Origin of the sequence: Candidatus Poriferisodalis sp. (genome assembly GCF_965204125.1) — a bacterium.
Classification (GTDB): domain Bacteria; phylum Actinomycetota; class Acidimicrobiia; order Acidimicrobiales; family Poriferisodalaceae; genus Poriferisodalis.
Window position 1 is genome coordinate 1 of the sequence record NZ_CBDBEB010000001.1, and the last position, 44,754, is coordinate 44,754.

The 44,754-nt window shown below is 65.7% G+C and carries 46 protein-coding genes; 30 read left to right on the forward strand and 16 right to left on the reverse strand.

The genetic code is table 11. From position 1 onward, the window contains the following. On the reverse strand, window positions 1–567 hold a 567-nt coding region (locus ACOGXD_RS00005; RefSeq protein WP_419913915.1), incomplete at its 3' end, for an alpha/beta fold hydrolase. 138 nt (window positions 568–705) lie between these two features. Here ACOGXD_RS00005 and ACOGXD_RS00010 point away from each other — a divergent pair. From ACOGXD_RS00010 to ACOGXD_RS00025, 4 genes are all read left to right on the forward strand, one after another. Continuing rightward, window positions 706–1,464, forward strand: a complete 759-nt coding sequence (locus ACOGXD_RS00010; protein WP_419913917.1) for a hypothetical protein — start codon at window positions 706–708, stop codon at window positions 1,462–1,464. Beyond that, the gene (locus ACOGXD_RS00015; RefSeq protein WP_419913919.1) at window positions 1,454–1,942 is read left to right on the forward strand and encodes a type II toxin-antitoxin system VapC family toxin; all 489 of its coding nucleotides are present in this window, start codon (window positions 1,454–1,456) and stop codon (window positions 1,940–1,942) included. Before ACOGXD_RS00010 ends, ACOGXD_RS00015 begins: the two co-directional genes overlap by 11 nt. A 269-nt stretch (window positions 1,943–2,211) precedes the next feature. After that, window positions 2,212–5,256, forward strand: a complete 3,045-nt coding sequence (locus tag ACOGXD_RS00020; protein ID WP_419914004.1) for a BPTD_3080 family restriction endonuclease — start codon at window positions 2,212–2,214, stop codon at window positions 5,254–5,256. 11 nt (window positions 5,257–5,267) lie between these two features. Beyond that, window positions 5,268–7,910 carry a site-specific DNA-methyltransferase gene (locus ACOGXD_RS00025; protein ID WP_419913921.1) on the forward strand — a complete coding sequence of 881 codons (2,643 nt, stop codon included), beginning with the start codon at window positions 5,268–5,270 and terminating at the stop codon, window positions 7,908–7,910. Window positions 7,911–7,976: 66 nt separating this feature from the next. Here the strand turns inward: ACOGXD_RS00025 and ACOGXD_RS00030 are convergent, their stop codons facing one another. Both ACOGXD_RS00030 and ACOGXD_RS00035 read right to left on the reverse strand, forming a co-directional pair. After that, complete coding sequence (locus ACOGXD_RS00030; RefSeq protein WP_419913923.1) at window positions 7,977–10,709, reverse strand: ATP-dependent helicase; 2,733 nt, start codon at window positions 10,707–10,709, stop codon at window positions 7,977–7,979. Window positions 10,710–11,093: 384 nt separating this feature from the next. After that, window positions 11,094–11,429 (reverse strand): hypothetical protein, encoded by a 336-nt coding sequence (locus ACOGXD_RS00035; RefSeq protein ID WP_419913925.1) that lies wholly within the window; start codon window positions 11,427–11,429, stop codon window positions 11,094–11,096. A 441-nt stretch (window positions 11,430–11,870) separates the two neighbouring features. On the opposite strand from ACOGXD_RS00035, the gene ACOGXD_RS00040 reads away from it, so the two are divergent. The 3 genes from ACOGXD_RS00040 (at window position 11,871) to ACOGXD_RS00050 (ending at window position 17,994) form a co-directional block, all read left to right on the forward strand. Continuing rightward, window positions 11,871–12,287 (forward strand): hypothetical protein, encoded by a 417-nt coding sequence (locus tag ACOGXD_RS00040; RefSeq protein WP_419913927.1) that lies wholly within the window; start codon window positions 11,871–11,873, stop codon window positions 12,285–12,287. Further along, window positions 12,284–16,666, forward strand: a complete 4,383-nt coding sequence (locus ACOGXD_RS00045) for a hypothetical protein (protein WP_419913929.1) — start codon at window positions 12,284–12,286, stop codon at window positions 16,664–16,666. The genes ACOGXD_RS00040 and ACOGXD_RS00045 overlap by 4 nt, the downstream gene beginning before the upstream one ends. 203 nt (window positions 16,667–16,869) lie before the next feature. Continuing rightward, window positions 16,870–17,994: a type II toxin-antitoxin system death-on-curing family toxin gene (locus ACOGXD_RS00050; protein ID WP_419913931.1), complete on the forward strand. Its 1,125-nt coding sequence runs from the start codon at window positions 16,870–16,872 to the stop codon at window positions 17,992–17,994. Between the two features lie 63 nt (window positions 17,995–18,057). Here the strand turns inward: ACOGXD_RS00050 and ACOGXD_RS00055 are convergent, their stop codons facing one another. After that, on the reverse strand, window positions 18,058–18,357 hold the full coding sequence (locus ACOGXD_RS00055) for a hypothetical protein (RefSeq protein ID WP_419913933.1): 300 nt from the start codon (window positions 18,355–18,357) through the stop codon (window positions 18,058–18,060). Between the two features lie 58 nt (window positions 18,358–18,415). Here ACOGXD_RS00055 and ACOGXD_RS00060 point away from each other — a divergent pair, with 58 nt between their 5' ends. The 3 genes from ACOGXD_RS00060 to ACOGXD_RS00070 all read left to right on the forward strand — a co-directional run bounded on the left by ACOGXD_RS00060 (window position 18,416) and on the right by ACOGXD_RS00070 (window position 20,110). Then, window positions 18,416–18,655, forward strand: coding sequence for a hypothetical protein (locus ACOGXD_RS00060; RefSeq protein WP_419913935.1), 240 nt, complete (start codon window positions 18,416–18,418; stop codon window positions 18,653–18,655). Beyond that, window positions 18,652–19,083, forward strand: coding sequence for a hypothetical protein (locus ACOGXD_RS00065; protein ID WP_419913937.1), 432 nt, complete (start codon window positions 18,652–18,654; stop codon window positions 19,081–19,083). Before ACOGXD_RS00060 ends, ACOGXD_RS00065 begins: the two co-directional genes overlap by 4 nt. Window positions 19,084–19,426: 343 nt before the next feature. Next, a complete protein-coding gene (locus ACOGXD_RS00070; protein ID WP_419913939.1) occupies window positions 19,427–20,110 on the forward strand; it encodes a hypothetical protein in 684 nt (227 codons plus the stop codon). A 79-nt stretch (window positions 20,111–20,189) separates the two neighbouring features. Here ACOGXD_RS00070 and ACOGXD_RS00075 read toward each other — a convergent pair whose 3' ends face one another. Next, the gene (locus ACOGXD_RS00075) at window positions 20,190–21,278 is read right to left on the reverse strand and encodes a helix-turn-helix domain-containing protein (RefSeq protein ID WP_419913941.1); all 1,089 of its coding nucleotides are present in this window, start codon (window positions 21,276–21,278) and stop codon (window positions 20,190–20,192) included. A 134-nt stretch (window positions 21,279–21,412) separates the two neighbouring features. Between ACOGXD_RS00075 and ACOGXD_RS00080 the strand changes: the two genes are divergently transcribed. Further along, window positions 21,413–21,550, forward strand: a complete 138-nt coding sequence (locus ACOGXD_RS00080) for a hypothetical protein (RefSeq protein WP_419913943.1) — start codon at window positions 21,413–21,415, stop codon at window positions 21,548–21,550. Window positions 21,551–21,681: 131 nt separating this feature from the next. Here ACOGXD_RS00080 and ACOGXD_RS00085 read toward each other — a convergent pair whose 3' ends face one another. After that, window positions 21,682–22,644 carry an ADP-ribosylglycohydrolase family protein gene (locus ACOGXD_RS00085; RefSeq protein WP_419913945.1) on the reverse strand — a complete coding sequence of 321 codons (963 nt, stop codon included), beginning with the start codon at window positions 22,642–22,644 and terminating at the stop codon, window positions 21,682–21,684. Continuing rightward, window positions 22,641–23,180, reverse strand: coding sequence for a protein-tyrosine phosphatase family protein (locus ACOGXD_RS00090; protein WP_419913947.1), 540 nt, complete (start codon window positions 23,178–23,180; stop codon window positions 22,641–22,643). The genes ACOGXD_RS00085 and ACOGXD_RS00090 overlap by 4 nt, the downstream gene beginning before the upstream one ends. Before the next feature lie 201 nt (window positions 23,181–23,381). On the opposite strand from ACOGXD_RS00090, the gene ACOGXD_RS00095 reads away from it, so the two are divergent. Genes ACOGXD_RS00095 through ACOGXD_RS00110 form a run of 4 tightly spaced genes read left to right on the forward strand, consistent with a single transcriptional unit; the run spans window position 23,382 to window position 24,697 of the window. Further along, on the forward strand, window positions 23,382–23,618 hold the full coding sequence (locus tag ACOGXD_RS00095; RefSeq protein WP_419913949.1) for a hypothetical protein: 237 nt from the start codon (window positions 23,382–23,384) through the stop codon (window positions 23,616–23,618). Next, window positions 23,615–23,902, forward strand: a complete 288-nt coding sequence (locus tag ACOGXD_RS00100; RefSeq protein ID WP_419913951.1) for a hypothetical protein — start codon at window positions 23,615–23,617, stop codon at window positions 23,900–23,902. Before ACOGXD_RS00095 ends, ACOGXD_RS00100 begins: the two co-directional genes overlap by 4 nt. After that, a complete protein-coding gene (locus ACOGXD_RS00105; RefSeq protein WP_419913953.1) occupies window positions 23,899–24,105 on the forward strand; it encodes a hypothetical protein in 207 nt (68 codons plus the stop codon). Before ACOGXD_RS00100 ends, ACOGXD_RS00105 begins: the two co-directional genes overlap by 4 nt. Before the next feature lie 43 nt (window positions 24,106–24,148). Then, window positions 24,149–24,697, forward strand: coding sequence for a carboxymuconolactone decarboxylase family protein (locus tag ACOGXD_RS00110; RefSeq protein ID WP_419913955.1), 549 nt, complete (start codon window positions 24,149–24,151; stop codon window positions 24,695–24,697). 241 nt (window positions 24,698–24,938) lie between these two features. Here ACOGXD_RS00110 and ACOGXD_RS00115 read toward each other — a convergent pair whose 3' ends face one another. Then, on the reverse strand, window positions 24,939–25,487 hold the full coding sequence (locus ACOGXD_RS00115) for an MOSC domain-containing protein (RefSeq protein WP_419913957.1): 549 nt from the start codon (window positions 25,485–25,487) through the stop codon (window positions 24,939–24,941). A gap of 148 nt (window positions 25,488–25,635) precedes the next feature. Here ACOGXD_RS00115 and ACOGXD_RS00120 point away from each other — a divergent pair, with 148 nt between their 5' ends. Together ACOGXD_RS00120 and ACOGXD_RS00125 are read left to right on the forward strand one after the other, a co-directional pair. After that, window positions 25,636–26,076: a DUF2784 domain-containing protein gene (locus tag ACOGXD_RS00120; RefSeq protein ID WP_419913959.1), complete on the forward strand. Its 441-nt coding sequence runs from the start codon at window positions 25,636–25,638 to the stop codon at window positions 26,074–26,076. 82 nt (window positions 26,077–26,158) lie between these two features. Continuing rightward, on the forward strand, window positions 26,159–27,247 hold the full coding sequence (locus ACOGXD_RS00125) for a Rieske 2Fe-2S domain-containing protein (RefSeq protein ID WP_419913961.1): 1,089 nt from the start codon (window positions 26,159–26,161) through the stop codon (window positions 27,245–27,247). Between the two features lie 77 nt (window positions 27,248–27,324). Here ACOGXD_RS00125 and ACOGXD_RS00130 read toward each other — a convergent pair whose 3' ends face one another. Continuing rightward, a complete protein-coding gene (locus ACOGXD_RS00130; protein ID WP_419913963.1) occupies window positions 27,325–28,143 on the reverse strand; it encodes an oxidoreductase in 819 nt (272 codons plus the stop codon). Window positions 28,144–28,225: 82 nt separating this feature from the next. Between ACOGXD_RS00130 and ACOGXD_RS00135 the strand changes: the two genes are divergently transcribed. Genes ACOGXD_RS00135 through ACOGXD_RS00150 form a run of 4 tightly spaced genes read left to right on the forward strand, consistent with a single transcriptional unit; the run spans window position 28,226 to window position 30,722 of the window. After that, entirely contained in the window at window positions 28,226–29,218 is a 993-nt protein-coding gene (locus ACOGXD_RS00135; RefSeq protein WP_419913965.1) for a dienelactone hydrolase family protein, read from the forward strand. A gap of 34 nt (window positions 29,219–29,252) precedes the next feature. After that, window positions 29,253–30,011: a PIG-L deacetylase family protein gene (locus ACOGXD_RS00140; RefSeq protein ID WP_419913967.1), complete on the forward strand. Its 759-nt coding sequence runs from the start codon at window positions 29,253–29,255 to the stop codon at window positions 30,009–30,011. Window positions 30,012–30,066: 55 nt separating this feature from the next. Beyond that, a complete protein-coding gene (locus tag ACOGXD_RS00145; protein WP_419913969.1) occupies window positions 30,067–30,345 on the forward strand; it encodes a hypothetical protein in 279 nt (92 codons plus the stop codon). Next, entirely contained in the window at window positions 30,342–30,722 is a 381-nt protein-coding gene (locus ACOGXD_RS00150) for a PIN domain-containing protein (RefSeq protein ID WP_419913971.1), read from the forward strand. The genes ACOGXD_RS00145 and ACOGXD_RS00150 overlap by 4 nt, the downstream gene beginning before the upstream one ends. Window positions 30,723–30,781: 59 nt before the next feature. On the opposite strand, the gene ACOGXD_RS00155 is transcribed toward ACOGXD_RS00150, so the two are convergent. Beyond that, window positions 30,782–31,357 (reverse strand): aromatic-ring-hydroxylating dioxygenase subunit beta, encoded by a 576-nt coding sequence (locus ACOGXD_RS00155; RefSeq protein ID WP_419913973.1) that lies wholly within the window; start codon window positions 31,355–31,357, stop codon window positions 30,782–30,784. After that, window positions 31,354–32,646 (reverse strand): aromatic ring-hydroxylating oxygenase subunit alpha, encoded by a 1,293-nt coding sequence (locus ACOGXD_RS00160; protein WP_419913975.1) that lies wholly within the window; start codon window positions 32,644–32,646, stop codon window positions 31,354–31,356. The genes ACOGXD_RS00155 and ACOGXD_RS00160 overlap by 4 nt, the downstream gene beginning before the upstream one ends. Window positions 32,647–32,849: 203 nt before the next feature. On the opposite strand from ACOGXD_RS00160, the gene ACOGXD_RS00165 reads away from it, so the two are divergent. The 5 genes from ACOGXD_RS00165 to ACOGXD_RS00185 all read left to right on the forward strand — a co-directional run bounded on the left by ACOGXD_RS00165 (window position 32,850) and on the right by ACOGXD_RS00185 (window position 35,669). Further along, window positions 32,850–33,698, forward strand: a complete 849-nt coding sequence (locus ACOGXD_RS00165) for an arylamine N-acetyltransferase (protein ID WP_419913977.1) — start codon at window positions 32,850–32,852, stop codon at window positions 33,696–33,698. Window positions 33,699–34,227: 529 nt separating this feature from the next. Then, the gene (locus ACOGXD_RS00170; RefSeq protein ID WP_419913979.1) at window positions 34,228–34,509 is read left to right on the forward strand and encodes a hypothetical protein; all 282 of its coding nucleotides are present in this window, start codon (window positions 34,228–34,230) and stop codon (window positions 34,507–34,509) included. After that, entirely contained in the window at window positions 34,506–34,928 is a 423-nt protein-coding gene (locus ACOGXD_RS00175) for a type II toxin-antitoxin system VapC family toxin (protein WP_419913981.1), read from the forward strand. The genes ACOGXD_RS00170 and ACOGXD_RS00175 overlap by 4 nt, the downstream gene beginning before the upstream one ends. Window positions 34,929–35,125: 197 nt before the next feature. Then, window positions 35,126–35,365 (forward strand): hypothetical protein, encoded by a 240-nt coding sequence (locus tag ACOGXD_RS00180; RefSeq protein WP_419913983.1) that lies wholly within the window; start codon window positions 35,126–35,128, stop codon window positions 35,363–35,365. After that, on the forward strand, window positions 35,352–35,669 hold the full coding sequence (locus tag ACOGXD_RS00185) for a type II toxin-antitoxin system PemK/MazF family toxin (protein ID WP_419913985.1): 318 nt from the start codon (window positions 35,352–35,354) through the stop codon (window positions 35,667–35,669). The genes ACOGXD_RS00180 and ACOGXD_RS00185 overlap by 14 nt, the downstream gene beginning before the upstream one ends. A 362-nt stretch (window positions 35,670–36,031) precedes the next feature. On the opposite strand, the gene ACOGXD_RS00190 is transcribed toward ACOGXD_RS00185, so the two are convergent. From ACOGXD_RS00190 to ACOGXD_RS00205, 4 genes are read right to left on the reverse strand one after another with little or no spacing between them, the layout of a single operon-like run. Next, the gene (locus ACOGXD_RS00190; RefSeq protein WP_419913986.1) at window positions 36,032–36,271 is read right to left on the reverse strand and encodes a biotin/lipoyl-containing protein; all 240 of its coding nucleotides are present in this window, start codon (window positions 36,269–36,271) and stop codon (window positions 36,032–36,034) included. Beyond that, the gene (locus ACOGXD_RS00195) at window positions 36,268–37,290 is read right to left on the reverse strand and encodes an alpha-ketoacid dehydrogenase subunit beta (RefSeq protein ID WP_419913988.1); all 1,023 of its coding nucleotides are present in this window, start codon (window positions 37,288–37,290) and stop codon (window positions 36,268–36,270) included. Before ACOGXD_RS00195 ends, ACOGXD_RS00190 begins: the two co-directional genes overlap by 4 nt. Window positions 37,291–37,318: 28 nt before the next feature. Beyond that, on the reverse strand, window positions 37,319–38,296 hold the full coding sequence (locus ACOGXD_RS00200) for a thiamine pyrophosphate-dependent dehydrogenase E1 component subunit alpha (RefSeq protein ID WP_419913990.1): 978 nt from the start codon (window positions 38,294–38,296) through the stop codon (window positions 37,319–37,321). After that, complete coding sequence (locus tag ACOGXD_RS00205) at window positions 38,208–39,392, reverse strand: NAD(+)/NADH kinase (protein ID WP_419913992.1); 1,185 nt, start codon at window positions 39,390–39,392, stop codon at window positions 38,208–38,210. The genes ACOGXD_RS00200 and ACOGXD_RS00205 overlap by 89 nt, the downstream gene beginning before the upstream one ends. Window positions 39,393–39,971: 579 nt before the next feature. On the opposite strand from ACOGXD_RS00205, the gene ACOGXD_RS00210 reads away from it, so the two are divergent. Then, complete coding sequence (locus ACOGXD_RS00210; RefSeq protein WP_419913994.1) at window positions 39,972–40,109, forward strand: hypothetical protein; 138 nt, start codon at window positions 39,972–39,974, stop codon at window positions 40,107–40,109. A 133-nt stretch (window positions 40,110–40,242) separates the two neighbouring features. Further along, on the forward strand, window positions 40,243–41,901 hold the full coding sequence (locus ACOGXD_RS00215) for an HsdM family class I SAM-dependent methyltransferase (RefSeq protein ID WP_419913996.1): 1,659 nt from the start codon (window positions 40,243–40,245) through the stop codon (window positions 41,899–41,901). A 32-nt stretch (window positions 41,902–41,933) separates the two neighbouring features. On the opposite strand, the gene ACOGXD_RS00220 is transcribed toward ACOGXD_RS00215, so the two are convergent. Beyond that, window positions 41,934–42,680 carry a PaeR7I family type II restriction endonuclease gene (locus tag ACOGXD_RS00220; protein ID WP_419913998.1) on the reverse strand — a complete coding sequence of 249 codons (747 nt, stop codon included), beginning with the start codon at window positions 42,678–42,680 and terminating at the stop codon, window positions 41,934–41,936. Between the two features lie 116 nt (window positions 42,681–42,796). Here ACOGXD_RS00220 and ACOGXD_RS00225 point away from each other — a divergent pair, with 116 nt between their 5' ends. Continuing rightward, window positions 42,797–43,111 carry a hypothetical protein gene (locus ACOGXD_RS00225; RefSeq protein WP_419914000.1) on the forward strand — a complete coding sequence of 105 codons (315 nt, stop codon included), beginning with the start codon at window positions 42,797–42,799 and terminating at the stop codon, window positions 43,109–43,111. Between the two features lie 136 nt (window positions 43,112–43,247). After that, window positions 43,248–44,754: ATP-dependent nuclease (locus ACOGXD_RS00230; RefSeq protein ID WP_419914002.1), on the forward strand; the 1,507-nt coding region annotated here is incomplete at its 3' end.

Here is a 44,754-nt window from a genome sequence, read left to right on the forward strand (position 1 = left end):
GTTGTGGCGCAGCGGCTCGATCAGGCTCATGAACTGGTCGTTGGGGAGGCGCTTGTTGGTGAGCGCCCCGCAGGTGAACCGCAGGTGCCTGATCAGGCGAGGGCGCAGGAGCTGCGCGGTGAGGAAGGTGCCGCCGGGCAGCGACGCGTTGAGGCACAGCAGCCGGCCGGGGATGCCGGGCGGATAGTTGTCGAAGGCCTCGCACGACACCAGCACCAGGCTGCCGACGCGGTCCGAGCCGCCGGGGGCGACCACGAGCTGGGCGCCGCCCCAGTCGTTGCACGCCAGCGTCACGTCGCGCAGGTCGAGCTCGACGAGGAAGCCGGCGATCATGCGGCCGAGCGACTCGAGACTGAGGTCGGCGTCGTCGGGCATGGGCGTGCGGTGGGCACCGAAGGGCATTTCGGGCACGATGCAGCGGTAGCGGTCCCGCAGCCTGGCCACGACGCGATCCCACAGCGTGCCGTTGGTCAACACCCCGTGCAGCAACACCACCGCCGGCCCGTCCCCACCGCTGTCGGAATACATGAGCCCCGCCGAAGACGGCCCCATGAGATCACCCCGCACCCGCCCGACGGTACCGATCCGGGGCCCATGGCGCTCCGCCGCGTGGCGGCAAACATCAACTCGAATTCGGAGGACTCGGCTCCGTGCCGCGGTGACTTGCGCTAGCGGTCCGCCGACACTGACGATACAATGTAGGATATGATGGAAGATCATGTGAAATTCCACCTAGGTGGCGAGGTCACTATCGACCAGCTTTCCGATGCGTTCATTCGCTTCTCGCAGGTTCTTGATGCTCTGAGGCAGACCCATGGTGCAAGGGTCCGCTGGATGCTCACCGGGCTTGACTACGGGAGCGCGGCTGCGACGGCTCGGGCCGTCCCGCTAGACGACGAGGCCGTAGAGAGGATCCCGGTCATGTACGACAGCTGCATCGATGCAGCGCGACGCGTGCGGGACGGAGGCCTTGATCGCGCTTTTCCCTTACATCGAAGAATGCACGGACTCATGGCCCTCGCCGACGAGAGCCACCCGATCGCGATCCAGACGGACCGCACACAGGTGGTTGTCGAGGCACGGATTCCCTCTCTGACACTCACCGCTGAGGAACCCGATGTGGAGGCGAGGTCGCTCGGGACTGTGCGTGGACGCGTCGAGACGCTGTCCCGGCGCAGGGGTCTGACTTTCCGCCTCTACGAACTCACCACAGACTCTGCAGTCGTTTGCTACATGGACCCGGATCTTGAGGGCACGATGCGGGGCGTGTGGGGGCACATCGCCGATGTCACTGGCACGGTCCTTCGTGACCCCAAGACCGATAGGCCGCTATGGATTCGGCGCGTCACCAACGTAGATCCCGTCGACGAGGGCGACCCCGACGGCTACCTCAGAGCTCGCGGAGCGGTCCACACCTCTGAACCGGCCGAGATTCTGGTCAGGCGTATGAGAGATGAAGACTAGGCCGGTTCGGGCGTATCTCGATGCGAACGTGCTGATCGCCTACGTGGCGAACGAGAACGGTCGGGCCGGCATCGTCCAGTCTGTGCTGGACGATGCGCGAGACGAGAAGATCGAGCTGTTCACCTCTGTGTTGTCGATCACGGAGGTCGCTTTCGTCACTACCGGTCAACCCGACGACCCGGCCGGAGGCGAGGATGCCATCGATCAACTCTGGGTTCCTGCATCACCCATCCATGTTCTGGACATCTCAATCAGGATCGCCCGCGAGGCACGGGCGATCATTCGCAAGTCGAAGAGTCTCGGCACGAAGACGGTCAAGCCCGCCGATGCCATACATCTGGCGTCAGCATCGATCCACGACTGCGACCGCGTCTTCACGTACGAGAATCAGGCGACGCGCCACAGCTGGGCGGAGTTGATCAGCTTGACGGTTGCTGAGCCATTCCTTGACGAGCCACGACTCGACGTCAGCGGATGACGGCAGGACGATCACCCTTCACCCTCCTAGCGCCGCACGGCGGCATGAGGATTCAGCCCACGACGTGCTGACGGCTTGCCAGCGTCCGTAGCGCCGACGCGGCATCCGTCTCGCGTCGCAAGATGCATAAGGCATGACCGCCCGACGCTGTCAGGCTGCCTCCGTAGACTTGCGCCCATGGGAGCACGGCTCGTAGTAGGCGATGTAGCCGCAGGCGCCGGACAGAGGCGCTGTGACCCGGCGGCCACGTACCTGCGGCATCGAGGTCGCTGATGGACACGCTCAGCAACCCGATCATCAACTCGCCGTATGAGCCGCCCGAGCGGCACTTTGCCCTAGGGCCCAATGGGCCGACGGGCGAGATCCTGCCCGGTCGCCGGCCGAGCGAGTCGTTCATCCCGATGCCGGCCAGTAAGAAGAAGCGCGGCAAGAAGGATGTACCCGAGCAGGAGTCCCTGGACCTCTTCGACGCAACCGGCGAGCGTCGGGAGCAGAACAGCCTCATCAACGACATGAGGCAGCGTGTCGAACTGTGGCGGGGCCGCGGCTACCCGCATGCCACCCCCATCAGCCGCAAGCTCATGCAGCACTGGGCGGACCCGACCAGAGAAGAGCGGGTCCTGTACTGCCAGCGCGAGGCTGCGGAGACGGCGATCTACCTCGCTGAGGTCGCTGGGCGCCGCGGCGAGCCCGACTTCCGGACCCGGATCGACCCGGAGAACGAACTCCACAACAACGGACTTCCACGCATCGCCGTCAAGATGGCCACAGGTACGGGGAAGACGATCGTGATGGGCATGCTCATCGCGTGGCAGGTCTGCAACAAGGCGTACAACAAGCGCGACGCTCGCTTCACCAGCCGGTTCCTCGTCATCACACCGGGCATCACCATCCGCGACCGTCTCCGAGTGCTGTTCCCCCACGACGACGCCAACTACTACGACCTCCACGGGCTGATCCCGAACGACCTACGCGATCTGCTGGACGACGCCGCCATCGTCGTCACGAACTATCACACGTTCCTGCCGAAGCTGGCCAAGGAGTTCGAGGGCATCTCAAAGAACACGCGCCTGATCCTCACAGGCAGCCAAGACGGCGCTCGATTCCACGAGTCCAACGAGGACATGGTCGACCGCATCATGCGAGACCTCTCCAGTCGGGGCAGCGGCGAGGTCATCGTCATCAATGACGAGGCACATCACTGCTACCAGGACAAGCCTCTCGACTCCGGCACGGGCGCCTCCAGGCTCAAGAAGGACGAGAAGGAGCGGAACGAGAGTGCCCGTGTCTGGTTCCGCGGGATCGAGGCGGTGGCGGCGAGGGTCGGGGTGAAGGCTGTCTACGACCTCTCGGCCACTCCCTTCTATCTCGGCGGCTCCGGATACAACGAGGGCTTCATCTACCCGTGGACGGTCAGCGACTTCTCGCTGATGGACGCCATCGAGTCCGGCATCGTGAAGGTTCCTCGAATCCCCGTCGACGATGACGTCGACAACACGGAACTGCCGACGTATCTCACGCTGTGGGAGCACGTTGGCGATCTGCTTCCGAAGAAGAAGGGGAGGAAGGCCGAGTCGGACGCTGACTGGGTTCCGCCACCCGTGCTGGAGGGAGCGCTGAGGTCGCTGTATCGCAGCTACGAGAAGCGCTTCAAGCAGTGGGAGGCAGAACTCGAAGCAGTTGGCGAGCCTCCGCCGGTGATGATCGTTGTTTGCCCGAACACGATCGTGTCGAAGCTGGTCTACGACTGGATCGCCGGACAAGAGGTCGAACTCCCGGATGGCAGAGAGGTCATCCGCCCGGGCAACCTGCCACTGCTCAGCAACGTTGACGGCGACGACTGGATCGGCCGCCCGCCGACGATCATCGTGGACTCCGCTCAGCTCGAGTCCGGCGAGGCCTTGAAGGGCGAGTTCAAGGAGGCGGCTGAGAAGGAGCTAGAAGTCTTCAAGACCGAGTACCGCGCCCGCTACCCCGGCGCCGATGTCGACCAGCTCACGGATCAGGACATCTTGCGCGAGGTGCTCAACACCGTCGGCAAGCGGGGCAAGGTGGGCGAGACAGTTCGCTGCGTCGTCTCGGTCGCCATGCTCACCGAGGGCTGGGATGCCAACACCGTCACTCACATCCTCGGAATCCGCGCCTTCGGGAGCCAGTTGCTGTGCGAGCAGGTGGTGGGCCGCGGCCTCCGACGCCGCAGCTACGCCCCGAACGAGGCCGGAAGGTTCGAGCCGGAGTACGCCGAGGTCTACGGCGTGCCGTTCGCCTTCATCCCCACCGACCGAGCGGTACCGGTGCCCAGGCTTCAGCGGCCGGCGGTTGAAGTATTCGCCGTCGCGGACCGCCACAACCTCCGCATCGAGTTCCCGAAGCTCGACGGCTACCGAATCGAGCTGCCCGAAGCGCCAGTCACGTTCGATCACGAGAACACGACGGCCATCACGGTCGATGAATCGCTCGTAGCAACCTGGACGGAGGCCCAGGGCATCGTGGGCGAGGCCGACGAAGCCGAACTCGAGATCGTCAAAGCCGCGCGCCGCCAGCAGATCGTGTTCAACGTGGCCGCAGAGGTACTGCGACGACACCTGCCGGGTCACGACGGCGCGCTCAAGCCCTGGCTCTTCCCCGAGCTGCTGCGCATCACCAAGCAGTGGTACGACAACAAGCTCGCCTTCGCTCAAGGCACCCAGCCAGGCATGCTGCTGCTCGCCGAGCCGAAGGCGTGGGCAGCCGAGGCTGTCTACAACGCCATCGTGCAGTACCCCGACATTCGGAGCGACGTCCTGCTTCCGCTGTACCGACGGTTCGATCGCGAGGGCTCCACCGACGATGTCGACTTCGTCACCCGGAAGGCGGTCGTCGAAACGAGGAAGTCGCCGGTCAACCTCGTGGTGCTGGACGGCGTGCGCGGCAATACTTGGGAGGAGACCGTGGCCGCGCTGCTGGAAGCGAACGACGACGTGCACTCGTATGTGAAGAACGACCACGTCGGCTTCGAGATCCCCTATGTCCACGCAGGCAAGAGCCACCGGTACATTCCCGACTTCCTTGCCCGCCTCAAGAAGCGAGAGCACGACGACGTAGACCGGACCCTCGTCATCGAGGTCTCGGGTGGGCAGAAGAGCCCCGGCCCCACCACCGCCAAGGCCCAGACCGCGCGCAACGAGTGGTGCACCGCCGTGAACAACGACGGCGGCTGGGGCCGCTGGGGCTACACCGAGATCGACAGCATGCTCGACGCTGAGGGACGAATCGCCGCCGCGGTCGAGTTGCTCTATGCCGACGCCCCGATCATCGGCGAGCCGGTGACCTGAAGGAGAGAACAGTGGCGCGCAAGAGGACACCGAGGGAACCCACGCCGATCGAAGCCATCACACACCAGGACACCCGCGCGAACCTCCCCACCGCCGATGCCCACGACTTGGTCTCGCCCGAGGTGGAGGAGTTGGTCCAGGTCGCCTACCCGCGTGAGGTCCGCTGGCCGATGCTGGTGTGGAAGGGCAAGGAGGAACTTGACCGAGCCGACCTCCAGGTCGATGCGCCGCCGCTGTACATCCAAGAGAAGATCGACCCCCGAGCCCTGATCGAGAACCTTCGCAAGACCTCCACGGAGGGCGAACCCGAACTTGCTCTCTTCGAGGCCTTCGACGGGCTCAGCGCCCTCGATCTCGTCGAGTTCTACCAGCACGCCGCCAATTGGTCGAACCGCATGATCCTGGGCGACAGCCTCCAGGTCATGGCCAGCCTCGCCGAGCGCGAGCGCCTGCGCGGCAAGGTGCAGATGATTTACATCGACCCGCCCTACGGCATCAAGTTCGGATCGAACTGGCAGGTGTCGGCCCGAAGGCGCGAGGTCAAGGACGGCAACATCGCGCATGTCTCCCGCGATGTCGAGCAGGTCAGAGCCTTCCGGGACACCTGGGAACTGGGGATCCACAGCTATCTCACCTATCTGCGCGACCGGGTCTCGGTGAGCCGGGACCTGCTGACGGCCAGCGGGTCGCTGTTCGTGCAGATCGGCGACGAGAACGTGCACCTGGTCCGTTCGGTTCTCGATGAAGTCATGGGGGCCGAGAACTTCGTCAGCATGATCTCCTTTGTGACGACGAGCGGGTTCACGCAGGCCTCGGCACTGCCCCGGACGGGTGACTACATCCTGTGGTATGCGAGGGACTCCGATCACCTCAAGAGCCGCCCGCTGTGGGAGGAAGCCAAGAATCGGCAGGGCTATCGGTGGCTGCACTTCGAAGACGGAACGAACCGCGGGCTGAAGAGGGAGGAGTCTCCCGACAAGCCTCCAGCAGGAGCGCGCCTATACAAGCCGGACAATCTTCAGTCTCAGGGGGCCGCTTCTGAGCCACAGCCCTACGACTTCGCCGGCAGGCAATACATGCCCGGCGCGAACTCGCATTGGAAGGCCTCGTATCCGGGCGGCATGGACCGGCTGGCATGGGCAAACCGAATTCACGTGGCACGCAACAGCATCAACTACCGGCGATTCGCTGACGACTTCGCCTTCAAGGCCCGCACGAACTTCTGGGACGATACCGGTACGGGCAACTTCACTGACGACAAGGTGTACGTCGTCCAGACCAACACCAAGGTCGTCGAGCGCTGCATCCTGCTGGCCACCGACCCCGGCGACCTCGTTCTTGATCCTACGTGCGGCTCTGGCACGACTGCCTTCGTCGCCGAGCGGTGGGGCCGGCGTTGGATCACGGTCGACTCGTCTCGGGTGGCGCTGGCGATCGCTCGTCAGCGACTGGCCGGGGCGCTGCATCCGTACTTCGTTCTCGCGGACAGCGAAGCCGGAAGGAACCTCGAGGCCGAGCTATCGGGGTCGGCCCTGCCGGCCGCTGAGACTGCTGGAGACGTACGCAGGGGATTCGTCTACGCGCGCGCCAAGCGCATCACGCTCGGGTCGATTGCCAACAACCCCGACATTCGTGAGGGGATGTCCCACAGCGAGATCAAAGAGGCGATTGCCCGGCATGCTGACACGGAGCTCCTATTCGACCGTCCCTTCAAGGGCGACTCCCGTATCCGGGTGAGTGGTCCGTTCACGGTCGAGAGCCTGTCTCCGCACCGGAACCGGTCGCCGGAGCAGGCACTTCAGGACGGTGCCGGCGATGACGGGCCTGCTGACACTGACTTCCTGGGCATGATCCTCGAGAATCTGCGCGAGTCCGGAATCCAGAACGGGCTTCGAGACGAGCGTCTGGAGTTCGATCTGGTCGAGCCGCACGCGGGTGCCCACATCCAGGCCGTCGGCTCACGCGAGGTTCCGGGTCCCGACGGCCCCGGCCGAGTCGGCATCTGCATCGGTCCCCAGTACGGAACCGTGGGACCCGCCTTCGTCAAGGATGCAGCCCGGGAAGCCGGACGGGACAGGAGCCTCGACCTGTTGTGCATCCTGGCGTTCGCGTTCGATCCGCAGGTGCTCAACTCCGACGAAGAATACGTGGCGGCGGATGAGGGCTTCGACGTAGCTGGTGTGCGGTCGCTCGGCCGGGTTCCGGTCCTGCTGGTGCGCATGAACTCGGATCTGCTGATGGGCGAACAGCTTGCGGCCAAGGCCGGCGGCAACCTCTTCACGACGTTCGGTGAGCCCGACATCAAGATCACGGTCGAAGACGAGAACGTGCACGTCGAACTGCACGGCGTCGACGTGTACGACCCGAACACCGGAACGGTGCGATCCGACAGAACGGACAGGATCGCGCTGTGGATGATCGACACCGACTACGACGGCGAGAGCTTTTTCGTCCGCCACTGCTACTTCACCGGCGGCCAGGACCCATACAAGCGCTTGAAGACGGCCCTGAGGGCCGATATCGACCAAGACGCCTGGAAGAGCCTCTACTCCACGGTGAGCCGGCCCTTCCCCAAGCCCTCAACCGGCAGCATCGCCGTCAAGGTCATCAACGACTACGGCGACGAGGTCGTCAAGGTCTACGAAGTCTCCTGAACCCCACCGAGAGCGATACGGCAGACGGGCATTGCCTGGCCTTCAGCCCGGGTGCGCTAGAGATCATTAGGCCCTTGAGCTGCAGATCGTGCGCACTTCGCACTGGCGACACCTGATGCCCGGCGAAGGATCGAATTCTCGCTTGCGGATCCTGACGGCGGCGTGTTGGACGGCCTGCTCAGCCGACGCGAGGCTGTCTGGGTCGACAGCGACGCCGTTACGTATGCCTCCGAGATCGTGGACGTAGGCGGCGCGGACGTCGAGGCCTTCCCGTCTGCCCGCGTCGGCGTACACCTGGAGTTGTAGCTCGTAGGGCGTGGTGTCGGCGTCGGTGGACGTCTTGTAGTCGACGATCGCGAGTCCGGTGGGCGTCCCGTCCTCCATGTCGAGAATCACGTCGGCTCGGCCCGACACGGTGACTCCGTCGAGATGCAGTTCGAAGGGCCGTTCTGTCTCCCACACCCGGCGCAGGTCGGCTTCGTGGTTCGTGACGTAGTTCCCGATCAGGCGTCGGGCCGCGTCCTTCATCTTGCGGTGTCCGACCTTGTTGGCAGTCGGCAAGAAGAAGTGATCGTCAAGCATCTGGTCAAGCTCGCTGCTGGTCGGGACGTCATCCGTCGCTTGCGTATGCTCCGCGACCCGCCGAAGGAGGTGATGCACCGCCTTGCCATAACCGAGTTCGGGTGCCAGCCGAGGCTGGAAGCCGACGAGGGTGCGCAGCCGGTACGCCAGCGCGCAGTCGAGGAACGACGCCAGTTCGCTGAACGTGATGGCCAGCGTGTTCTCGTCGCGGTCGGACTGCGTCTCGATCGGCGGAAGCACAATGTCGTCTGGATCGATGTGGTGATCCTCAAGCTCCTCCCAGTAGGGGCTTGGCTGCACCGACCTCGTTGTGACTCGGTCGTGACGAGAGACAGACACCCAGTCGCGCGCTCTCGTCGCGGCCACGTAGAAGAGCCGCCGTTCGTCGGCGTCGGATCCTTCGTATCGTTCTGCGTTGAAGAGTGACCGGGGCATTAGCCAGTCCTGCTGTTCTCCCGTGCGAGAGGAAGGGAACCGCCTTGCGGTCAAGGACGGGATGAAGACGGCCGGCCATTCGAGTCCCTTTGCGCGATGCACGGTGGTGATGTCGACTGCGTCAACGGTCAGATCTGGCTCGCCGTCGAATCCTTCGTAAGCCCCCTGTGCGTAGTTCACGATGTGGAGAGCGAGATTTCTGTAGTACCACTCGCCGCCCCATTCGCCGCCAACCTGTTCACCGTGAACCTCAGCGTCGAGCCTCGCACGGCGCCGGACACTCTCGTAGTCCGCTAAGAGTGATGTGAACCTCGCCAAAGTGCCGACCGCGTTGAGGCGAACCGGATCGTCGAAGTCCCAATCGCGAACCTCAAGCACATCGAGCAGCTCGTAGAAGTCACCGACCAGGTCCGCGGTCCGCTCGCTGTTGCGCGAATGGGTCTGCCACGCCATGAGCACCTGCTTGACCCGGTTCTCGTGGGGCTTGCCTCGAAGCTCGAAGACTGTAGCGTACTCGTCGAGCAGCGATGCGAGTTCGACTGGTTCGCGCCATTGGTAGCGCTCTCCCCAGTCCACATCACTCAACCAGCAATAGGTCTTAGCCAGCGCGACGGCTTCGGCCTGATCGAAGAGACCCGTGCGTCCGCCCGGCTGGACTGGCACGTTGAACGTAGCCAACTGCTCAAGGACCCGTCCGTATGCGGCTCGCGATCGAACAAGAATGCCAATGTCCGTGAAGGGAACCCCGGCTTCGTGTTGATCAACCACCAAGTTTGTGATCCAGCCAGCCTCTGTCATCTCGTTCCGCGCTCGCCACACGACGACTCGCGGATCTGATCCGTCGGCGAGCCGAGCGGGGTTCATCTCCTTCGTAAGGCGGTTCGGGATGGACTGAGCGAACCGGTTGGCAGCCTCGATGATCTCAGGGCGGCTTCGACGGTTCGTCGTGATCTCGAACCTAGTCACGGGCTCATACCTGGTCGCGAACGTCACGATGTTGTCCACGTCGGACCCGCGCCACTGGTAGATGGCCTGATCGTCGTCCCCGACGACGCAGAGTTCGGTGTCGGGGCCAGTGAGCCGTCTGATGAGTTCTTCCTGGGCCGGGTTGATGTCCTGGTACTCGTCGACGATCAGGAATCGGAGCGTCTCGTGTACCCGGCTGGCTACCGCAGGCCGCCGAAGCTCTTCGACGGCTGCGCGAATCTGCTGACCGTAGGTGAGCAGGCGGTATCGAGCGAGAGTTGCGTAGTACTCCTCCAAGACCGTCCGGAAGTCCTCCGGCAGACATTCAAGGTCAAGCAGCTCGTTGTCCACGACCTCTACGTTCCGCAGGAATCTCTGGACTGAGGCGAACAACCTCTTGTTGGCGTCGAACTGCCGAACGTTGAGCCGTCGTGCCTCCCGGCTGACGAATGCCGCTAGCTGGTTCTCGTCAAGCACGTCGTAGGTCTCGTACTTGGGAACATGCTGCTGGAGCAGTCGGAAGCAGTACGAGTGGATGGTGCCCACGAAGAGGCCGTTGAGCCGGTCAAGAGCGCTGGCTCCCAGCCGGGCGGTGACCCGTGCCTCGATGCGTTCCTTCAGTTCTGCCGCGGCTCGCTCGGTGAACGTGAAGGCGACGATGGCGTCCGGCCGCGCATCCTCTGCCAAGAGGTCAGCGACCCTCTGCGAGACGACTTCGGTCTTGCCTGAGCCCGCCGACGCGATGATCTGCATGTGGGAGCCACGATGCTGAACCGCCCTCAGAGCATCGCCTTCGAGGATTGGTGCCTCGCGCAAGCGCCAGAATCTAACAGCATGGTGCTCACGGATCCGTGCATTCTCAGATGAGCGTCAATGCTGGAGTGTTCAGTGGCTGGGAGATGACGGATGACCATCCACCCGTGAGGGTGGCGGCCCCTTCATCGTGTCGAGCGACCAAGCATCGACGCCGATCTGAAGGGACCGCCGGACTCATGATGAACCAGGAGCATTACATGGGTCTACATTCGCTCAAGAATGAGGGCAGGACGAACACGGACTGAACCGATGCCCAGCCCGGTACCTCTCCGGACGGTGAGTGGCCGGGCTCTCGCGCGTAACGCCCCCCCTTGGCAGCCCGCCACACGGCACGCTGGTTCCTCTCGAGCGCGATGAGCGCCCCAGAATCGAGGACGAAGATGCTCACCGACCGAGAACGGTTCGAGCTTCTGCCTTTTCCTGGGGAGTCAACGGGCCGTGCTGCCCTTCCCAATCGGCGATCACTTCACGCATCTCCTTCATGTCCGACCGCTGGCCCTCTGCATCGTCAAACCACTCTCGGTGCTGCTCGACATAGCGCAGGGTCGCTTGGCGTACCTCCGCCCCCATGTCGCATCCGTCCGGGCTGTTCGGAGCGCTGGTCGGCTGAGTGCCAGCGGCGGCTCCCGTCTGGCCACGGTCGAGCCTGATCCTGCCGGCAGCCGAACGAACGGCCACCTCGCCGCCGGTGACGCCGAACTCGGCCCGCCAAGACCGCACCGTCCCGCCCTTCACGCCGGCTCTGGCCGCAACCTCGTCAATCGGGACCGTCCTGGTCAGGTGGGCCCACCGCTTCCGCTGTGATCGCGTATGCCGATTGCCCATGGCCGATCGCCTCCAGCGTCGGAAGATCACCCTACCCGGCGCAATTCACTCGTACTCGATTGGTCAGATCTCCGTCCATCTGATGTTCCTTCGCACATCGGATGATTCGGCCGTGCTGGCATCCGCACTCCCTCCGAGGCGAGCCTGCAGATGCCGCTTGTCGCGAAGGCTCCCGTGCCGCGGGACAGCGTGTCGGCCGAGACCCCGTCGTGGTCAGGGCTGCGTACGGGTACCCGTGCCGGGGGATGGCTGACCGTTTGCGACAGCCGAGTCCCGAACAGCGAAAAATCGCTGTAAATCATGTAAGATACTGATAATGCTGATACATACAGCAATGTGCCCGGGCACTACCACAACCGCTACCCCCAGCAGTACGAGGCAGAGTTGCGCGCCGCCCGTCAAGCCGGAGTCGTGCCGACGGCGGTGCCTGGCACACAGTTCGATGGGCTGGCGGCTGAGGGCGAGCGGATGATCTACGTCGTCGTTGATGGCCAGCTTCGCGTCTCGAAGAGACGCGCCCGTGGCGAGCACATCTCCCACGCTGTGCTGGCCGGCGGCGACCTAGTACACGCTGCGGGAGAGTTCGAGGTGATCGACCGCGACGGCGCTTGGGAGGTGATCGCGCTCAACAACATGAGCGGCCACTACAGGCCAGCGCCCGACACTCTGGAGATTGCGCGTGCCGCCTTCGAGTCAGCCGGGCTGCCGGTCAGGCCCGACGGCATGCAGCACTACGATCTGGGGACACCATGACCGCAATCGATTCGTCTCCAGCCGAGGCCGCCCACTCGGTGCTTGCGCGCCTAGACAGCGCCATGTACCCGCACGAGCTCGAGAACGCCTGGGTCGAGGCCCTTCGCGAGACCGACGCGCACCTAGACCGTGATCGGATACTCGCAGCCGCAGGCAAGCGCCTCTGTGTGTTCGACGAGGTGACCGACGACTGGCTGAGGCGGAGTTGGCTCGATCAAGTGGCCAGCGAGGTGCGCCGCCGCGGCGAGCAGCCCTTAGGCGACGACCTCGCCGCGATAGCCATGTCGGAAGTGCGGGAGGCGTTCGCCCGCTCCGTCGCCGATTTCGACAGCCTGCGCTCCTGCCTGTCGGCGGGCGACGACATCTCTGCTGCCGCGGACCGGATACCACAGCCCGCGATGCGGATCCGCGATCTGGGTCGCGTGACAAAGCGACTGCGGGGCTGTGGTCTGTTGGCTCTGGTCGCCGAAGAGGACGCTGAACTTGCCACAGACGTCGCCGAGGCCCAACTGCCTACCGCTCGGCTGGTGCCGGTGGTGCCCGAACCGTGGAGGATCACCCGCGACGACCTGCTCGGCTGGAGCCGCGGCCTCGACGCTCGAGGAGAGCTGCCGCGGCTCGTCCGCCGGCTCGTCGCAGAGACCACGACGGCGCATCGGATCGACTTCCCTGCAGGAACCGGTACTGCGAACCGCGGCTGGGACGGCACCGTCGAATGCTCGGCGGGCAACGAGTTCGTGCCTGCAGGGTTATCTCGTTGGGAGCTCTCCGCTGGGCAGTCCGACCCGGACCGGAAGGCCCGCAGCGATTACGACAATCGTGTCGAGGATGGTGCACCGCAGGACTGGAGCAATGCGACGTATGTGGCCCTGATATGCGCTCGCTGGCCCGAAGCGTGTGATTTTGAGGAAAAGAAGTCCCGGCAGGGACACTTCCGGTCGGTACGGGCGCTGAATGTGGACCGTATTGAAGCCTGGCTGGAGTGTGCACCGACGACCACGGTGTGGATGCGAGAGCTGTTGGAGATGCCTGTCGTGGGAGTCAGGCCGCTCTCGACATGGTGGGAGCAGTGGCTGGCCTCGACGACGGTCCCGCTCGAGAACAGGGTCGTGCTCGCAGGGCGTGAAGATCAGGCGGAGCGTCTTCGCGACCGTTGCCGTCAGCGACACGGGGGCGTTGTCACAGTCGGTGGCGTCCTTCACCGCGACGAGATCCTCGTCTTCGTCGCGGCTGCGCTGTGTGCATCAGACGGCTCGGCGCCGGGCCGCGCGGATGTGCTCTACGTCGACGCTCACGAGGCTGCGCAACGCCTGCTGGCGTCCGCAACGCCCGCGGGATCAACGAGTCCGAACCCTCAGCAGGCCGTGAAGGTCGTCGTGCCGTCCGCAGACTTCGTGCAGCATCTGCCAGCCGGGGCGAGCCACCAGATGATCGTTCCGATTCCCGGCAGTGACCAGGCCGACATCGTGCTGGAGGCAGTTGACTCCGACAGCGCGGCCCAGCATCTGCGCGCCGCGGTCGGGGATCTCCCCTCAGCCCACGAACTCGGCAGCCTTGCACGCATGAGTCTACTCGCGCTGAGGCGGCACCTCGCCGTGCAGCCTGAAGCTCACAGGCCGGGCTGGGCCGTGGGCCCGATCACGACAACCCTCAGGCGGAGCCTGCTACTCGGTGGCTGGGACGCCAGCCGCGAGGGCGACAGGCAGGTCGTGGAGAAGTCAGCCGGTCAGGAGTATGAGGCGGTCACAGAGGGCCTGCGCCAACTCGACCTCGGCGACGCCCCGATGATCGCCACTGGGGAGCTGTGGCACTTGGTCGCGCCCGCGGACTCGTGGACGCTGCTCGCACATCATCTCACCAGCGCCGACATCGAGGCGTTCTGCGAGGCCGCTCACGAAGTGCTGATCGAACCGGACCCGCTGCACGGGCTCACCGGCGACGAGCTCATCGCCGCCCAGTTCGGGGGGACAAGGGCGAAGTACTCGCCGTCCTTGAAGCGGGGTATCGCGACGACCCTCGCTCTGCTGGGCGCTCATCCCCCGACGCTCTACGGCACGACCACACGCAACACCAGTATCGCAACCCGGGTTGTGTGGGCAGTGCTGAACTCAGCCAACGAGGACGCGAGTTCAAAGACATGGGCGGCGGTCGCCGAGGTCCTGCCGCTGCTGTCGGAGGCTGCCCCCGAAGTCGTGCTAGAGGCTCTGCGAACCTGCCTTTCCGAACAGCACGAGTTCGCCACGGCGATGTTCACAGACAGCGAAGTCGGCGGCTTCGGATTCTCGCCCACGCCGCACATCCAAGTTCTGAACGCCCTAGAGGTCATGGCATGGTCACCGGACCACTTGATGGCTGTCGCCAACCTGCTCGCCAGGCTTGCTGAGATCGATCCCGGCGGACGCTATACCAACCGCCCCGATGAAAGTCTGTCCACTGTCTTCTGCGCCTGGATGCCCCACACCGCAGCCAGTAGCGACGAACGACTCACGACCGTCCAGATGCTGAGGCGTTCACACAACCGGGTCGCTTGGCCTCTCATGCTGTCGATGCTCCCGGGTGGCCGCCACTCCCAGATGCGCAAGGACGGCCCCCGGTTCCGTGACTGGAACAGACCCGAGACGGCTGTAACGCAAGCAGAGTACGGCGAGACCGTGATGGTGATCGCTGAGATGCTCCTTGAGGACGTGGGCAGCGGTCCCAGTCGATGGATCGACCTGATCGGGGAAGTCGCGGCCCTGCCAGAGGACATCCGCGCTCGAGCGATCGAGGCCTTGGGCCACGTGGCCGTCGCCGGCCCTGACGAGACGTTCAAGTCGAGAGTGTTTACCGGACTCCAGACACTCGTCAGGCAACACCGGCGGCACCACGATGCCCGCTGGGCACTCCCCGAGTCCGAATTGGCTGACCTCGACGAGATACTTGGGTGCCTGCGTCCCTCTGGGCGCAGTGCCTCCTACGGTGAGCTGTTCTCGCCGAGTCTGAGCTACATCGACGGTGTAGGAGCTATCGACGGATTGGAGGCGTTCGAGGCAGCGCTTGAGCCGAGGCAGACCGAGGCTGTCGAAGCGATCCTGGCCGACGGAGGCCCTGAGGCGGTGCTTGACTTCGCGATGGAGGTCGAGCAGCCTGGCCTAGTCGGGATCGCTCTGGCGCGAGCCAAGCCGGAGCTCGACAAGACAGTGCTCGATGCGATGGTCGACGCGCCCGCCCCGATCACGAGTGTCGGCCTCGGATACTTCGAACATCGCTTCGCGGAACTCGGATGGGAAGGCATCGACGGCCTGATTGCGAGCTATGAGGTACCTGCGCAGGTGGCCGCCGACCTGCACAGGGCAATCCCGGCAGGTGAAGCGCCATGGAATCGGGTCGACGCGCACGGTAGAGAGGTCGCAGACGCATATTGGAGGCGGGCGAACTACTTCGACATCCGTGTCACGTCTGAGCTGAGCGAACTGCTCACCGTGTCGAGCCGCTTGCGCCAGGCGGGACGCCCCGAGTTGGCCCGGACGCTGCTGTCGCGCGCCGAAGACGACTACGAGTCCGATCCTGAGTTCGCAGAGGAGGTTGCGGCCTGCCTTGAGCAGTGGCTCCAAAGCGAAGGCTCGGTAGCGGAGGCACCGGCAACGATGGTTGCATGGGAGCTAGCCAGCCTCATCAAGGTGCTCGACCGCCATCGAGAGCATCTCGGCATCGGGCGCGCTGCAACGATTGAATGGCTGTGTTTCCCGTTACTGCGACACCGGCCGGGCTCTCATCCATCAAGCCTCTACACCGCATTGGCTAAGGATCCCGGCTTCTTCGCTCGGCTGGTTGAGCTTGCGTACAAGCCTGCCAGCGCGTCTGCCGACGATGCGTCCGAGCCAACCGAGGCGAGCGTCCAGATTGCACTCAACGCCCACGAGGTGCTGCACTCATGGCCACGTTCGCAATTCGCGCCCGGAGTGGATGGCGAGGGCCGGATGGACGAGGCATCGCTCAATCGCTGGGTAGACGATGCTCGCGAACGGCTAGCCGAATTGGACAGAACCGACATCGGCGACAGGATGATCGGCACCGCTCTCGCTGCGTCTCCAAGAGACCCCGATGACGCTTGGCCCGGCGAGGCTGTCCGCGGCCTGCTTGAGCGGCTCGAACGCGACGACATCGACAATGGCATGTCCGAGGCCATCTTCGCTCAGCGCGGTGCCACGTCCCGCTCCCCCACCGGCGGCGGCGACCAAGAACGCGCCCTAGCCGAGCAATACCGGCAACAGAGCCGGAGCTTCGCAGAATGGCCCCGTACGGCAGCCCTCTTCAGGGGATTAGCTCGCAGCTACGAGCACATGGCCGAAGTCGTGGACCGCAGAGCCGAAGCCACCCGCCGCGGCCTCCCAATCTGAGGATTGGCATCTCCGGCCGTGACAAGTACCAGCCACCTCTGGCAACGACAGAAGATGCCCCACATACTTACTACAGTTGTAGATGTGCCGGCATCTGCTTCGCCCGACAACAGATGCAAGAGCGGACGAGGAGTTCGATGAGTCGATCCGCCACTGTCGCTCAGCTCGCGGCTCGCGCGAACATGGATTTGGACGATGTACTCGTGAGTCTGTGGGTCGCCGGGATTGATGACGTCGAAGAACCCGATGATATCGTGCCCTCACAGCTACTACGCGTCGCTGAATCTGCCCTTGAGATCGAGAATCCTAGACGACAGACCCGGATCGATTACTGGCTGAAGCAGACGGGAATGACACGTGCGGAGTTCACCGAGGAGGTCGCCCTCATCGGAGTGCGTATCAGACCCAACGTGAGGACGCTGCCAAAGGGCGGTCTTCGCCGCGTACGTAAGCGTTTTGCGCATAGAGCATTGCCGCCATACACACCGACTTCACAAGAGGAAGAATGTCCTCCGTTCGAATGGCACGATGTGGGCACTCCCCGACCGATTACGTTCCTGGACGAAGACGATCTATTGGAGATTCATAATGCACTCGTCGAGGATTTTGCTCGCGCTGAAGATCCTATATCTCCGCCTGGCATCAAGTCTCCGAATCTCGTCAGCTCTGCCATACTCCGCCCACAGACCTCCCATGGAAGCGAATACAAGTACCCGACGGTAGAGATGGCGGCCGCAGCACTTCTTCATTCTGTTGTACAGAACCACGCCTTTCACAATGGAAACAAGCGCACCGGACTCGTATCTATGCTTGCATTCTTAGATCGCAACAACGTGATTGCGACCTGTAGCGAGAGAGATCTATTCAGGTTCACACTTCGTGTGGCCCAGCATGGCCTAGTGCCAATGTTCTGCGATCAGATTGCAGATCGCGAGGTGCTTAGCATCGCTGAATGGATCAAATCCAATAGCAGGCGAGTCGAAAGGGGAGAAAGACCTATCCCTTGGCTTAGGCTTAAGCGCATCTTGACTAAGTTTGATTGCGAAACTGAGCACGCAACCGGAAAGGGCAACCGCCTAGACATTCGGCGCCCGGTAGAGAGAAAATCACGGCTTGGGCGCAAGAGGACTCGCGTTTTCCACACCCAGGTCGCATACGGTGGCGATGGTACAGAGGTCGAACGCAATACTCTCAACAAGATCCGGAACGATCTTGAGCTTGATGAGCCACACGGAGTCGATTCGCAGGTGTTCTACGGTTCGCAAGCAGAACCCGACGAGTTCATTCAAGTCTATCGAACCGTCCTGCGCCGCCTAGGACGACTCTGAAGGCCACCCGGCTGAACACCCTAGTGTCGGGAGGGATGCGATTCCGGAACGACCGAGGTCAGGTCAACTGTCGAACCCGGCCGTGATCAGGAAGTCGCGCCATTGGGCGGTGCGGTCTTCTGTTGCTTCTGGAGGCAGGGGCACCTCCAGGGCCGGGGCGGTCTCGTAGACGGAATGGGTCTCCACGATGAACTCGGCGCCGGCTAGCTCTGCTCTTGCCTCTTGTCTCTCCTGATCCGTCATCTCGGTGAACAGGCCCTCCGCGTCCAGGAGCATGCCGAAGAGGCCCGAGAGGTCCTCGCGGGTCGACCACACCCTCAGCAGACCCTGATCGTCTATCTCGATGAAGACCTCCACCGACATAGGACAAGGCCATCGGCACTTGGCGGGGTGGGCTTCGCTACCAAGTATGATGTTGGGGATGAGTGAGGTTCGTCAGTACTTGGTCTCCTCGTCGGGCCAGATGTCGCTTCCGGCGGCAGCCCGCCACCGGTGGGATCTCGACGGAGGCGGACCGGTCGACGTCGTCGATCTCGGTTTCGCCGTCCTGACGCTCCCCCGGGGCGAGGGGCGCCGCCTCTTGGGCGACTTGTTGAGCCGGGACGGGCACGCCGCCTTCGTGCGGTCTCTGGACGGCGACCCTGAACTCGCCACAACGTGAGCAAGGCCGTCCTCGACGACCACCTGCTGCGAGACCTGCTATCTGGGGACGTGGGCTCGGAACTGGCGTCGGTTTTGGCCGACCACGAGCCTGCCACTACAAACCTCTACCTCGTGAGGCTGTGCCGCAGCGTGGTCGCAGCCGCCGGCGGGGCGCTGACAGGCTCATGGCCCGCGGACGCCCGCCAGGCGCTAGGCCGCCAGCTCGTCGCGCTCCCCGACGACATCGCCGTCGTGCCGATGCGCACCGTCGCATTCCGGATGGCTGAGCTAGCTCATGCGCACCGGCTGTCCGCCCTCAGCGCCGAGGCCACCGCCGCATCGGAGCACCTCGACGCGCCGCTCTGCGTCTGGACAGGAGACGACGGTCCACGCCTTCGAGCCGCGGTAGCCGCGACCGGGGGCGACTACCGCACAATCGGACACTGAACACGGCGAGCGCTCCAGCCAGCCCCAGGGACGGATCTATCGAGGTGGGACTGAACCACCACGTTGGCAAGTGTCCCGCGACGATGAGCCCGTCCGATGTCCAAGCGCTTCTCGATGACGCAATCCCCTACGTCCCACCGCGCTGGAGCCGCTCGTACCCCCCACGCCTGTACGCAGTGAGCGACGGTGTCATCTACCGGGCTGCACCGACGAATCCAGGGACGTCGTACCATGGGTTCCCCGAACACCCGTCAAAGTTCCCGCGCGGCGGCAGCGCGAGGGCCGTCAAGAAGGAACTGCTGGAGCGCGCCACGCATCAAGGATGCGAGAGGGAGGTGCGGCGATGGATGAACTGGTAGCCCGATCGGGCGACGGAGACATCGAGTTCGTGCTGACCTGGTGCCCCAGGCGTCCAAAGGCAACCGCGGCCGAAGCGACCAGAGGACGCCTGAGGGTGAGCCTTCGGGGCAGGGCCGTCTGGCACGGCGCGGACGAGAACCACGGGTTCGGGTGGACCTGGGTAGAACTCCTCGAGTTCCTCGCGGAGTCATGGTTGTACCTCACCATCGAGGACGGGGCTCCTCTCGGTGTCGGCCTAGATGTTGCTCCTCGGATGCTCGCGGCGGCCGAGGCGGCGATCGATTCAGGATCTTCGATGGGGTCCGACCTCGGTCACGAGCAGCTTGAGGCATACTGCACGACACACGACCTGGCAGAAGCCGTACAGGGCGCGGTGATGCCGCCGCTCTGGATCGTGAGATCCGGCGACTCCGGATGGGTGGCCTCGACTGCGTCGACAGCCACGGCTCCGTTCCAGGAGTTGCTTGACGTCTTGAGCAACGTAGGCGACTCCATCGCGAAGCGGCTCGATGCGGTAGCCGACGAACGGGCGCGCACGGCGGTCGGGGCGTGGCGGACACGCAACGACCACGACCGCATGAAGGTCATCGAAGCGGCCACCGGCTACCTGCCCGAACTCGTGGCCGAGCCCGAGTCGGGGATCATTGAGGCAACGAAGAGCAGGTAGCTCGGTCGCTCCGCTCGAGATTCGGGCTCACCTCGGAACTGCTTTCGCATGGCAGGCGGGGAACCGCCCCGCACGTCAGTCAGGCCGCGTTCTCGGGCAGCTTCGGCAGGTCCGGCAGGTCGTCCTCTGACCAGGTCTCGGGCAGCATGCCGACGGCCCGGGCCGCGGAGATCTCTTCGCTGCGGTAGGCATTCAGCACGGCCCTGATGTAGGCATCGGGAAACTCGGGCGGCGCGAGGTCTTGAGGCACGAGCAGCGCGTGCTCGACGATGTCGGCCTGTTTGGTGCGCGTAGATCGGACGACGGTTGCCTCGGCGGAAGACGCGACGCCCAGCTCGCTCAGACGCCGCGACAACGTGGACATGTCGACTCGGTACTCGCTGGCGATGAGCACTGCCCTAGTCCGGGTGTCCTCGTCGCGCTGCCAGGCGCTGCGCAGCGCCGACTCCGGCAGCAGCAGCGCTCGAGCAAAACGGTCGATACGGGCCTCACGGTTGGTGGTCGGATCATCGGCCACCAACCAGTCGGTCGAGAACTCGTCCGCGAACAGGAAGTGGCCCACCTCGTGGGCCAGCGTCAGGCGGCGTCGGCCGAGCGCGCGGCTGCCGTTGACCAACGCCACCCCTCCCCGGCTGAGAAGGATCGAGGCCCCGTCGGCAGCATCTTCGTCGAGCGCCAACGAGAACACGAGCAGGCCGAGGCCGGCGGCTCGCTCGACGAGCCCGACGGCTGGCTCGCCTTCGCCGTAACCGAGCATGCGACGGGCCTCACCCGCAGCGGTCTCGGCTTCTTGAATGGTCTGTGGAACCGCCAGTTCCGGGGAGGTCGACAAGTCCAGATCCGGTCCGATCCTCTGGAGGAACTCGACCTCCCGCGCCAGCCGCTCGACGGAGCGGTCTATCAGTGGGTTGGGAGCCCCGGCCTCGGCGGCGTTGCGCCGTGACACCACCGACGCCGGCGCGTCCTCGAAGAACCATTCGATCCGCACGTCGAGTGCATCCGCCAAGCGGGCCAGTTCGACCGCTCCCACCCTGCGGGCGCCGATCTCGATCTTTCCTAGCGCCGAGCGCTCGATGGCAGCACGCGCTGCACACGCGCCCTGGGTGAGGCCGGCCTCGCGTCGAGCCGCCGCAATCCTCTCGCCCAGTTCCCCGGGTGCCAAGGCCATATGTGCGATTATAGAACAACGTTGCAAGCTGTCAACGGTGGGCCGAATCGCTTCCCACATCCCACCATGCCCCGGGGACGCCCCCGAGTCGAGAACGACAGTGCTCATCATCGATTATCAGGCGCCCGCTTGAGGTGGCGCTCGATGCGATCGCACCATTCCTCGGCCTCGGCTACCTCCTGCTGCGAGGGCTCGCCGACCTCCTCGACCAGTTCGGCGAGATAGCGGTCGGCCTCCTCCAAGAGGTCACTGCGGCGCGCGATCCCAGCTGATCGAGCGCTTAGGCCGGTGTGTGCCGTGCTCGGAGTCTCTCCAGCGGTCGCCATACATGAGAACATACAATATAGATGAAAAGGAACCAACACGGCGTTGGAGGTTCCTCTAGCGGCGAACCGAGGCGGAGTCAGGGCAGGGCGGGCCTGGTGTGGAGTTGGTCGGCTAGTGAGGTGATCTCGGCTGACATGGTGAGCTGCTGGCGCCAGGGTGGGAGGATCGACTGGGCTCCGTAGTGGGCGCCGGCGATCTGGCCGTAGATGGCGGCGGTGGTGTCGGCGTCGTCGCCTAGGTTCACGGCCATGAGGGCGCCTTCGCGGAAGTCGGAGGACCGGTGGAAGGCCCATAGGGCTGCCTCGAGGGACTCGACCACGTAGCCGGTTCCTCTGATTTCGGGCGGGTTGCGGTCCTTGAATGATCCGGCCGCGATGTGTGCGATCTTCTCGGCTAGGGGTTCGCGCTTCCATAGGCCCGCTACTGGGCAGTAGGCCGGCGACAGCAGGGTCTCCTTGTCGGTGCCGTGCAGTGCGCCGACCAGCAGGCCTGCGAAGTAGCGGCAGGCGTCTACGGCCTCCCGGGCCTGGTGGGTGGTCCGGGAGCTCTCGGCGGCCATGGCGAGGGCCTCGGCCGCGTCGCCGGCATAGAACATCGGCACCGGCGCGAGGCGCATCAGCGAACCGTTGCCGGCGCTGCGCGGGTCGGTGGACCCCGCATACGGGTCGCCGTCACGGACGAAGCGAGACAGCGCGGCGCTCACCGTGTTGCCGATGTCGAAGCAGTCCCCCGTGGACGACAGGTAGCCCTCGCTCCGCCAGCGCACGTAGCGCCGCATCTGGTCGGCGGCGTCGAACCCGCCGCACTCGAGGAGGCTCTCGGCCAGGCACAGCGCCATCGACGTGTCGTCGGTCCACTGGCCGGGCCGCAGCCGGAAAGGCCCGCCGCCGACCATGTCGTCGATCGGCTCGAACGTGCCCGGCGGCCGGAACTCCAGCGTGGTGCCCAGCGCGTCGCCGGCCGCCAGCCCCAGCAGGCAGCCCCGGAACCGGTCCCGGGCCGACGGCCGACCAACCTGTGAGGCGGCTGCCGGGCTCACCGCTCGGCCCAGTGGCGAACGTACTCGTGCTGCTCGTGAGTCTGGGGGGAACGGGGAACCCGCCGGCTCTTCTCGACGTGCTTCCACCACTCGGCGATCTGCTTGAGGGCGTCGTCGCCGGTGAGCCCGCGGCGGACCAGCCAGCAGCCGACCACGGTCCCGGTGCGGCCGATCCCGCCCCAGCAGTGGACATAGACCGTCCTGCCCGCGTCGATGGCGCCGTCGATGGCGTCGAGGATCGAGGTCATGGCCTCCACGGAAGGGACGGACATGTCGACGACCGGGTGAGGCTCCCACCGCACCTCCATGCGTTCGGCGTACGCCTGCTCCCGCAACATCGGCTCGTACGGCTCCAGGCCGTCGGCCGGCCGGGTCAGGTCGATGAAGTGGTCGATGCCGGCCCGCAGCAGCCTCCGCAGCCGCCGATCAGCGTCGGCACGGTTCAACGAGCCCGGATACTCCCCCGCCGCGAACCGGCCCGGAACCACCCAGTAGCTGTTCGCCATCGGCCGATCACCGCGGCCAGATGCGCTCATGTCCATCTTCTCTCCCGGTCGCCCGACGTACCCGAGGCTAGATCGGACCGCCGCACGGATCGCCAGGCGGCCATTCTTTTCGACGCGGTGCAGCGCGCCGACCCGCAGACCTGCGATGTAGCGGCAGGCGTCCACGACTCGCGTGAGGAATACTGTATATGATACTGATTGACATAGACTATGACATGATATGGTCGCAGTGTGGATCCGGTGATCGCTCATTCCGCTCGCCAGCACGGCGTGACCGACGACCAGATGCTCCACGTCTATCGCAATCCCATTCATGTGCACGTGCTCGGAGAACTTGACATGCTCATCGGGGGAGATCAGAGCGGCCGACTGCTGGAAGTCGGGGTCATGACCGACGTGGAACTAGGGATCGACGTTATTGTTCATGCCATGCTGGCACGGAGGAGGTTCTTAGAGTGGCGGCTATGAAGTGGACCTTCGAGGAGATACTCGACCGCTCTGACGAGCTCGCTGATCGGTTCGAGGCATTCGATCCGGACGCGGCCGAGGAGGTTCCTATCGCCGAGTACCTTCTGGCCCGAGCTGTCAGGCAGCGTGCCAAGAACGAGAGGCAGGTCGTCGAAGCTGTTCAGGCTGCGTTGGAGGACGGCACTTCGTGGAATCGCATCGGTCAGATCCTTGGCGTCTCAGATCAGGAAGCGAAGGGCCGCTACGGACATCTGGTCGAGCCGGATGAAGTGAGGCCGCAATGACCAGTGAACAAGACCGCTACGCGGACATCGAGGTTGACGTGTTGGACGAGGCGGGCGTCCGCACCGCCATCGACAACGCCCTCGCTAGGGCAGGATGCACCTGGGAGGAGCTTCAGCAGCAGGCCAAGGCTGGAAGCTTCTCCAGCGCGGTCGCTCAGCGGGCGTGGTTCGTCGTGTCGTCCTTTGAGCCTTCGGCAGCCTGACCTCGAGCGCGCAAGGTCCCCGGGGCGTGGGAGACTGGGGGATATGGCTCGGATTGAGATTGTTCCGGACGACTCTTGGGAGGGGGAGCTTGGCGAGATGCACCCGAAGGTGGTCGATCCCGCCTACGGGCGGGTCGACAACATCCTCGCCGTCCACTCGCTGAACCCCCGCTCCATGGCGGCCCACCAGGGCCTGTACATGTCGGCCATGGCCGGCACGGCCACGCTGCGCAAGGTCGAGCGCGAACTCGTCGCGCTGGTCGTGAGCCTCGAGAACGACTGCCACTATTGAATCGTCCACCACCGGCGCGGTCTGCGCCGGCTCATCAACGACGACGAGCTCGTGGCCGCGGTCGAACGGGACTGGACCACCGCGCCGTTGTCGCCCAAGCGGACGGCGATGCTGGCCTACGCGGTCAAGCTGACCCGCACGCCCGGCGCGATGGACGACGCCGACGTCGAGGACCTGCGAACGGTCGGCTTCTCGGACCGCGACATCCTCGACATCACCGAGGTCGTCGGCTACTACGCCTACGCCAACCGCATCGCCGACGGGCTCGGCATCGAGACCGAGTCCTGGATCCCCGACTGAACCGCAAGCAGTCCGTCAGCGGCGGCGCCGGCCCTTGCCTTCGAGGATCTTGGGGGCGCGGTCAGTCCCGCGCCCAGCAGCACCGGCCGTGGCGCGGCGATCTCGGAGGGCCACTTGTCCGACGCTTCGATTTAGGCGCCGACCTCCGGGGTCGCCGCCCCCGTCACGGTCAGACCTTGGTGATGCTCGGACTCGACTGGACCGAGGAGCACCGCCTCGAAGCGTCGCCGCCCCGTCACGGTCACACCTTGGTGATGCGGTCCCCGACCCGGATCGCTCCGGGCCTCACGACCCGGGTGTTGACGCCCCGGAGCCTGTTCATCAGGCCGACCTCGGAGTTGACCCAGCGCTGCGCGTCGAGGCCGTACCGGCGGACGAACTTGCCGCACCCGGTGTGGGGCTTGGCGCTGATCTCGACGACGGCCTCGCCGATGGCCACCCTGGCGCCCGCGGGCAGGTTGGTCTTGCTGAGGTCGAAGTCGACGTAGAGCTGGTCGCCGGCCAGCGGCCAGCGATCGACCGACCCTGCGATCAGGTCCACCACCCGTGCGTTCATGAGGGTCAGCTGCGCAGCCACGTTCGGCTCGCCTCCCTCGGCGCGGGAATAGGCCCTCGTCGCCCAGTTGTCGCCCACCAGGCCCGAGTCGGTGTCGAGGGCACCCTCCTCGAGGGTCTCGCGCTCGTCCACTCCGGGCCGGCGCACGATCAGCCGCAGGTCCCCCTCCTCGGACGGCGCCTCGAGCACGTGCGCCAAGCCGGCCTCGAGCTCCTCGGGAGTGCGTTCTGCCATGGCCAGAGAGGCTACGGCCTCACGCGAGCATCCGTGAGCGATACCCGAAGCGCCTGCGCTCTGCACAGCGTGACGTCGACGCATCGGGGCGAGCGTCCCGGCTGCGGCGCAACTCCTCCCGCCGGGGGCGCCGCAGTAGGGTGAGGGCGTGGGTTGGTGGTTGCTGGCCGCTGGGATGGCACTCGCTCACGGGGCGCTGGCCGTGTTCCTCATCGCGGGCGCGCCGTTCGCCGCCCGCAGGCCCCGGCTGATGGCGTGGTACCTGGTCATGCTGGTGCCGACCGCGGCGGTGAACCTCGGGCGGTTCCCGTGCCCGCTCACGGTGTGGGAGAAGGACCTCTGGCGCCTCGCCGGCGAGACCCCGTACCAGGGCGGCTTCATCTCCCACTACTTCGTCGAGCCGTTCCACTCCGGCGGCCTGGGCCCCGCCGGCGAGGACGCCCTGCTGATATCGGTGGTGATCTGGTGCCTGGGATGGTTGACGTACTCCGCCGTGCACCACCGGCGGAAGCGGCTGCGCAGCAGCTCGATCCCACAGCCCGACACCCGACCGATACTGGACACGGGCACCGCCGGGAGCCCGCATTGATGCCACGAAACGGTGCGACCCAGGGTCGGGCAGGCCACGGCACGGGCCCCCCAGCGAGGCCGGCCGACCGGGAGAAGGCACCATGACCTCGGCGAAGACGACGTCTGAGCAGACGCGGCCAGCGCCGGGGCGAGAGCGGTCGCCGGCCGACGACGACCTGTACGGGGCGCTGCGGGACTACTGGCACCCGGTGGCCTACGCATCGGAGCTGGGCGACGGCGGGCCGCTGGCGGTGACCCTGCTCGACGAGCCCCTGGTGCTGGCCCGCATCGACGGCCGGGTGTCGGCGTTCCGCGACATCTGCGTGCACCGCGGCACCGCGCTGTCTCTCGGCTCCGTCGACGAGGACGGGCTGCGCTGCGGCTACCACGGATGGACCTACAACGGCGAGGGCCGCTGCACCAGGATCCCGGCCCGGCCCGACCTCAAGATCCCGTCACGGGCCCGGCTCACCGCTTACGCCGCCGCTGAGCATCTGGGGCTGATCTGGGTGTGCCTCAGCGGCGATCCCGTCTACCCGCTGCCGGAGAACCCGTACTTCGGCGCCGAGTCCATCCGGCTCATCGAGGTGGAGCCGTACAACTGGCGGTGCGCGCTCCCCCGCCGGATCGAGAACTACGTCGACTTCGGCCATTTTGCCTGGGTGCACGACGGGGTTCTGGGCGACTCCGCCCACCCCGAGGTGCCCGACCATTCCATCGGCCGACACCGCAACGAGTTGCGCTTCGAGCACCCCCACATGGCCGAGCCCCCCGACTCGGGCAAGAACAAGAGCCTCGAGATCGACGGGGCCGTCGAAGTCAAGCTCGACTACCGGCTGTTCATGCCCAACACCATCCTGCTCGACCAGTACATCGCGTCGGTCGACCAGCGCTACATCCTGTTCTTCAGCGTCTGCCCCACCGGCCGCAACACCTGCCGGTGCTTCACGTTCATGGGCCGCGACTACGCCTTCGACGAGGCCACCGACGCCGAGATGCTGGACTTCAACGCGCTCGTCATCGGCCAGGACCTCGCCTTCGTGGAGTCCCAGCGTCCCGAGGAGCTGCCCGTCGACCTCAGCGCCGAGCTGCAGATCGCAGGCGTCGACCGGGTCGCCATCGAGTACCGGCGCTGGCTGCGCGACATCGCCAGGGGCCCCGACTCTGCCCGCCAAGCCGCCACGCAGTAACGCGGTCACGCAGTGACGCCCTAACGCAGTGACGCAGTGACGCTGTAACGCCCCCGGGGGCGTTCCTCGCAACGCTCTCAGCGGAAGGCGAGGCGCAGGATGAACTCGTAGAACCCGTCTCCGAGCCACTTCCTGACGACCAGCGCCGGCCTGCCCAGCATTCCCTTGACGTACCGGCGGCGCGGCCTGGCCGCGGTCGCAGCCTCCACGAACACCTCGGCCAGCTTCCTGGCGTCGGTGCCGCGGTCCGTGACACGCGGGTTCGCCCTCATCCTGAGCAGCGGCTCGATCTGAGCCCTATAGGCGCTGCCGTCGACGTAGGTGCTCATCTGCTCTGCCGCCACTTCGCCGAAGTCGGTCTTGATCAGGCCCGGCTGGACGACGACCACATCGATGCCGAACGGCGCGGCCTCGAGGCGCAGGCAGTCCGACCAGCCCTCCAGGGCGTGCTTGGTGGCGTGGTACCAGGCCCCGAACGGCGAGTAGACCCTCCCGCCCACCGACGAGACGTTCACGATCCGTCCGGCGCCTTGCGCCCTCATGTGGGGCAGGACGAGCTGGGTGAGGTGGGCCAGGCCGAAGAGATTCACCTCGAACTGGTATCTGGCGTCGTCGAGCGGGATGTCCTCGACCGGCCCGTACAGCCCGAAGCCGGCGTTGTTGATCAAGACGTCTACCCGTCCCTCAGTCTCGATGATCTGGCTGACGACCCGCTCGTTGTCGTCGCTGCTGGTGACGTCCAGCGCGACCGCGGTGACGCCGTGCCCGGCCAGGTCGGCCATGCGGTCCAGCCGGCGGGCGCCGGCATAGACCCGGTGGCCCCCCTCGGCCAGCAGGACCGCGGCCTCGTGGCCCATTCCAGCCGAGGCTCCCGTGATCAGCACGACCTTGCCCATTACATTCTCCCTTGATATGAACGACAGCTCCCGGCAGTCTGCTACGGGGCGGGCTCGATCCGATCCATCGACCCCGATATAGATGACTGACGACGACGCCATCTTCGGCGACGACTTCCGCCTGGACAACGGGCTGGCCGGCGAGGCGCTCACGATCCCGTCGGCCAACCCGAGGAACTTCCACGCGGCGATCTCCCGGCCCGACGACATGGCCCGCCAGGACCTGCGGGCGAAGCTCTTCGTGCCCGAGGCGCCCGGTCCGTTCCCGGTGGTGATCATCGCCCCGGGCAGCCTCGGGCTCCAGCAGCACCACATGACCATCGCGGCGGCGATCACCGGCATTCAGATGGCGGCCTGCGCGGTCGACCCGTTCAGCAACCGCAGCGTCGTGACCACCGTTCACAACCAGGTCCAGTTCTCCTTCGCGGCCAGCGCCTGGGACGTCCTCGCCGCCGCCGAGGTCCTCGCAGCCCGCCCCGACATCGACCCGGCCCGCATCGGAGCCCAGGGCCACAGCCGGGGCGGCTCGGCCGTGCTGAGCGCCGCATCGGTACACCTTGCTGCCGCGTCCAGCGCCCCCAAGCTCGCCGGGGTGTACGCCGCCTACCCGTGGTCGGGACAGCAGTTCCTCGACCCCTCCGTCGGGTCCACCCGGATCCGGGCCATCATCGGCGACCGCGACGACTGGTGCCCGCCGGTGCAGGTCCAGGCCCACATCCAGGCCATCCGGGCCGCGGGCGGCGACGCCACCGTGCGGATCGTGGCCGGCGCCAACCACAGCTTCGACCGCACCACCCCGCTGGAGTTCATCGCGGACGCCTCGGTGACCCCCGGCGCGCCCACCTACTACATCGCCGACGACGGCGCCTTCATCCTGCCGACATCGGACACTCCCGACCCCGGCCTGGTCGACCGCGACGGCTTCCTCTACGCCATCGAGGCCGGCTTCGGAGTGCGAGGCGCCCACATCTCAGGCAATCCCGAACTGGTGCCCCTCTTCTACGACGACATGACCGCGTTCTGGACCGAGGTCATGGCTACGAGGGCCGCCACTTGCTCCGGGCCCTCGATCTGACCACAACCAACTCCAAGCCGCTAGCTTCCACTCGGTGAGCGGCGGCGACCCGACCGGGCGGCAGCATCCCGATGAGGCGGGCCCGGCCCTGGACATGCTGCCCGAGGACTGGAGCCGGGCGCTGGCGGTGGTGGCCCATCCCGACGACCTCGAGTACGGAGCGTCGGCGGCGGTGGCCCGCTGGACCGCCATGGGCAAGGACGTCCGCTACGTGCTGGCCACCCGGGGCGAGGCCGGCATCGATTCGATGGCCCCGGAGCGGACCGGTCCGCTGCGCTCGGCCGAGCAGGTGGAGGCCGCGGCCGCGGTGGGGGTCTCGGTGGTGGAGTTCCTGGACCACCCCGACGGGATGGTCGTCAACGGGATCGGCCTGCGACGGGATCTGGCCGCGGCCATCCGCCGTCACCGGCCGGAGGTGATCATCGGGTCGAACTACCGCGACCGGTGGGGCGAGACGGGTCCCTGGAACCACGTCGACCACCGCGAGCTCGGCCGGGCCCTGCCCGACGCGGTCCGCGACGCGGCCAACCGCTGGCTGTTCACCGACGCCGGCAAGCCCTGGAGCGGGGTCAGCTGGATCGCGTACGCGTCCTCGCCGGCGGCCACCCACGGAGTGGACGTGACCGACCATCTCGACGAGGGCGTGGACTCGCTGCGCCGTCACCGCGTCTACATCGAGAGCCTCGGCGACCCGGACTTCGACCCCGACACGTTCCTGCGCGGCAGCTGCGCAGCAGTCGGCGAGATGCTCGGCGTCCGGTTCGCAGTCGCCTTCGAACTGATCCCGGTCTGACCGCGCTCCCAAGAATCGACGTATGCGTTACCGCATCTGATAGTATGATAGACATATGCAGAAGCAGCGTGTGACGGTGACCGTGGACGAACCCCTGGTCGACGCAGCCGCTGCAGCTGTGCGCGAGGGACGGGCCCGCTCGGTGAGCGAGTGGATCGGCGAGGCCATGGCCCAACGACACGACCGGGACCAGCGGCTCGCCGTGCTGAGCAGGCTGGTTGCGGAGTATGAGGCCGAGCACGGCTTCATCACCGACGAAGAGATCGCCGATCAAGCCCAGCGGGACCGTGACGCGGCCGCGTCGTTCCGAGCCGCCGCTCGCCAGGCCGGATGACCGACATCTTGGACTCGGGCGCGCTGATCGCGCTCGAGAACGACGACCGACCGATGTGGCGGCGCCTCAAGGCCGCCCTTCAAGCCCAGGATCCGCCCCGGACCCACGGCGGCGTGGTGGCCCAGGTGTGGCGGGGCGGCGCCGGCCGCCAGGCTCGGCTCGCCGGCGCGCTGCAGTCTCTCGACATCGTGCCCCTCGACGCTGAACTCGGGCGCAGAAGCGGTGTGCTGCTGGCCCGCAGCGGCCTCGCGGACGCCATCGACGCCGCCCTCGCGGCCCTCGCCGACCACGGCGACCAGATCATTACCTCTGATCCTGACGACCTCGCCCTGCTCGCGGCCACCACCAACCGGCGCATCGACATAGTGCCCGTCTAGTCGCCGGCAGCGGAGACCGTGAGCCTGCCGCTGCGAAGGGACTCGGCTCCCGCTCGGCGTCAGAGGATCATCGTGAGATTGTGCAGCGGGCTGGACCGATCGATCAGCACAGCCTTCTTCATGCGGATCATGGTGGGCCGCCCGTCGTCCATGCGCAGCACATGCTCGTAGCGGCCGGCGAAGGTGTCGGTCACGCCCCGCCGGTAGGCGTGCAGCGTGAACGCCGACCTTGACAGGGCCGTGTGAGCGTCGACGGCCCAGACCATCACGTTGGAGATCATGCGCTGGGTGACCGACGGGGGCTGATGCGAGTACACGTTGCCGGTGCTCATCCACGCGATCCGGTCGCCGAGCCGGCGGTGGTCGTCGAACGCCACCGACACCGCCCGGGCCGGGTCATCGGTGTCGTCGCCGATCGGCACCCAGTACAGGCCGTCGTCGGTGAACAGGTCGTACCACGCCTCGAACTGGCGCCGGTCCAGCAGGTCGGCCTCGTGGTAGAGGAACGCCTCGAACACGGCCCGAAGGTCGGGATCCGGCGGGCCCTCGCACACCGTCGGCGCCTCGCGCAGCCACCGGTAGAAGCCGGCGCCGACCACGCTCGGCTGCGGATCGCCCGCCAGCAGCTCGCTCATCCCGCGGTCAGGTTCATCTCGGCGGTCATGAGCCTCTTCCACTCCTCGTGGTACGCCCGCAGCGGCCCGTCGTCGGTGACCGGGGTTGTGCGTATCCCGCGCTGGTCGGTCCAGGACCGGTCCACCTCCAGGCCCCTGCTGGTGTCGATCCATTCGATCTCGGGGATCGACAGACCGGCCTGCTGGCGTTCGAAGTTCTCGAAGTCGTCCACCTCGCCGAAGTTCGGGAAGTCCTCCGCGATGCGCATCCTCAACTCGTTGACCACCTCGGGCGCTCCGTCGAGGGTGGTGGGGTACCAGTTCACCGCGGTGAGGTCGACCTCGAGCGGGGTGATGACCACAACCTGGTTGCCGATGAGATGAAACGACGGGAACACCGTGAGGTTCAGCCCGGGCCCGGGCGCCATCTCGACGAGCCGGGACGCTTCCGCCTCGCCGTACTGCTCCACCAGCGCGGCGTACTGCGGCTCCTTCGACGGCATGGGGCGGGCACGGCTCCAGAGCGACTCCCCCATCCCCGGGCGCTGGTCCAGCATGGTGTGGCCGTGGCCCAGGGTCTGGTTGTACATGTGGCCCTCGTCGGGGTCCTCGGCTCCGAAGTTCGACAGCGACCGGCCGCCGCCGTAGCGGATGTGGGTCATCTTGAGGATGGACAGGTGCGAGAAGGCGGGGTGGTACCCGTCGGAGCCGTTGTCCCAGATCAGCTTCCAATTCCCGCGGTAGGTCATGCGGTAGGGCGTGTGCAGGGTGATCGTTCCCTCCGGCGCCCGGTCCACGAACACGTCGAGCCAGTGCTTGGCCGGGCCCAGGAACTCGTCCAGCGGTGGAGCGTCGGGATTGAGCGTCCCGAACCAGAAGCCTCTGCGCGACTCCAGCCGCGGGACCCGCTTCAGGTCGCGGGTGGACTTGTCGTGGGACGGCCCGTACGCCGCGGGGTACGGAACCGCGACGCAGGCCCCGTCGTTGGTGAAGGTCCATCCGTGATAGGTGCATACGAAGCGCCTGCTGTTGCCCTGAGGCTCCTGGCACAAGGTGGTCCCTCTGTGGGTGCACCGGTTGAACAGGGCGTGCACCGTGCCGTCGCGGCTGCGGGTGAGGATTATCGGTCGCCGCCCGAGGGTCCGGGTGACGTAGTCGTCGGGCCCGGGAATCTCGCTGTCGTGGCCGATGTAGACCCACGTCCCGCCGAAGACGCGCACGAGCTCGAGTTCGAAGATGTCGCGGTCGGTGTACAGCGAGCGGTGGGCCCGGCCGTCGCCGACGAGCCGGTCTATGGGAGGCTCAACCATGCGCCGCCGGTCCCCCCAGAGGCTGCACCCATTCTCCCGGTAGCTGCACCCATGGGGCCAGTCTGCCAAGGCGTCTCCGGCCTCGTCAAGGCGCCCGGCAGGCCGCGGCACGGGTCGTTTGACAACATTTGCGGCTGCGGTCAACATTGCTCGACTGCGCGCTACCGCCGGGGCCTTTGGCCCTGTGACAAGGGGGAATCAACATGGCGATGACCGATGCCGTCGAGCCCGACCTGCTCGACGAGGTACTGGAGAAGATCGGCCTCTCGGAGCGGCCGGAGCTCGATGTCGAGGGCTTGAGCACCGCTTACAACGCTTGGTGCGAGTCGGTGTCGTTCGACAACGTGCAAAAGCGTGTGTACATGGGCGAGAACCGCACCGGGCCGTTGCCGGGCATCGAGCCCTCGGAGTTCCTCCAGAACCTCGTCACCCACGGCACCGGCGGGACTTGCTGGCCCAGCAGCAACGGATTGTGGGCGCTGATGCACGGGCTCGGCTTCGACGCTCACCGGGTGTCGGGAAACATGATCGTGCCGGTTCCCCTCGAGGAGCCCAACCACGGCTCGACCGTGGTGTACATCGAGGGCCAGACGCTGATGGTCGACAGTTCCATACTGAACCACGTCCCCATCTCGCTCGTCGAAGGCGAGGACTCCTCGACAGACTTCCCGCTGAACGAGACCCAGACCGAATGGGTGGGCGACACCTGGCAGGTTCACTGGCTGCCCGGCCACGGTCGCGATGAGATCGTCATGAAGCTCGACGGCCCCGGCGTCGGCGAGAGCCGCGACATGGAGTTCTGGGCGCACCGCTCAGATGTGAGCCGAGGCAGCAGCCTGTTCAACGACGCCCTCTACATCCGCAAGAGCGTGCCCGGCGGGGTCCGGACCATAGGCCGGGGCGCGCTGATCTCGATCGGCGCGGGCGGCGAGGTCGAGATGGCCGAGCTCGACCACGAGACTCGGGACAGGGAACTGATCGAGACGTTCGGGCTGTCAGAGGAGATCGTGGCGCGAACACCGCCGGACGGCGAAGGCTTCGCCCTGGGCTGAGGAGAACTCCTCGCCACAAACTGGCGACGTCGATGAGCTAGGCGTGGCTCATCGTCGCGGCCTTTGCTCGACAGCCCGCCGAGTGCTGTAGCTGACGGGCTGGCTCTCGTCCGAGCGGTGTCAGATGGCGGCGGTGTCAGACGGTGATGGTGCTCAGATCGTGATGGTGCTCAGATCGTGATGGTGGTCAGGTCGTCGCCGATCACGATCTCTCCGTCGAAGTGGTCGGCGGCGCGGGTGACCCACTCCGGGTACTGCTCGGGCGTCGGCGGCGGCACCAGGTGGGTGAGGACGAGCCGCTTGGCTCGGGCCCGGGCCGCGGTCTGGGCTGCCTCGACGACACCTGAGTGGTAGTCGAGGATGTCCTGGCGAGCGCGGCGTCATCGGTCACCGGAATCTACCGACCGGAGCCCTCCCAGCGCGCCCGGCCCAGACCTTGAAGCGGCTCTCAGCCAGCGGCGGCCGCGACCGACTGACGGTGTGCGCAATTAGTGTTGCGCATATTGCGCATACCCGTTAGCGTGACGGCATGGCCAAGCCGACCAACGTGCTGCTGGATCCTGCCCTGCGGGCCGCGGCCAAGCGCCGGGCCAGCGAGCGAGGCCTCAGTGTCTCGGCCTACATCCGGGAGCTGATCCGTGCCGACGACGCAGCAGCCCGCGCCACCGACGGCGACATCACGCCACTGATCGGCATGCTTGGCACCGGCACCGAACCCACCGACATCGCCCGCGACAAGCACGAGATGGTCCAGCGGGCCTTCGGCGAGAACCTCGACCAGAAGCAGCCGACCCGAACCGGTCCCGGGTGAGCCGCGTCTTCGTCGACACCAGCGCCTGGTACGCGCTGGCCGCACCCGACGATGCCTCTCATCATCTCGCCGTGCGCCTGCTCGGCGAGCACCAAGGGCGGCTCGCCACCACCGACCACGTGCTCGTGGAGACCTGGGCCGTTGCCCGCAGCCGGCGCCATCGCGCCGCCGCCGACGAACTGGTGGCCACCATCGTCGAGCGCAACGTTGCCGAAGTCCTCACCGCCACCCCCCAGGACATCTCCACCGCCCTGCGGATCGGCGAGACCTTCGCCGACCAGGACTTCTCGATGGTCGACAGAACCAGCTGGGCCGTCATGGAGCGCTGCGGCATCACCGAGGCAGTGGCCTTCGACATCGACTTCGCCGTGTACCGCTTCGGCCCGGGCCTGCACCAGGCCTTCACGATCCACCGCTGAGGCACGGGCGTCGGACCTCCGGCGATAGTAGGAAGCATGCGCGTCGGTGTCACCGATCGTCTTGGCTGGGCCGTCGTTGTCACGGCTGCGGGCAACAACGGACCACCTGAGGAGTGCCATCCCCAAGCCGGAGGCATGCGCAGCCGCGCTGGCCCTCTCACAGGCTTCTGTACTGCATATCGTGATACAGTCTGGTCATGGCCCGCTTGATATCGGTTCGTCTCGATGAGGACGCCCAGCGCGCTCTGCGCCAGCTGGAGGCTCAGGGCCTGACGCAATCCGAGGCCATCCGGTCCTCGTTGGTGCATGAAGCGGCCCGCATCCGGGCTCGGCGGGCCCTGGCCGCGGAGGTAGCCGCCCTCGAGGCCGACGAGGCCGACCGGGCCGAGATGCGCGAGGTCGCGGCTCTCATGGAACAGCTCCGTGCGCCGGGGTGACATCTTCGAGCTGCGGCTCCCGCGAGGCGTGGGACATGAACAGCGAGGCCGCCGCTTCGGGGTGGTGGTGCAGTCCGACGCGCTGCTGCCACGATCGGTGGTGCAGGTGGCGCCAACCTCGACCAGCGCCCGGCCAGCCTCGTTCCGGCCGGTCATCGAAGTGGACGGGACAGCCACGACCGTGCTCGTCGAGCATGTGGGCGCCGTCGACGTCACCCGCCTCGGCGACCTGGTCGGCCGCCTGCGCCCAGAGGAGCAGTGGGGCATCGACACTGCCCTCACAACGGTCTTCGACCTGCAATAGCAGCCGCCGCGCTCACAACGGTCTTCGACCTGCAATAGCGGCCGCCGCGCTCACAACGGTCTTCGACCTGCAATAGCAACAGTACGAGCTGATTCATCGGTCACGTGCGGGAGTGCGTTCACCTCGAGCCCGAGAACCTCGCACGCGATGGTCAGCACATCGTCGAGCTTGAGGTAGTTCACGTCATCCGTCCGCGAGCATGTTCAGCAGCTCCTCGTGACGCCGAAGGTTGCGCTTCAGCATCATCTGGAACTCTGGTAGCGGAAATGCAAGACACCTAGATACCTATTGTCTGCATCGCTCGGATGAGGGGGCCCGTTTGTGAGTCCACTCGTTGCGGGTGTGCCGGCCAGCGGGTGAAGTCAGGAGTCGATGCGGGCCAGCAAGGCGCCTTGGGTGATGGCGACACCCTCGGCCACGAACTGGTACATGACGCCCGCTACCGGGGCTTCGACGTCTTGGGATGCTTTGTCGACCTGGACTTCGGCGATGACCTGGCCGGCGACCACCTGCTCGCCATGGTTGACGAACCAGGTTCCGACGACGCCTTCGGCGGTGGGGTCCTTCTCCGACATGATCGGGAACGGGACCTCGGTGATCACGACATCAGGTCCTTGACCGCAGCGGCGATCCTTTCGCGCGTGGGCAGGATCCCGTACTCGAGCGAGCGCGCATAGGGAATGGGGACATCGGGCACGGCAAGACGGGACACCGGCTTGGTCAGCATCGTCGGGTCGGTCTCGGCCACGATGGCTGCGACCTCGCCCGTAAGCCCGAAGCTCTTGTAGTCCTCGTCGACGACCAGCAACTTGCCGGTCTTCGCCACCGATTCCAGCACGGTCTGGCGGTCGAGAGGTACGAGGCTTCGCAGATCGACGACCTCCAGGCTGATGCCCTCGCCTTCGAGCTCCTCGGCAACGTCGAGGCTGTGCTGCACCGACAGCGAGAGCGTGACGACGGTGACATCGCTGCCTTCGCGTGCGATGGCGGCCTCACCGATCGGGACGGTGAACGCTTCTTCGGGGACGTGGGCGACCGAGCGCGGGTTCTTCTCCATCCACACCAGGCCCTGAGCGCCCTTGTGGAAGAAGTAGAGGACCGGGTTGTCGTCACGGATGGCCGAGGTCATCAGACCCTTGGCGTCGTAGGGATTGGAAGGCACGACCACCTTCATCCCCGGGAGATGGGCGAACATCCCCCAGAGGCACTGGGAGTGTTGCGCGGCGTCGGAGTAGCCGGCGCCGGTGGCGCACATGAGCACCATCGGCACCTTCACCGCGCCGCCGGACTCGTAGTGGATCTTCGCCATGTGGTTGCTGATCTGGTCCATGCAGACGCCATAGAAGTCGACGAACATGAGCTCGACGACGGGGCGGAGCCCTTCCACTGCGGCGCCGATGCCGGCACCGATGAAGCCGGTCTCCGAGATCGGGGTGTCGATCACCCGCTCGGGTCCGAATTCGTCGAACAGGCCGGTGGTAGATCCGAAGATCCCGCCATAGGCGCCGACGTCTTCGCCCATGACGAACACGTCGGGGTCGGCACGCATCTCGAGACCGATGGCTTCCGCCATTGCCTTGGCCGCGGTGATCCGGCGGGTGGGTGTCTCAGTCGTAGTCATTGCGTTGTTCTCCTGTCGATCTGGTTGCTCAGGCGAAGACGTGCAGCAGGGCGTCTTCGGGGGCGGGAATGGGGCTGGCGACCGCGAATTGGATCGCGGCGTCGACTTCGGCGTCGGCGGCTCTCTTGATGTCGTCGATCTGCGCCTCGGCCAGATCGCCCGACTCGACGAGTGCGGCGGCGTAGCGGGGAATGGGGTCGCGTTCGTCGACGGTGTCGAGATCGGCTCCTCGGTAGGCCTGCGCGTCGCCCTCGAAGTGCCCCCAGAGCCGCAGGGTGTGGATCTCGATCAAGCTGGGACCCTCTCCGGCCCGGGCCCGGTCGATGGCGGCCCCGGCGGCCTCGAAGACTGCTTCGACATCGTTCTCCTCGACCCGCACGCCCGGGATGCCATAGCCCGCCGCCCGATCGGCGTTGGAGTTGATGGCGGTCGACGCGGCGCGGGGAACCGAGATCGCCCAGTCGTTGTCCTCGATGACGAAGACGACCGGCAGGTTCCAAACCGCGGCAAGGTTGAGCGACTCGTGGAACGCTCCCTGGTTGGCCGCCCCTTCGCCGGCGACGGCGATGGCGACATTGTCGGTGCCGTTTCGCTTCATGGCGAGCGCTTGGCCACAGGCCACGGGGTAGCCCTGGGCGATGATCCCTGAGCAGGAGAAATGGTTCTCCGGATCAAACAGGTGCATGTGACCGCCCTTGCCCTTGCACAGACCGGTGGTGCGGCCGTAGATCTCGGCCGTCATGGCATTCATGTCCACGCCGTGAGCCAGCGCGAAGTGGTGAGGCCGGTGTGGCGCGGTGATGGCGTCACCCTTCTTCGTGTGAGCGCAAACACCGACAGCGGCCGGTTCCTGTCCAGCCGAGAGATGCATTTCCCCCGGGATCAGACCGGCCCCGATGTCCCAGGCCGGCGCCTTGTCAGCGTGGTACTCCTGCAGGATTCGGGACTCGTATTGCCTGATGCGGACCATTTCGGTGTAAAGGTCGAGTCGGTTCGGTGTCTTCACGTTGATACCTCCTTGGGTTCGGCTTGGTTGCGCCCACGGGCGTCGGGAGCGCCTCGGGACCGGGGCGGATTCCGCGGCCGACGACGCCAGCTGCCGCCAGGTGACCGTGGGCGGCGGCATGTTCGAGGGTTGTGGTCACATCGACGACGACGGGGCCGTCCGCACGCAGCGTGATCGCGGGACGATTGGCCGGTCCGAAGCGGAACATGCGTTCACCATCGATGGCAACGACACCGCCAGCGGCCCGCACGACGACGGTCGAGTCGGGCTCGAGAACTGAGACAGAACTGACGCCGACGGGCTCGACGAGTCCCGGCGCGATCGGCGCTCGCACGATGGTGGCCACCGGCTCTCCGAGGACGAGTGCCAACCCCGTCGGGGAACGGCGCGGTGTCGGTTGCACGTGGCCGCCGATCGCCGACAGTCCGATGGCGTCGGCCTCAGCGAAACACATGAACAGCTCCGAGACCGACGTCGAATCCCACAGCGCACCGGCGCCGACACCGTCGGTGTCGGTGATGGCGACGTCGACCAGGGCTTCTTCGACACGATCGCCGCAGTGGACGATGAGCTTCTTCGCTCGGTAGGTGCCAGCCTGACGGCTGTGCGGGTTGGTGGCGACGAGCCCCGCCGCCAGCCCGGCGACGGTCGGTTCCACCGGTCGCGGGAAGGCGTTGTTGGTTCCGGTCGAGATCGAGACCAGCGGGACATCCGCCGATGCGGCCGCCACGACCCGGTTGGTTCCGTCGCCCCCGAGGACGACGATCGAGCCGACTCCCGCGTCGACGATGGCTCGCGTGGCGGCGGTGGTATCGGCACCGGTCTGGGCGATGTCCTGGTCGACGAACTCCAGCGCAGGCCAACCCTCGGCGGATGCCCGTTCGGCGAGACGACCGAGGCCGTCCATGATGCCAGCCTGGTCGGCCATCGAGATGACCCGTTCCACACCGGTAGCGGCGAGACCGGCCAGTACTCGCTGGAGCCGGTTCAGCTTGTCGTGGGTGGTCACCGCGCCTCCGTGGGCGACGAGGCGGCGGATATCGCGTGCCGAGGCAGGGTTGGCGATCATCCCGACCGTCGTCGTGGATGTCTTCACACCGACCGCACCTCCCCCGGTGTACCGAGACCGATGTCGAGCCGCCCGAACGCTCCCCAGAGGTTCGAGCGCCACGTCAAGGGTACATCACCTCGTGGAGGCCCCGTGTCTCAACATGAGACAGCCGCTGATCGACGATCAGACCCGCCACGCCCCAAACTCGACAGCGGTGGTGCTCGCCGATCGCGCGAGCCGCATGACCCATCGAAACGCCCGGATCAGAAATGTGCTCTGACCTGGGGTTTTGTTTGTCGGGCTGGGGAGATTTGAACTCCCGACCTTCGGTCCCCCAGTTGCCAAAGAGCTGTTGCAGCGGTACCAACGAGTACCGAAAATCCCATCTGACGTAGGGTCTTACAAGATCGATGTAACAACCCGTACCTGCGGATAACCCCCTATAACGAACCGTCCGTTAGAAGATCCGTTAGAAGAATCCGCCTGTGGTCGCACCGAGAATCCGGCACGGCCGGTGGCGGTCGAAGGCAATATCCTGGATGCGGCAAGGCGCTACCGAGAGGATCAACGGCCATGACAACTGTGCCTGTCGCCGACACTAGTCACGATCCGCTTGAGGAGCCGGTGACACTCGCCGAGTTGGACGCGAGCGTCGGCACCGGGCCCGACGTGTCAGAGCACGAGGTCGCCGTGCGCTACTACACAGACGAATCGTTCCTGACGGCGATCCGGCTGCGCCGCAACAGCCGAAGCACCGACTAGCGCCCCAAGGGCGCTGTCACATGGCACCCTTAGGGTGCCCGTCCGTGAAATGGCGTTCATGTAGTTTGAGTGACACGGGGCCGTGCCGATGACCCGGTACGACCAGCCCAAGTTGATGGAGGCTGCCAGGGCGATGCCGACTTGGACCGTCGATCCGGACGGAGCGCACGGTGAGGTGTTCACCCGCCGCTGGGTGGTCGAGCTGATTCTGGACTTGGCGGGATACCGGGCTGTTGAGGACTTAGGCGCCTCGGTGATCGTGGAGCCTGCTTGCGGTGCCGGGGCCTTCCTCGTGCCGATCGCTGAGCGGCTGATGGAGTCCTGCACCAAGCACGGCCGGTCTCTCGCCGACATGGGCTCCGCTATTCGAGCCTTCGATGTGCTCGACCGCAACGTCGAGGCTGCTCGGGAGTCCGTGGCTGCTCGGCTTGTCGAGCTTGGCCAGCCGGACGACATCGCAGCGAGTCTCAGTTCGCAATGGATCTCCCAAGGAGACTTCCTTCTCGGCGCTGGGTTGGACGGTCCCCTGGAGGCCGACTTCGTCGTGGGGAATCCCCCCTACGTGAGGCTCGAGGACATCCCAACCACAGTCAGCGACGCCTACCGGTCCGAGTGCGCGACCATGCGGGGGCGGGCCGACATCTATGTCGGCTTCTTCGAGAAGGGCCTGTCGCTGCTCGGCCCTGGCGGCAGGCTGGCGTTCATCTGCGCAGATCGCTGGATGCACAACCAGTACGGCGAGCGACTCCGGGCGCTGGTCGCTTCCGAGTATGCGGTGGACACGGTTGTGGCGATGCACAGCGTGGACGCATTCGAGCAGTCCGTGTCGGCCTATCCGGCGATCACCGTGCTGCGCAACGGGTGCCAAGGACCGGCCCATGTGGTGGAGGCCGCCGACGACTTCAACGCAACCGACGGCGGCCGACTCGCGCGAAGGCTCGACGATGGCGACGATCACACTCCTGATGAAGGCCACTTCCAGGTCGCGACGCTTGAGCGATGGTTCGAAGGCGGCGGCCACTGGCCGTCTGGATCACCCGGCGCGTTGGAGCTGATCACGGATCTGGAGAAGCGCTTCGATCCCTTGGAGGACTGGCGCACAGGTACCCGTGTCGGCATCGGCGTTGCCACAGGCTGCGACGAGGTCTTCGTTGTCGGGGACGCACCGGAGGTCGAGCCCAGTCGCCTGCTGCCGATGCTGACCGCGCACGACATCACTTCAGGCGTGCCGCGATGGAGCGGACGGCACCTCGTGAACCCGTGGGACGAGGGCCGCCTCGTCGATCTCGAGGCCTACCCCGGCCTTGCCTCATACCTGCGGCGCCACGCCAGCAGGATCAAAGGGCGGTACGTGGCCCGTAACCGGCCGGAATCCTGGTACCGCACAATTGATCGGGTGGACCCCGATCTCCAAGCACGGCCGAAGCTGCTTCTCCCCGACCTCAAGACGGCTGCTCACCCCGTGCTGGACACCGGCGAGTTCTACCCCCACCACAACCTGTACTACGTCGTGTCCGACAAGTGGGACCTCGAGGTGCTGGGAGGGCTCCTCCTGTCGGATGTCGCCAATCTGTTCGTCGGCGCCTACTGCGTGAAGATGCGCGGCGGCACCTACCGGTTCCAGGCCCAGTACCTCAGAAAGATCCGCGTCCCCGCCCCGGACTCCATCGACGCCACGGCCGCATCCGCGCTCGCTAAGTCCTTCAGAGACAGAGACCGAGTTGCGGCTAGCGACGTGGCCGCGGCCCTCTACGGCATCGACCGCTCCGACCTCCGCCACGCCGCTGCCTAGACCCCGCCGGCACGGCCCGGCGCTCGCTTCAGCTACTCCCCCGCTCCCCAGTCGATGTCGGGATTGGTCGCCATGAACTGGAGGCACCTGCCGTGGATGGCCGCCGCGAACGCCTGGAAGCTCACTGAGTCCGAAGGGAACCGCACCGCCGCTGAGTCCTTGTCGGCGAGCACCACGCAGGCCGCGTCCAACAGCCGCTCACGGACCATCCGCTCGAAGAAGATCACGTACCGGTCCGCGTAGCTGGCACCGTCGAAGACCGGATCCGGCTCCCACACCGCCCTTCGTGGCGCGACCGGAGTCGTGAAGGCCTTGTTGTCCTCCAACAGCATGAAGTAGCCGAGCCATGGGCGCAGCGGACGGATGATCTCCCGCTCGACCGCCTTCCAGACATCCACGGCCTGGCCCAGCGCCTCGTCGGTGCGGTTGTTGTAGTTCTTGCCCCCGCTGCCGCCCGCCATCGACTTCAGCTCGACGATCCCGACTACCCGGTCAGCCACCATCACCACGATGTCCCAGCTCTTGTCGCGACGGAAGTAGCCGGCGATAGGGCGCCTCTTCACGTCGATCAGCTGGGCCGGAATACCCGCATCCACGAAGACGCTCACCACCAGTTCGTGGAGAGCGTCCAGATGGCGCCCTCCCGTCACCTCGGCACGGATGCCAGTGTTGAGCACGCCCCTGCTCTCAGACTCGTCGGCCTGAGATCGCCGCACCTCCCAGTAGTCGGCAACAGCAGCCCGAACCGAGTCGCTGTAATCAGGAAGCTGTGAAGGCATGCGACTCCTCAGGTCGGCCCCAGTATCCCAGCGCCTCCCGTCGGACAGGTGGACTCGGCCGTGGACCAAACTAGGCACGCCAAGATGCAGTCGAAGCGCAGTCGTACAATGGGAGTATGCACCCCAAGGCCCTGACGGGCAGGCCGGTGTCGATCCCCGACGACATGGAGGACCGGTCGCTAGCGAAGGCCAGCGGTCGGGTCACCCTGCCGCGCCACGTCGCCTGGAGCTTTCCCTACAGCTACGACCTCGACCGGCGAAAGCAGCTGCGGGCCTGCTACGAGCGGGTGATGACCGAGGGCCTCGACGACGATGTGCGCTTCTGCATCGACCTCGACACGCTGCTGGACGTGTGGGACGAACTGTGGCTGTCGCCTCATGTACGCGAGGCCTGGAGCGCTTGGCTGCGCGACCGCGGCCTTATCGGCTAGCCACGCGGTGCTCACCGACCTGCAGCGCCGCGTGCGCGCCATTTCACCACCGCGGATCCGGCGCTGACGCCGAAACCCACCGCTAGGCGGGGCCATTCGCCCCACCCAAGTGGGCCCAACCCGTAGGGTTTCCGTCATGAAACACGGCGGTCGGACGGAGTCTATGCGTATCCGCAGACTCGACTTGTGGAACTTCAAGGCTTTCGAGAGGTTCACAATGAGTTTTGGGGCAAACGCCTTCTTGGTGGGACCCAACAACGCCGGGAAATCAACCCTCATTGCAGCCGTGAGAGTGGCGGCAGGAATGTTGGACCACGCGACCCGAAGAAAGCCGACTGGACATCGAGCGCACGCGCACCGACGTGTGATGACGCATTCGCTCCGCGCGGACCAGTACGGCCTAGTGACGGAGAACCTCCGGCATCAGTTCCGCTCCGGAGAGTCGGCCGTGTCGCTTCATACGGATACCGACCTGATTCTCACTGGGGTCTGGCCCCCTGATGACGACGACCGCCCGGAGCCGTTCTTCTACCTGCGCCGCTCCGACGAAAGAAACGTCTCGCAGCCGAGCAGTGTTCGTGAACTGACTGGAGAGATCGGGGTCATCCCGGGCCTCTACCCGCTAAACCACACCGAGACAGTACTTGAGGAGAAATACGTTCGGTCCAACTTCCAGCACAGAAGGTCCAGCCAGCACACTCGAAACCAACTGCTCTTGATCAGACACGACGGGGAGTTTGAGAACTTCAAGGAGTTCGTGACCTTGTGGCTCCCGGAGATCGAAGAACTCTCAATGAGGACACGACTAGGCAAAGAGCCCGGCGATCGAGAGATCGACGTGTTCGTACGGGAGCGTGGCGATAGAACACCCAAGGAACTCTTCTGGGTCGGCGACGGCATGCAGATCTTCGTACAGATCCTGACCCATCTCTGGCGTCTGAGGTCTGCAGATGTAGTGATCCTCGATGAGCCCGACCTCTATCTGCATGCTGATCTCCAGCGACGTCTAGTGAGGTTGCTCGACTCAACGACTGCGCAGACGATCACTGCGACCCACTCTTCTGAGATGCTCGCCGAGGCGCCCTCGGAGTCGGTGGTGTGGGTCGACAAGACCCGCCGCAGAGCCATCCGCCGACCCGAGCCAGCGTCACTCGAAGATCTGTCGACCCAGATCGGCTCGGGCTTCAACCTGCGGCTCGCAACAGCTCTCCGTGCCCGAACCGTGGTCTTTGTGGAAGGCGACGACATGTCCATAATCCGAGAACTAGCGAAGACCATCGGTGCCAATCACCTAGCCGGCGAGCGTAACTGTGCCGTCATAGAGATCAAGGGCTTCAACAACTGGGTCCAAGTCGAACCCTTCAAGTGGTTCGTCTCGAACTTCCTCGATGGTGCCGTCGACGTATTTGTGCTACTGGATCGCGACTATCGACCCGATCCGGAGGTCATCGAGGTACACGCGACTCTCGAAGCAATCGACATCCACGCCCACATCTGGAGGCGTAAGGAGCTCGAGAACTATCTTCTTGACCCAGAAGCACTAGCCCGTGCCTCAAACACAGCACCGAGTTACATCTCGTCGCAGTTGGCGTCGATCACAGACGAAATGACCGAAGACATTCTGGGCCAGTTCGCCGAGAAGC

Coding starts and splice junctions, on each gene's coding strand:
- ACOGXD_RS00215 (WP_419913996.1), top strand. CDS start 40,243: ATGCCGACTTGGACCGTCGATCCGGACGGAGCGCACGGTGAGGTGTTC.
- ACOGXD_RS00100 (WP_419913951.1), top strand. CDS start 23,615: ATGAAGTGGACCTTCGAGGAGATACTCGACCGCTCTGACGAGCTCGCT.
- ACOGXD_RS00150 (WP_419913971.1), top strand. CDS start 30,342: ATGACCGACATCTTGGACTCGGGCGCGCTGATCGCGCTCGAGAACGAC.
- ACOGXD_RS00055 (WP_419913933.1), bottom strand. CDS start 18,357: ATGTCGGTGGAGGTCTTCATCGAGATAGACGATCAGGGTCTGCTGAGG.
- ACOGXD_RS00220 (WP_419913998.1), bottom strand. CDS start 42,680: ATGCCTTCACAGCTTCCTGATTACAGCGACTCGGTTCGGGCTGCTGTT.
- ACOGXD_RS00060 (WP_419913935.1), top strand. CDS start 18,416: ATGAGTGAGGTTCGTCAGTACTTGGTCTCCTCGTCGGGCCAGATGTCG.
- ACOGXD_RS00130 (WP_419913963.1), bottom strand. CDS start 28,143: ATGGGCAAGGTCGTGCTGATCACGGGAGCCTCGGCTGGAATGGGCCAC.
- ACOGXD_RS00010 (WP_419913917.1), top strand. CDS start 706: ATGATGGAAGATCATGTGAAATTCCACCTAGGTGGCGAGGTCACTATC.
- ACOGXD_RS00180 (WP_419913983.1), top strand. CDS start 35,126: ATGGCCCGCTTGATATCGGTTCGTCTCGATGAGGACGCCCAGCGCGCT.
- ACOGXD_RS00105 (WP_419913953.1), top strand. CDS start 23,899: ATGACCAGTGAACAAGACCGCTACGCGGACATCGAGGTTGACGTGTTG.
- ACOGXD_RS00090 (WP_419913947.1), bottom strand. CDS start 23,180: ATGAGCGCATCTGGCCGCGGTGATCGGCCGATGGCGAACAGCTACTGG.
- ACOGXD_RS00125 (WP_419913961.1), top strand. CDS start 26,159: ATGACCTCGGCGAAGACGACGTCTGAGCAGACGCGGCCAGCGCCGGGG.
- ACOGXD_RS00170 (WP_419913979.1), top strand. CDS start 34,228: ATGGCCAAGCCGACCAACGTGCTGCTGGATCCTGCCCTGCGGGCCGCG.
- ACOGXD_RS00155 (WP_419913973.1), bottom strand. CDS start 31,357: ATGAGCGAGCTGCTGGCGGGCGATCCGCAGCCGAGCGTGGTCGGCGCC.
- ACOGXD_RS00225 (WP_419914000.1), top strand. CDS start 42,797: ATGCACCCCAAGGCCCTGACGGGCAGGCCGGTGTCGATCCCCGACGAC.
- ACOGXD_RS00115 (WP_419913957.1), bottom strand. CDS start 25,487: ATGGCAGAACGCACTCCCGAGGAGCTCGAGGCCGGCTTGGCGCACGTG.
- ACOGXD_RS00015 (WP_419913919.1), top strand. CDS start 1,454: ATGAAGACTAGGCCGGTTCGGGCGTATCTCGATGCGAACGTGCTGATC.
- ACOGXD_RS00195 (WP_419913988.1), bottom strand. CDS start 37,290: ATGACTACGACTGAGACACCCACCCGCCGGATCACCGCGGCCAAGGCA.
- ACOGXD_RS00160 (WP_419913975.1), bottom strand. CDS start 32,646: ATGGTTGAGCCTCCCATAGACCGGCTCGTCGGCGACGGCCGGGCCCAC.
- ACOGXD_RS00165 (WP_419913977.1), top strand. CDS start 32,850: ATGGCGATGACCGATGCCGTCGAGCCCGACCTGCTCGACGAGGTACTG.
- ACOGXD_RS00145 (WP_419913969.1), top strand. CDS start 30,067: ATGCAGAAGCAGCGTGTGACGGTGACCGTGGACGAACCCCTGGTCGAC.
- ACOGXD_RS00045 (WP_419913929.1), top strand. CDS start 12,284: ATGACCGCAATCGATTCGTCTCCAGCCGAGGCCGCCCACTCGGTGCTT.
- ACOGXD_RS00070 (WP_419913939.1), top strand. CDS start 19,427: ATGGATGAACTGGTAGCCCGATCGGGCGACGGAGACATCGAGTTCGTG.
- ACOGXD_RS00075 (WP_419913941.1), bottom strand. CDS start 21,278: ATGGCCTTGGCACCCGGGGAACTGGGCGAGAGGATTGCGGCGGCTCGA.
- ACOGXD_RS00135 (WP_419913965.1), top strand. CDS start 28,226: ATGACTGACGACGACGCCATCTTCGGCGACGACTTCCGCCTGGACAAC.